Below are 57671 nucleotides of genomic sequence, written 5' to 3'. Positions count from 1 at the left end.
GGCGAACCCCGAATCCGAGCCCTCCCCAGTAAACATGCCAGCCCCCGCTGATCGGTGTAATTGCTGCCACGTAACTTTACGCCAACGTACCGCCCTTGGCGTGGCTGATCGAGATCAAGCAGTCTGTTCGCATCACCCGGAGCCACCGAGTCGGAAGTGTCCGGCGGTGCGGGTGGAGTGGAACTCGATCTTCGACTGGGGGAAGTCGTGAGAACTATTTCCGTTAAGGTATCTTCGATTTACTTGACTGTAGTGACGAGTGTGGTATTAGCGCTGGGAGTTCAGGCCATGGCGGGACAGGCGGTGCCGAACACGTCCGCCGAGTTCGTGGCCGCCGTCGCGCCCGATGGGGACACCCCGGACTTCGGTGTCGTACCGGACGACGACCGATGGGGCTGACCGACCTCCACGGCTAGCGGTTCAGAAAGCGCTCCCCGCACGGCAGATGCGGGGAGCGCTTCTCCGTACCGGAGCGCCCACGGCGGCGAGCCGGACAGCCGGCACCGCTATGGCACTCAGCAGTACGCCGTTCTCCGCCGACCAGCGGCCGCTGAACGCGGTCGGCCCGGCCGGGGAGAGTGTGGAGGGATCCGGCAACAGCCGGGCGTGGAAGGTCTCCTGTCCGGGATCCACGCTCACCAGGGCGTCGGTGAAGTCGAGTTCCTGGCCCGTGAGCGGGAACCAGGTCTTGTAGACGGCCTCCTTGATGCTGAAGAGCAGCCGGTCCCACGCCACTTCGGGCACCGCCCGCCCCAGCTCCCGTACGAGACGGAGCTCATCGGGCAGGGCGATCGAGTCGAGGACTCCTTCCGGCATGGGGGCGTTGGGCTCCGCGTCGACTCCCACGGAGGCGAACTCGGCGCTGCGGGCGAGTGCCACACCCCGGAAACCGACGCAGTGGGTCATGGATCCCACGACCGAAGGCGCCCACTGCGGGACACCGCGCCGGCCCGGCACCACGGGAGCGGGCGGCAGGCCCAGCTGTCCCATGGCGCGACGGGCGCACCACCTGACGGTGCCGAACTCCAGCCGCCGCTTGGGTACGGCGTTGCGGATCAGGCGCTCCTCCTCCGGGTAGAGGAAGACGTCGGCAGGGTCGGTGGTGGCTTCGGCGGTCGCGACGTTCGCGGGCAGGAGCTTTGTGAGCACGGCATTCCCTCGGGTCGCTGTTTCGGTCTGACAGCTCCCACGCTCGCGCCGCCGCCCCGCCACGACCAGGAACGAAGTCCCAGGTCAACCGGACTGACCCGGAGTAACCCCGGTTCTCTCCCAGGCTGCTGCCATCCACCGGGCCGCGGAACCGTTGCCTGCGGGGGCACTGCCGGGTGACCGGACGGGCATTGCCATCTCCCTGCCATGTGCCCGAACAGGGGTTCGTTGCCGTCAATTGAGGGGTAGGGAAGGGGTGTTCATCCCGTCTCCGACCGTGCACACTCACGGAATGCCGCACGGAAACCTCATGGGTATCAGCGACCTCCATGTCGGATTCCCGGAGAACCGCCGGATCGTCGAGGAGCTCTATCCCGACAGTCCCGCCGACTGGCTCATCGTGGCCGGCGACGTGAGCGAGTCGCTCGACGATCTCCGATGGGTGCTCGACCTGCTCACCCGGCGCTACGCCACCGTGGTGTGGGCGCCCGGGAACCACGAACTGTGGACCGTACGAGACGACCCGCACCCCCTGCGCGGCGAGGCGCGCTACCGGCGGCTGGTCGAGATCTGCCGCTCCTTCGGCGTGCACACGCCCGAGGACCCCTACCCCGTCTGGTCGGGGCCGGGCGGACCGCTCATCGTGGCCCCCCTCTTCCTCCTGTACGACTACAGCTTCCGCACTCCCACGGCCGCCACCAGGGAAGAAGCCCTGGAGCAGGCGTACGAGGCGGGGGTGGTCTGCACGGACGAGTTCATGCTGCACCCCGACCCCTACGCCTCCCGGGAGGCGTGGTGCCGGGCCCGGGTCGCCGTCACCGAAGAGCGGCTGGCCGCCTGCGACCCCGACCTGCGCACCGTGCTCGTCAACCACTTCCCGCTCGTGCGCACCCCCACCCGGATCCTGCGGCACCCCGAGTTCGCCCAGTGGTGCGGCACCGAGCTCACCGCCGACTGGCACACGCGGTTCCGGGCCGCCGCCGTCGTCTACGGCCACCTGCACATCCCGCGCACCACCTGGTACGACGGAGTGCGCTTCGAGGAGGTCTCCGTGGGTTATCCGCGGGAGTGGCAGCGGCCCGGCCACCCGCGCGACATCCCGCGCCGGATCTTCCCCGTCGCCGGCCGCGGGAATTGATGCGTGGCAACTTCCGGACAGTGTGGGCGGCGCCCTCCCCGCCTAGACTGACCGTGAATTCCTGCACGCTCCACGCTCGAACAGTCCCATTCCGTGCTCGCGCTTTCCTGCCGAATGTGCGGAACAGGGGCACTGGGGGACTCTTATGCTTTTGTTCCGGCGCGCCGAGGAAATTGCCCTGTTAGATGCACTGCTTTCCGGCTGTGCGGCCGGGAATTCCGGACTGCTGCTCGTCGAGGGTGCCGTCGGCTGCGGAAAGAGTGAATTCCTCGAAACGGCCGCCGGACAGGCGGAGATCCGCGGCGCAGCCGTTCTGCGGGCCATCGGCACCGCGGCCGAACAGGGTCACCCGCTGGGCGTCCTGCGCCAGCTGACCGCCGACGCCCCGGCCGGTGCGCTCCCCCCGCCGCCGGCGTCACCGGACGAAGCGGAACGGGTCGAGTCCATGCGGGCCTTCGCCGCGGCCGTCCGCGAACTGAGCCGCGCCGCCCCGGTGGTCGTCTGCGTCGACGACCTCCACCACGCCGACGAGCTGTCCCGCCGCTACCTGCTGCACCTCGCCCGAGGGACCCGGCAGGCCGCGGTCCTGCTGGTGCTCGCCGAGTCCGCGCACGAACACGGCGACGACCCGCTGCTGCGCACCGAGCTGATCCGGCTGCCCCACTTCGCGAGGCTGCGCCTGGAGCGGCTCGCACCCGAGGCGGTCCGCGCGATGCTGGCGGACCGGACCGAGGCGGAGGCCGGCCGGCTGTACGAGGCCAGCGGCGGAAACCCGCTGCTGCTGCGGGCCCTGCTCCAGGACCCGCGGGCCCTGCCCGGCGACTGCTACGCCGAGGCCGTCCTCGCGTGCCTGCACCACAGCGGCCCCGCCACGGCCGGCCTGGCCGAGCCGATCGCCGTACTCGACGACCTGGCGACCCCCGCCCACCTCGCACGGCTGACCGGCGCCGCCGAGGCCACCGCGGCCCGGGCGCTCACCGCACTGGAGGCCGCGGGCCTGCTCGCCCCCGAAGGCCGGTTCCGCCACCCGGCCGCACGGGCCGCCGTACTCGACCGGATGGACACGGCCGCCCGGACGGCCCTGCACCGCGAAGCCGCCCTGTTGGCCCGCGCATCGGGAGCCCCCGACACCGCGACCGCCGCGCAGCTCCTCGCCGCACGGCACACCCGTACGGAATGGGCCCTGTCCGTCCTGCGCTCCGCCGCCGACCAGCACGTCGCGGACGGGAACCTCGACCGGGCCGTGGCCCTGCTGAAGCTCGCCCACGAGGCCTGCCCGGACGACACGCTGCGCGCCGAGGTGAGCGTCCGGCTCAGCACCGTCGCCGGACGCACCGACCCGGCCGCCGCCGAACACCACCTCGCGGCCCCGCTCGCCGCCGTGGGCGGGGGCCGGCTGGACCCGCACGCGCTCGGCTCGCTGGCCCGGGCGCTCGCCGCCCAGGGCCGCATCGACGCGGCGGTCGACGTACTGGAACGGCTCGCGCCCGCCGACGGACGCCGCGCCGGCGCCCCGGGCGAGGACCCGCTGGACGGCCTCTCGGCGTTCCCCCAGTGGGCCGCCTCCGCCCGCCGCGGGAACACCGAGGCCGGTCCGCACCCGGCGGTCCGTCCCGCCCGCACCGCCGTCCACCCGGCGGCCCTGTGGACCCTGCCGGGGGAGACGGAGGAGGGCACGGCCGTCCGCGCCGCCGAACTGTTCCTGCGCGGGGCCACCCTCGCCGAGGGCACGGTGGAACCGGTGGCGCAGGCCCTGCGCACCCTGCTGTACCTCGACGGCCCGGCCCGCGCGCTGCCCTGGTGCGAGGAGTTCGTCCGGCAGGCGACGCGGCGCGGAGCCACCGGCTGGCGGGCCGTGTTCGCCGCCCTGCTCGCCGAAGCCCGGCTGCGCACCGGCGACCTGACGGGCGCCGCGGACACCGCCGAGGAGGTCCTGCGCTCGGCCCAGGGTCGGCGCGGCAGCATCCTGCTGAGCGCGGCGGCGGGGACGCTGGCCCGGGCCCGCCTCGCCATGGGCCGGCCCGAGGAGGCGGCGGCCGCCCTGAGCCGGCCCGTCCCCGCCGAACTGGCGGGCAGCGTCCACGTACTGGGCCACCTGCGCGCCCGGGGCCAGTACGCGCTGGCGACGAGCCGGTTCCACGCGGCCCTCGGCGACTTCCTGGACATCGGCCGCCACATGAAGCGGTGGGGACTGGACCGGCCCCGGGTCCTGCCCTGGCGCACGGACGCGGCCGAGGCCCTGCTCCGGCTCGGCGAGACCCACCAGGCGGAGCGGTTCCTCGCGGACCAGCTCACCACGCGGGACGCCGCCGACCCCTGGGTGCGCGGCATGTCGCTGCGGCTGCGCGCGACCCTGCGCGAGCCGAGGGAACGGCAGGCGATGCTCGCCCGGGCCGTCGACGAACTCCAGCGGTCCGGGGACCAGTACGAACTGGCGCGCGCCATGGGCGATTTCGGCCAGGTGCTGCGCGAAGTGGGCGAACCGGCCCGGGCGGCCATGGTCGAACGCAGGGCCTGGCACCTGGCCAAGGCGAGCGGGGCCGAGGCGCTGTGCGTGAAGATCCTGCCCGGCCACACCGGTGAGGAGGACGAGGCGCAGGAGACGGCCGAGGCGCCGGACGCCGGACTGGTGGCGAGCCTGAGCGAGTCGGAACGGCGGGTGGCCCTGCTCGCGGTGCACGGCCACACGAACCGGGAGATCGCGAAGAAGCTCTTCATCACCGTGAGCACGGTGGAACAGCACCTGACCCGGGTCTACCGCAAACTGAACATTCCCGGCCGGCAGGCCCTTCCGGCCGACCTCCAGCCGGGCGTCGCGGAGCTCGTCTGAGGCGGCGGGGACCCGGTATGGCAAGGTGATGGCAAGCCAATCCCTCCCCGCCCGGGCGTGGCAGACATCAGGGGCTCCCGGCCCCGCCGCGCACGCCGGAACCTGCCTGTGTGCGCTCTTCGGTGGCTTCCGCGCCCGGTGTACGGGAAAGTCGGTCATGAGGACGTAGCCCGCAGGGAGGGCACCATGACCACACCGACACACGACCAGCCGTGGCGCACCGCGCCGCCCGGACAGGTGCGTGACGCCATGATCGACCGGGTCGAGGAACGACTCGCCGGACTGCTCGCCGAGGAGCACCGCACCCGGCGTACGTCCGACCCGCGCAGCGCCGTCCTGGTGATGGGCGTGGCCGAGCTCGTCCAGGCCGGCGGGGAGCGGGCCCGCCCCGCGATCTGCCTCACCGGGTACCTCGCCGCCGGCGGCGACCCGGCGGGGGAGGAGGCGGTCACCGCGGCCGCCGCGCTCGAACTGCTCGACACCTGCCTGGTGATACGGGCCGACGTACGGGACAACGCACCGCTGCGCCGGGGCATCCCCACGCTGCACATCAGCCATGCCGCCGAACACGAGCGCAACGGCTGGCGGGGCGAACCGCGCCGGTTCGGGGAGGGCACCGCCGTCCTCGCGGGCGACCTGGCCCTCGCCTACGGGGACCGGCTGGCGGTCGGACTGCCCCACGAGGCGCGGCGGTTGTGGGACGACCTGCGCGCCGAACGGGCCATCGGCGCGCACATGGAGGCCGCCGCGGCGACCGAGTACCTCGACGACGCCTGGCCGGGGCAGTGCCTGGAGGTCTGCGGCAGCGGCTGCGGCGCGGGCTGGTACGGGCTGCGGCACGCGCTGCTGATGGGCGCCGGGCTCGCGGGCCGCGAGGACCTGGCCGAGGCCTACGAGGCGTACGCGCGGGCCGTGCACGGGGCCTGGCGGATCCGCGGATTCCTGAGCGGCGGCCCGGGCTTCGACGGCGACGCGCAGTTCCTGCGCGACGTGTTCTTCGACGCGCAGGCGCGGGACAGGGCGGAGGAGACGATCGCCGGCCTTGTGCGCCGCGCGGACGAAGCCCTGGCCGGGGCCCGGATCCCCCGCGCCTGGCGCACCGAACTCGGCGCCCTCGCCCGCGAACTCGCCGGCTAGCCCGTCGCCGGGCTCCGCCCGAACCCGCGCCTCAATCGCCGGCGGGGCTGGATTGTGCGGCGAGGCTGGATCGCGCGGCTCAAAGATCGGGGCTCTGCCCGGACCCGCTCCTCAAACGCCGGAGGGGCTGAATTTGTGCGGCGTAGCCGAAGGGTCGCCAGGGTTGGGATCGAACCGGGCCGGTTGGGCCGGGGTCGGGTGTGTGTCGGGGTGATCCCCGCAGGGCGCCGAACACAACAAGCCTCCGCACTCCGACCCCTCGACACGTTCGGCGTCCGAGGAGACGCCCCGGCGCGCGCCCGGCCCCGGCACAACCGGCCCCCACCCCACCCCGCCCGAGCGGCGCAGCCGGCCGGACCCGTACGGTCCGGCGGTCCCAGTGGTCAGGGTGGGGATAGCCGTGGTGTGCCCGGGTGGAGGCGGGTCAGCCAGGTGCGGAGGGGGCCGCGTCGGATCCGGCCTCCCTCGTCGCGCGGCAGGGCGCCGACGATCTCCAGCCGCGTGGGCAGGAACGCCTCCGCGACGCCCAGCGAGACGAGGTGCTCGCGCAGTTCGGCCGGCCCCGGCGGCCGGTCCAGGGCGGTCGGGACCACGACGGCGCACGGCAGCTCCCCGTGCTCGGGGTCGGTGTAGGCGACGACCGCCGCCTCGCGCACCCGGGGGTGGGCCAGCAGCCCCTCCTCCACCTCGGCGACCGGGACCATGAAGATGGCGCCGGTCCGCGTGCCGGCCCGGGCCAGGACCCGTATCCCGCCGTGCCGGTCCGCCGTCGCCAGGTCACCCGTGTCGAGCCAGCCGTCCCGCCGCTCCCAGGTGGCCACCGGCGCCGGCGCGCCGTGCCGCCAGGTGGCCAGGCAGACCGACGGGCCCCGCACCTCCAGCGGCGAAGCCGCGTCCGCCGCCGACACCTCCAGCCCCCGCAGCGGGAGCGCGCCGTCACCACCCCGCGCGGTGTCGGAGAGCGCGCCCATGCCGAGTTCGGGCGCCCCCCACACGGAGAGCACCGGTACGCCGAACACCTCGCGGAGCTCGGCGGCGAGCGGCGCCGGGGTGCTGGTGCGGCCCCCCGACAGCACCAGCCGCAGCCGGTCCGTCTCCCGGCGGCGCCGGCGCTGCGCGGTGACCAGCTCGGACAGGTAGGCCGGCTCCGCGTAGACCTGGTCGACGCCGGCCTCGGCCATCAGGTCCAGGCACCGGCCCGGATCCCACACGTCCTGGAGGACCCCCGTGCCGCCGACCGCCAGAGGCCAGCACACGGTGTAGAGCAGTGAGGCCAGCGAGGTGAGCGGCAGCGTGCTGAGGAAGACCTCGCCGGGCCGCCGCCCCGGGCCGTCGGGTCCGCTCTGGGCCGAGATGTTGGCGTACAGGGTGTTGGGGGAGTGCAGTACCGAGGTGTACGCGTCCCGCAGGCCCATGACGCTGATCAGCAGCGCGGGCCGGTCGGCCTGCCCGCCGCGCGGCCGGCTGCGCAGGCCCGCCTCGGTGCGCTCGTGGGCGGTGCGCTGGAAGTACGCGGTGAAATCGACCGCTCCGGTCGCCGCCGCGTCCCCGAGGACGACCCGGTGGCGCAGCCACGGCAGGCGCCCGGCGAGGTCCGCGAGGGCCTCGGCGTGCGCGAAGCCCTCCCAGACGTCCGGCACCACGCAGATCCGGGCCCGGGTGCCGTCCAGGATCCGGTGGAGCCCGTGGGCCCGTACCGTCGGCAGTACAGGCACGGCGACCGCGCCGACCCGCAGACAGGCGAGGGTGAGGGCCGCGGTCTCCCACCAGTCGGGCAGCTGGAAGGCGACCGGATCGCCCGGGACGACGCCGAGCGAGGTCAGGGCGCCGGCGAACCGGTCGACGTACCGGGCGAGCTGGGCGTAGTCGAGGGTGACCCGGCGCAGGCCGGCGGGCCGGTGGGCGCGGTCCGAGACGATGGCGGGGCGCCCGGGCGCGCGGGCGGCCGTACGGTACAGGTCGTCGAGGAAGGTCTGCGGGCGCCACCAGCCCGCGGCCCGGAACCGCTCCGCGACCTCGGCGGGCGGGACCAGGTCCAGCGGGCGCGCCGGGCTGGGCCCGGGGCGCGTGCCCGCCGTGCCGCCCGCGGCGGGGCCGGTCAGGCCCATCGGCCCACCGCCCCGGCCACCTGCACGCGCGAACTGCACCCGAGGCGGCGCATCACGTGCCGGACATGATTGACCACGGTCCACTCGGAGATGTCCAGCTTGGCTGCTATCTGACGATTCGTCATGCCTTCGGAGACCAGCAGGGCCACCTGGACCTGCCGCGGGGTGAGCGACTGCGCCTCGGGGGCCGTCCCGGCCGCGGCGCGCCGCGAGGGCGCGGGCGCCGAAAGGGCCTCTGCCACCGCCGCGGGCACGGGCATCCGGACCCCCTCCGCCCAGGCCACGGCGAAGTCGGTCCAGCCGAGGCGCGCGCTCAGCTCCGTCCGGGCGCGCTCGGCCGCGGACCGCCACTCGTCCGGCACCTGCGCGCCCGTCTCGCCGCGCAGGGTGTCGGCCGCCGCCAGCAGCCGTACCGCACGCGGCTGCTGGGCGGGCGCGGTGCGGAGCAGCGCCAGGGAGAACTCCTCCAGCACGCCCGGCAGTTCGGTCCGCTCGCCGAAGGCCCCGTACAGCCGCAGGCTCTCCCGCAGCGCCCGGTCCGCCGCGTCCGCCTCGTCGCCCTCCAGGGCGAGCGCGGCCGCGGTCCGCAGGGCGCCCGCGAGCCCCCGCCCGTCGCGGATCCGCCGGAACGTCTCCACCGACCGGTCCAGCAGCTCCCGCGCCTTGCGCCGGTCGCCCTCGGCACGCAGGACGGCGGCGAGCGAGCCCGCCGCCTCGGCCGCGCCCCCGGTGACGCCCATCGACTCCAGCGCGTTGAGGGCGGTCACCAGGACGGCCCGCGCGCCCGCCGGATCGCCGGCCCGCAGCAGGGCCGCGCCGAGCCGGGCGGAGACGAGCGCGTTCTGCCGACGGTCGCCGACGCCCTTGCCCAGGGCCAGCGCGTGCCGGTGGCGGCGGACGGCCTCCTGCGGATCGCCCAGGGCGAGCGCGAACACGCCGGAGGTGTCGGCGAGCCGGGCCCGTACGGCCTCCGGCAGCGCCGGCCCGCCCGCCTCGGCGGTGTCGTCGCACCACTCCAGTCCCTCCCGCAGCCGCCCCTGCGCCAGCCACGGGAGGCGGCAGCCGAGCACCAGGGCGGCCGCCGTCTCGCTGTCGCCGCGCTCCCGCAGCCGGCGCAGGGCGCCGCACACATTGGCGCCCTCGGCCGCCAACTCCCGCAGCAATCGGTCCTGTTCGGTACCCAGCAGGCCCGGCTGCGCGGCGGTGACCAGCAGCCGGTAGCGCTCCGCGTGCGCGTCCAGCGCCGCACCCTCGCGGCCCGAATCCACCAGCTCGGTCCGGCAGTGGGACCGTACGGGCTCGGGCACGGCCAGCCGCAGTTCCCCCTGCTCCTCGCCCACCACGGCGAGCAGCCCGCGGTCCAGCAGGGTCTCGACGGCCGCCTCGGCCGACAGCCCGGCCGCCGACAGGCCGAAGCCCGGCTCGTACACCGAGAGCCGGCCCAGCAGCGCGCGGGCGCCCTCGTCCAGGCCGCGGCAGCTCCACTCGGCGAGCGCGGCGAGCGAGCGGTGCCGTTCGGGCGCGTTCGCCGGCCCGCCGGACAGGATGGTCGTACGGCCGCGCAGCCGCCCGGGCAGCAGGTGCGCGGGGAACAGCCGCAGCCGCCGCGCGGCGAGTTCGACGGCCAGCGGCAGGCCGCCCAGCAGCGTGCAGATCTCGGCGACGGCCCCGGCGTTCTCCAGGGTGAGGGCGAAGGAGGGGTCGGCGTCCCGGGCCCGGCGCACGAACAGCGCGACCGAGGCCGCCTCCTGCACCTCGGGCGGATCGGCGGCGCCGCCGGCCGGTCCCCGCCGGGGCCCCGGTACGGGCAGCGGCGCCAGCGGCAGCAGCTGCTCCCCGTACACCCCGAGCGGCTCCACGGCGGTGGCCAGCACCACCACGCGCGGATCGTCGGCGAGGGCCTCCGCGGCCGCGGCGGCGGCCGGGCGCGCCTCGTGGTCGCAGCCGTCGAGCACCACCAGGATCCGGCCGGCCGGGTCGTGCGGGCCGACCGGGTCGTGCGGCTCCGGCAGGTACGGGCGCGCGACCGCGGGGTCCAGGTGCTCCACCCGGGCGAACGCCCGGCCGGACTCCCCGCCGAACTCCCGGTCGGTCTCCCCGCCGAACCCCCCGCCGATCTCCGTGCCGATCTCCCGTACGACCTCCAGGGCCAGCCGGCTCTTGCCCACGCCGGCCCGCCCGGTCACCGTCACCAGCCGCACCGCCGGGTCCCGCAACCGCTCGCGCAGGGCGGCGACTTCGAGTGCGCGGCCGACGAGCTCCGGCACCGGACCCGGGGGGCGTCCGGTCGACCCCTGCCACCCGTTCATGTGCGGACCCCGGCCGGATGGATCCGCCAGAGCCCCGGACGGATCTCCACGGCACGCGTCGCCGCAGGGCCGAAACCGGAGCCGGAGCCGAAACCGGAACCGGAGCCGGAGTCCGCCCCCGGCCCGGACGGGCTGCTCAGCGCGCGCAGCGAGCGCAACGCGTACACCTCCAGCCGGTGGTCGCGCAGCGCGCCCGCCAGCTCCAGGCACTCGCCGAACCAGGCCCGGGCGGTCTCCGGCCCGTCCTGCGCCAGCGCCAGCAGCGCCCGCGCGCGGCTCGCCTCGTACCGGCCCCGCGTGCGGCCGGGCGCCGACAGGGCGGTGAGGGCGGGCTCCAGCAGGGCGGCGGCCTCCGCCGACTCCCCGGCGTCCAGGCGCAGTTCGGCCAGTCCCACCAGGGCGCGCGCCGCCTCCTCCTCGTCGTCCGCGGCCCGGGCCAGGGCCAGCGCCCCGGAGAACAGCTCGTGGGCCCGCTCCACCCGCCGGTACTGCCAGGCGAGATCGCCGAGCGAGCGCAGCATCCGCGCCTGGGCCGGCCGGTCCGCGCACCGCTCGGCGGCGTCCAGGGCCAGCGTGTAGGCGGCTTCGCCCTCGTCCTGCACCCCCGCGCCGGCCAGGGCGTCCGTCAGCTGCACCGTCAGCGCCCACAGTCCGGCCTCGTACGCGGTCCTGGCCAGGCGTACGAGCCCGCGCGCACCGGAGTCCGCCGCGTGACCGGGCTCCGCGGCGGCGACGTACGCCCGGCACACCCGCTCGGCCCCCGCGCGCACCGCCCCGGGCTCCTCCTCCAGGGCCAGCCGTTCCACCGCCAGCAGCCGCAGCAGCTCCGGAAGGTGCCAGCCCTCCCGGTCCACCGCCACCAGCCGCCCGTCGGCCAGGGCCTCCAGGGCCGCCGAGGCCTGCGGCCCGGTCAGGTCCAGCGCGGCGGCGGCCTGCACGGCGCCGAACCGGCCGGGGGGCAGCAGGGACAGCAGCCGGAAGGCCCGCCGCTGCTCTTCGGGGCACGCCGCGTACGCCTCCAGCAGGCGGGCCCGTACGTCGACGTCGCCGCTGCGCAGCGCGTCCAGGCGGCCGCTCTCCTCCCGCAGCCGCTCCGCCAGGGTGGCGGCCGACCAGTGCGGCCGGGCCGCGAGCTGCGCGGCCGCGGATCGCACGGCGAGCGGCAGCCGCCCGCACAGTTCGGCGATCTCGGCGACCGTGCCCGGATCGGGGGCGGGACCGGGATCGAGGACGGGAGTGCCGCCACGCGTCACCGCGCGGGTCCCGGCGCGCCCGGTGAACAGCCCGACGAGCCGCCTGGCCTCCTCGGGCCGCCACGGTCCGAGCACCACCGACCGCAGTCCGGGCAGCCCGGCGGGCACGCGGCGCGCGGTGAGCAGCACCACGGCGCCCCGCAGCGCGGGCAGCAGGGGCCGCACCTGGGCCTCGGAGGTGACGCCGTCCAGGACCACCAGCACCCGGGGGGCCGCCGAGGAGCCGTCCGCCGGGCCGGCGGGCCCGCCGGAGCCGCGCAGCAGCCGGTCCAGGGTCTGCGCCCGGTCCGCCGGCGGCCCGTCCGCCGGGGTGTCGGCGCCGTCCCGCAGGTCCACGAAGATCCGCCCGTCGGGGAAGGCGTCCGCCACCCGGTGCGCGGCCTCGACGGCGAGGGCCGTCTTGCCGGCGCCCGGCATGCCCGTGACGGCGACGCAGCCGCCCGCCGGGGCGCTGCGCAGCATCCGCTCCAGTGCGGTGAGTTCGTCGGCCCGGGCGGTGAAACAGGGGTCGGCGGCGGGCAGCGGCGCGCCGGACGCCGCGGGCAGGCCGCCCGCGGCGTCCCCCGCGCCGCTGCCCGACGCCCGCTCGCCGTAAGCGACTTCGGCCCCGGCCGCGGCATCGTGGGACGCGGCCAGGGCCGGTCCGGCGCCCGCCTCCTTCGTCCCCGCACCGGTCCCCGTGCCAGTCCCCGTCCCGGCCGCCGTCCTGGCCCTCGTCCTGGCCCTCGTCCCGGCCCCCGACCGCGACAGCGCGGGGTCGCCCTCCAGGATGCGCCGCTGGAGCCGGCTCGACGCCGGACCCGGCTCGATCCCGAGCTCCTCGACCAGGGTCTCGCGCAGCAGCGCGAACACCCGTAAGGCCTCGGCCTGCCGCCCGCACCGGTACAGCGCCACCATCAGATGGGTGTGGAACTCCTCGTGCATCCGGTGTTCGGCCACCAGCTCCTGGAGTTCGGCGACGAGTTCACGGTGCAGCCCGAGGTGGAGCTCGGCCCGGATGCGCTCGTCGAGCGCCGTCGTGCGCGCCTCCGCCAGGCGCACGGCCGCGCCCTCCAGTACGGGACCGTGCGGGGTGTCCGACAGCATCGGCCCGCGCCACAGCGCGAGCGCCCGCCGCTGCAGCTCGGCCGCGGCGGCGAAGTCGGCCGCCTGCAGGGCCTGGTGGCCGCGCCGGGACAGCTCCTCGAAGGCCGTGCTGTCGACCGCTTCCGGCCCGACCCGCAGCAGATAGCCCGGGCGCCGGGTGACCAGCGCCTCCCGGCCGTTCTCCGGATCGGCGCTCTGCAGGGTCTTGCGCAGGTGGGAGACGTACACCTGGAGCGTCGTCGTCGCGGTGCGCGGCGGCGCGTCCGGCCAGAGCTCGTCGATGAGGCTCTCCACCGACACGACCTCGTTCGCCCGGACCAGCAACGTGCCGAGGACGACCCGCAGTTTGGCGGCCTGCGGGGCGTACGAGGCCGACTGGCCGGTGTCCGTGGGGCCCGTACCGCCGGCGACCTCCAGCGGGCCCAGAATCCCGAAGCGCATGATGCTCAGTAGTCCTGCACCACGGAGGTACGGGCCTCGGCGACGGCCCGGCGGCGCTGCGTCAGGGTGAGCGTGACGGGGACGGTCGGCCGCCCCTCGTCGTCCCGTCCCAGCGGCCCGGCCACCGCCACGCAGCGCAGCGGCAGATCGCGCTCCGCCGGCCCGCGGAAGTGCACCTGGCAGGCGCCCAGCGTGCTGCGCGCCGGGTTGAGGCCGTGCGCGCGGCCCGAGGCGAGCAGCGAGGTCTGGCGCAGTGCCTCCATCAGGTGCAGACCGGAGTACTGGCCGTCCTCGCCGGTGAACACGGGGCTGACCCGGGTGGAGAGCAGCCAGGTGCTGAGCCGGCCGCGCGAGACGTCGGTCGGCTCGCTGATCACGATGTTCTCGGGGGCGTAGCGGCCCGCCTCGGCGGAGTCGACCGGGCGCAGCGGGCCGTCCGGGGCGTCGTCGAGCTCGGGCGCGGCCTGCAGGGCCTGCCGGGAGTGCTCCACGTGCTTGCGGTACAGCTTCGGCATGAGGAAGACCAGGCCGGCCGCGCCCGTCGCGCACGGGCGGCCGTCGATGGTGACCTGGAGGTGGAAGTCGAGACCGCGCGGGACCTCGGCCACCACGTTCGCCGGGCGGGCCGTGATGTGGGTGGCCAGCGGGACGGGGCCGGCGGCGCCCGCGTCCGTGCGCCAGGCGGAGAGGTCGGTGAAGTCGAGGGTGAAGCGGTAGAAGAGTCCGGGCCGGTCGTCCGGCACGCCGAAGTAGCGGTGCCCGACGAACTCGCCGATCTCGCGCACCGTCTCGGTGGCGATCTGCAGGTCGTGGAAGTGCCCCGGGCCGTCGTTGAAGAGCGGGTGAGTGACGGGAGTCGCGCCGACGAGGGTGAAGTGCTCCTCACCCAGGCTGGGTGCGTCCAGGGCGTAGTACGCCCGGGTGGGCGGACGGTGGATCAGGTGCTGGGTGCCCGCGGTCGCATGTCCATGGATGGTGGGGGGCGAGGTCGTGCCGTTGTCGACTGTCATGTCCCTCTCCTTCTCTGCAGCCATGGTGGAGCGGCGGTGGAGCGGGCAGCCACCCGGCGCCGGTGTCAGCAAGGTGCATGGCAGGAACTCGTCCCGCTCCGCGGGCCCCTGCGGGCCCCGGGGTTTTAGTGGCCTCCATGCGGCGGGATGCACTGTTCGTCCCGAGGCCCCGCCCTCCGGGACATCCCCCACCCCTTCGGGCGGGGCCTTCGTACCGTCGCTCTCCCCGATCCCGGAAGGGAGCCCCCCGATGGCCACCACGAGGTCCGCGCGCACCCCCCGCGCCGTGCCGGACGCCCCGCCCGCCCCCTCGGGATCGCCGGGCCGGCCGGCGGCCGGGCTGCCCGCCCGGCTTCGGTTCGGCTACGCCTCCGGTTCCCTCGTCACCGGTACCTTCACCACCCTCCCGGGCCTGCTCCTGCTCCCGTACCTCACGGACACCCTGGGCGTGGGCGCCGCGCTGGCCGGGGCGATCGTCTTCGTCCCCAAGGCGTGGGACGCGCTGCTCAACCCGCTGGTCGGGCGGGCCAGCGACCGCACCCGTACCCGCTGGGGCGCCCGCCGTCCGTACGTCCTCGGCGGCGGCCTCGTGATGGCCCTGGCCTTCGCGCTGACCTTCGCGGGCCCGCTGCCGGGCACCGCCGGTGCCTGGTTCACCGCGGCCGGCTACCTGCTCACCGCCACCGCGTTCGCCTTCTTCCAGGTGCCGTACGTCGCCATGCCCGCCGAGCTCGCCGACCGCGACCAGGACCGGATGCGGCTGGTCGGCGGGCGGGTCGCGGTCATCGGGGTGGCGGCCCTCGTCACCGGCGCCGCCGCGCCCGCCCTCGTCGACGCCGGTGGCGGTGGTCTCGCCGGGCACCGCTGGGTCGGCGTGTTCGGCGCGGCGGTCATCGCCCTGGGTACGCTCTGGGTGTTCGCCGGCACCTCCCGCGGCGGTCCGTCCGGCCCCGTCCTGGAGAGCGAGCCCAGCCTGCGCCGCCAGTTCGCGGCCGCCCGCGGCAACCCCTCCTTCACGGCGCTGCTGCGGTGCGCGGTCGTCCAGTCCGTCGCGACCGGGGTCCTCCTCGCGGGCGCGCCGTACTTCGCCGACCACGTCCTGCACGACTCCGCCGACGTCGGCCCCATGGTGGCCGCGTTCGTCGCCCCCAATCTGCTGACCCTCCCGCTCTGGTCACGGCTGCGCGGCCGCCGCGGCTACGCCCTCGCCTCCGCCCTCTTCGCCACCGGCTGCCTGCTCTTCCTCGCCGCCCCGCTGCTGCCCCCGGCGGCGGTGCTCGCCACCATGGCGCTCGCGGGCACCGGCCACGCGGGCCAGCTGCTCTTCCTGTACGCGATGCTGCCGGACTGCATCGCCCGGGACTCCGCCCGCACCGAGCGCCGCCAGGCGGGCGTCCTGTCCGGCCTGTTCGCCACGGCCGAGGGGCTGGGCGTCGCCCTCGGCCCCTTCCTCTACGGCCTCGTGCTCCAGGCGTCCGGCTACGTCTCCTCCGGCACCGGCCGCGCCGCCGAGCAGAGCGCGACCGCCGAACTCGGCATGCTGGCCGGCTTCGCGCTGCTCCCGGCCCTGGCCACCGCCGGCGCCGTCGTCCTGCTGCGCGGCTACGAACGTCCCGGCCGCCGCCCCTACTGACCCCTCATCCGTCGCCGTACGGCCGAAACGGGTATGCGGGGCCCCGTACGCGCAGGATGATGGGGCGATCATGACTCGCGGGCATCGGGGGATGGCGTGACGTACACACAGGGGTGGGACGCGGCCCAGGTCGGTTTCGGTCCGGGGGTACGGGCCCTGATCGAGGACGAGCTGCTGCCGGACCGGAGCGTCGTCGTCCGGACCGGCACGTACGTCGTCGACCCGCCCTTCTTCGGCAACGGCGACATCGGGCGGGTCGCCGTCTGCGGCGCCGTCAACGAACTGGCCGTCACCGGCGCCGAACCCCGGCACATCGCCCTCGGCATCGTGCTGGAGGCCGGGCTCCCGCTGGAGCTGGTGCGCAGGCTGACCGCCTCGGTGCGCTCCGCCGCCACCGAGGCCGGGGTCACGATCGCCGCCGTCGACACCCAGGTCGTCCGCGCCGGCGAGGCCGACCGGGTCTTCGTCACCGCGACCGCGTTCGGGGTGCTGGGCCCCGGCGCACCGGCCCTGGACCTCGACTCGGTCCGGCCGGGCGACCGCATCGTGGTGACCGGGCCGCTCGGCAGCCACGCCGCCCACCTGGTCTCCCTGCGCGACGGCCTCGGCTACGAGCACCACGTCCCCAGCGACTGCGCCCCGCTCGGCGGCATGCTGCGGGCGGTGGGCGCCGACATCCACCACGCCCGCACGGTGGTCGCGGGAGGTCTGGCGGAGGTGCTGCGCCAGTGCGCCGCGGGCCGCGGCCTGACGCTGTGCGTCGAGGAGGCCGCCCTGCCCGTACGGTACGAGGCCCGGGTGGCCCTCGGCGCCCGCGGCCTGGCTCCCCTGGACGCGGCCTGCGCGGGCTGCCTGTGCCTGTTCGTCCCGCCGGAGCACACCGGCCGGGTCCTGACGGCGCTGCGCGCCCACCCCCACGGCCGGCAGGCCGCCGTCGTCGGCGAGGTCACGGCCGACCCGATGGGCGACGTGGAGTTCCTGGCCCCCGACGGCCGCCTCCACACGCGCACCGTCCCGGCCGGCTCCGTCCCCGAACGCCTCCTCTGACCGTCCGGTGCGCAGGGTGTGAATCCGGCCAAATCCTGTGCAGAGGCGGTTGGTTGATCCACCCGCGGGGTGTCCCGTCGGCGCATATGCTCGGCTCGTACGGGCGTGCGTCCGTACGTCCGTATGCCCGCATGCCTCCGTATGCCTCGCGAACCGTAAGGGGACCGCGCCGTGAGTGTCCGCATCCAACCCTCCTCCCAGGTCGACGAGAGCGCCGAGCTCGGTGAGGGGACCACGATCTGGGATCTGGCGCAGATACGGGAGGAGGCCCGGCTCGGGCGCGGGTGCATCGTGGGGCGCGGGGCGTACGTCGGGCCCGGCGTACGCATCGGGGACCACGTGAAGCTCCAGAACTACGCGCTCGTGTACGAGCCCGCCGAACTCGGCGACGGGGTGTTCATCGGCCCGGCCGCCGTCCTCACCAACGACTTCTACCCGCGCGCGGTCGAGCCCGACGGCCGGCTCAAGCGCGACGGCGACTGGGAGCCCGCCGGGGTCGTGGTCGCCGAGGGGGCCTCGCTGGGGGCCCGTTCGGTGTGCGTGGCCGGGGTGCGGGTCGGGCGCTGGGCACTGGTGGCGGCCGGCGCCGTGGTGTCGAAGGACGTACCGGACTTCGCGCTCGTGGCGGGTGTGCCGGCGCGGCGGATCGGCTGGGTGGGCCGGGCGGGGGTCCGGCTCGTGGAGCGCGAGGGCGAGCCCGGCGTGTGGGAGTGCCCGCGCACCGGCGCGCTGCACGACGAGAAGGACGGCATGCTCCTGGAGCGAACCTGACGGAACGTCGGCAAACTGCGTCACCGGCATTTCCTCAAAACCGCAATCAACGAACATCCGTGGGCATACCTTGTCCCTGTATACGGGATCTGAGCACGCAACAGACTGTGCTCAGTGGGGGGTTGTAACACGACGAGGGCATCGCCGGCAGTGTGACGGCGGGCGCGCACACCACGCGCCCGGCTGCACTGTCGATCACGCATGCTCCAGTCCGAGGCATCGCTGGGGGGTCCAGACGCAGCCTCGGGACGGCTCGTGCCACCGGTGGGACGACACCGGCGGCACGGGTGTCGCCGTCACGCGCAATCCCCCTCCGAGGAGCGATCAGAGGGGGTAGGTGTCTTGATGCCGTACGGCTCGGACATACGGAGTGCGCGGAGCACCCGGGGAATCGGGGTGGGGACCCGATGACCAGCACACGATTAGCAGCACTGGCCGGCGAGGACCTGCCGCTGCACACACTCGCCGAACGGCTGCTCGCGCTGGCCGAGGCGGGACTTCCCGCGATGTACCTGCCGGGCGCCGACACCTTCGTCTTCACCAGGGCGGGAACGGTCTCGCCCGACGGCACCCGCCGCCTGGAACAGCGGGGGACCAGCACCCGGTACGCGGCCATCACCGCGCTGGGCGCCCGGTTCCTGCCCGAGGACCGCCAGCGCGCCCTGTTCGGCGGGCGCTCCGCCGGAGCGTTCGCCGGCCTGCTCGTGGAGCGGCTGCCGGGGGTGGTGAACCTCGGCGACGCGGCACTCGTCGCCTGGGCCGCCGCCGAGACCGGCCACCCGAAGCTGTCCGACGCCCTCGACCGGGTGGCGGAGCTGGACGTGCCCGGGCGGCCGCAGTACACGGTCGAGGCGGCCTGGGTGCTCTCCGCCCTCGCCGCCGCGCGCGGCACGGTGGACGTGGAGGACCGCCTCGCGGCCGCCCGCACCCGCCTGCTGGCGGCCAGGACGGGCGACAGCCCGCTCTTCCCGCACGCCACCGGGCCGGGGCTGGTCCCCGGATACCGCTCCCACGTGGCCTGCTTCGCCGACCAGACCTATCCGCTCCAGGCCCTGGCCCGGCTGCACGCGAGCGGCGACGACCCGGCCGCCCTCGCGGCCGCCGACGCCTGCGCCGCCCGCATCTGTGCCCTGCAGGGCGACGGCGGCCAGTGGTGGTGGCACTACGACGCCCGCCGCGGCGACGTCATCGAGGGCTACCCGGTCTACAGCGTGCACCAGCACGCCATGGCCCCGACCGCGCTGCTCGACCTGACCGAGGCGGGCGGCACCGACTTCGGTGCCGCCGTCCGCAAGGGACTGCGCTGGATGACCGACGTGCCCGAACTCGCCGGCCCCACCGGGAGCCCGCGGGAGCCGATGATCCGCGAGGACTACGGCGTCACCTGGCGCAAGGTCTACCGCGGCGACCCGAAGAAGGCCGTCCGTGCCGCCCGCGGGCTCACCACCCGGGTCGTGCCGGGCGCGCGCCTCGCCCCGCTGGACCGGATCTTCCGGCCCCTCGCGGTCGACCGCGAGTGCCGCCCGTACGAGTTCGGCTGGATGCTCTTCGCCTGGCTCGGGGAGCTGCCGAGATGACCCGGCGACCCGCCCTCTTCGGGATCGCACTCGATCCCCTGACCATGGACGAGACCGTGCAGCGCTGCCTCGACGCGGTGCGGCGCGGTGAACAGATCGAGATCGGCATGGTCAACGCCGCCAAGCTGGTCAACATGCGGCGCGACCCCCGCCTCGCCGCGGCGGTCGGCGGCTGCGACCTCGTCCTGGCCGACGGCCAGGCGGTGGTCTGGGCCGGCCGCGTCCTGGGCGTCCGGCTGCCCGAACGCGTCGCGGGCATCGACCTGTTCATGCGGCTGCTCGCGGCGGCCGAGGTGGCGGACATCCCCGTCTACCTGCTCGGCGCCGAACAGTCCGTGCTGGAGAAGATGCTCGGGCAGATCTCCGAACGCTTCCCGCGCCTGCGGGTCGCCGGAAGCCGCAACGGCTACTTCGACGACTCCGACCAGGAGCCGATCGCCGACGCCGTCGCGGACAGCGGCGCCCGGATGCTGTTCCTCGGGATGACCTCGCCCAAGAAGGAGATCTTCACCGCGGGCTACGGAAAGCGCACCGGCGCCCACGTGGTCCACGGGGTCGGCGGCTCCTTCGACATCCTCGCCGGGATCACCAAGCGGGCCCCCCTGGTCTGGCAGCGGATGGGACTCGAATGGTTCTACCGCACCCTCCAGGAGCCGCGCCGTCTCGGCAAGCGCTACCTCACCACCAATGCCGCCTTCCTGGCCATGACGGTCCGGGAACTCATCCACCGCACACCGTCTGCCGGTTCCGCGAACAGGAGTCACTGATGCGCGTCGTCGTCGTGGGACAGGGATACGTCGGACTGCCGCTGGCCATCCGGGCCGCCGAGGTCGGACACCAGGTGATCGGGTACGACGTGGACGCGCGGCGGGTCAAGAGCCTCGCCGCCGGCGAATCGTACGTGGAGGACGTCTCCTCCGAACGGCTGGCCCGGGCGCTGGCCAACGGCACCTACCGCCCGAGCGAACTGGCCCGGGACTGCGGCGGCTTCGACGTCGCCGTCGTCACCGTGCCCACCCCCTTACAGGACGGGGCCCCCGACCTGCGCTACATCGAGGAGTCGGCCCACACCCTGGCCCGCTTCCTTAGGCCGGGCGCGACCGTCGTCCTGGAGTCCACCACCTACCCGGGCACCACCGAGGAGCTGTTCGCGCCGATCCTGGAGGACGGCTCCGGACTCACCGCCGGCGAGGACTTCCACCTCGGCTACAGCCCCGAGCGCATCGACCCGGGCAACACCGTCTGGGGCTTCCAGCAGACCCCCAAGGTGGTCTCCGGAGTCGACGCCCGGTCCCTCAAGGCCGTCGAGGCCTTCTACGGGGACCTCGTCGACACCACGGTCCCGGTCCGCTCGCCCAAGGAGGCCGAGCTGGCGAAACTGCTGGAGAACACCTTCCGGCACGTGAACATTGCGCTGGTCAACGAGATAGCGATGTTCGCCCGCCACCTCGACATCGACGTCTGGCAGGCCATCGAGGCGGCCTCCAGCAAGCCCTTCGGCTTCATGAAGTTCACCCCCGGCCCGGGCGTCGGCGGCCACTGCCTGCCCATCGACCCGTCCTACCTGAACTGGCGGGTGCAGCGCGAACTCGGCCAGAACTTCCGCTTCGTCGAACTCGCCAACGACATCAACAACCACATGCCCGAGTACGTGACGCGCCGGGTGATCGACGCCCTCAACGCCAAACGCCGCTCGGTCAACGGCTCCAAGATCCTGCTGCTGGGCCTCGCGTACAAGAAGAACACCGGCGACGCCCGGGAGTCGCCCGCCGTCCGCATCGCCCAGCTGCTCCTCGACATGGGGGCCAAGGTCCGCGCGGCCGACCCCCACGTGGTGGAGAGCATCAAGGTCGACGCCCGGCTCGTGCGCGTCGAACCGACCCGCAAGGAGCTGGCCGCCGCCGACGTGGTCGTCCTGCTCACCGACCACGACTCCTTCGACTACACGATGGTGACCGAGCACGCCTCCTTCGTCCTCGACTGCCGCAACCGGGTCTCCGGACCCACGGTGGAGGTGCTCTGAACCCATGACCAGGATCGTCTGCGTGGCCGGTGCCCGGCCCAACTACATGAAGATCAAACCGGTGATGGACGCACTGGAGCGCCGCGGCGCCGAGGTGATCCTCGTCCACACCGGACAGCACTACGACGAGTCCATGAACGACGTGTTCTTCCGCGACCTCGGCATCCGCCCGCCCGACCGCTACCTGGGCGCCGGATCCGGCACCCACGCCCAGCAGACCGGGCGGGTGATGGCCGCCTTCGAGCCGCTGCTCGACGAACTGGCCCCGGACGCCGTCGTGGTGGTCGGCGACATCAACTCCACCCTCGCCTGCGCCCTGGTCACCGCGAAGGCCGGCCCGCTGCTGGCCCACGTGGAGTCCGGGCTGCGCAGCCGGGACTGGAGCATGCCGGAGGAGGTCAACCGGGTCGCCACCGACCGGCTCAGCGACTACCTGCTGGCCCCCTCGCCCGACGCGGCCGCGAACCTGCGGGCGGAGGGCTACCGGGAGGACCAGATCCACGTCGTCGGCAACGTCATGATCGACACCCTCCTCGCCAATCTGGACCGCGCCAGGACCTCGGACGTCCTGGACCGGTACGGACTCACCCGCGGCGGATACGGCCTGGTCACCCTGCACCGGCCGGCCAACGTCGACGACCCCGGCGCCCTGCGCGGCCTGCTCAAGGCCCTGGGCGAGATCGCCGACCGCTGTCCGCTGCTGCTGCCCGTGCACCCGCGGGCCGCGGAGCGGCTCGCCGAACTGGGCGTGCCCGGCGGCATCCGGCTCGTACCGGCCGCCGGATACCTCGACTTCATCGCCCTGCAGGACTCCGCCCGCCTGGTGCTCACCGACTCCGGTGGCGTCCAGGAGGAGACCACCGCCCTGGGCGTGCCCTGTGTGACCCTCCGGGAGAACACCGAGCGCCCCATCACCGTCGAGGAGGGCACCAACGTGCTCGCGGGCACGGATCCGGACCGCATCACGGCCACCGTGCACCGGGTGCTCGACCACCCGCCCGCACCGCGCTGCCCCGCACTCTGGGACGGCCGGGCGAGCGAGCGCATCGCCGCGGTCCTGCTCGACGGCCCGCCCGCGCACACCCGGCCGCGCCCGACCGACCTCGTACCGCGCGGGGCGGCCACCGATCGACAGCACGTGCTGTAAACGCAATTCGAAGGGGAAGACCATGGATCTCGCGGAGATCTGGCGGGTCATGCGCAGACGCTGGTACGTGCTGCTGCCCGGACTGCTGATCACGGCGGCGCTCACCGCCGCCGTGTACCTGCTGGTCCCGGTGGAGTACCGCTCGCAGAGCACGGTGACGCTGCTGAACTCGAAGAAGGCCACGGTGGCCTTCGACGGCAACCCCTTCCTGAGCACCCAGGCCTCGCTCACCGGGATGGCCGACGGCCTGGCCCGCAACCTCAACTCCGACGGCGCCAAGGCCGACCTGAAGTCCCTGGGCGTCACCGGGGTGCACGAGGCGAAGATCGCCGACAACGCGCTCGGCCCCTACATGTGGCTGAGCGTCGTCGGGACCGACCCGGCCGCCGTGCTGAAGTCGGACGAGATCCTCACCACCTACGCGGAGAAGCGGCTGCTGGAGTTCCAGAGCCAGCAGTCGGTGGCTCCCGACGCCATGATCCGGATGTCGACGATCGTGCCTCCCCAGAAGCCGGAGGCACAGACCAAGGCAAGGCTCCAGTTCCTGGTCATGGCAGGCGCGCTGGGATTCGTACTCAGCCTGGTGGCCACCTTCTTCGTGGAGGCCCGCAAGCGGCAGCGGTCGTCGCCCGGCAGGCACCGGCCCGCCCCCGGCGACGGCGGCGAGCCCGGCGCACCGGCCGCGGAGGACGCCGGTGACCCGACGGCCACCCTGCGCATGACCGTCGCCCACCCGGCCGGCTCCGGCGCGACCGGCTCCCGTACGGGCGGCTCGCCGTGACCGCCGCCGGAACGGACACCGAGACCGCCCCGGCGGCACCGTCGCTCGGGCGCAAGGTGGGCTCCGCCGCCCGGTGGAGCCTGATCAACACCGTGGTCATGCGCCTCGGCAACTTCGCGACCGGGATCATCCTGGCCCGCTTCTTCCTCGGGCCCGAGGCCTGGGGCGTGTACGGGATCGCGCAGACGGTGCTGCTGGTCCTGCTCTCCGCGAACGAGCTCGGCGTCTCGCTCGCGATCATCCGCTGGGAGGACGACCCGCGCCGCTTCGCCCCGACCGTCCTCACCCTGAGCGCCCTGTCCAGCGGCCTGCTGTACGTGGTGCTGTTCGCGGTGGCCCCCGCGGTGGCCGGCGTACTCGGCTCGCCCGAGGCCTCCGGCGTGCTGCGGGTCATGTGCCTGGTCGTGGTTCTCGACGGCCTCTCCCAGGTGCCCGCGGGCTTCCTCACCCGGGCGTTCGCACAGGGCCGGCGGATGGCCGTCGACGCCGTCAACTTCGTGCTCAGCACCACGGTGACCCTGCTGCTGGCCGTCCAGGGCTGGGGCGCGATGAGCTTCGCCTGGGGCGCTGTCGTCGGCAGCGCGGGCGCGCTCATCGGCTGCTGCCTCGCGGCCCCCGGCACCCTGCGGTTCGGCTGGGACGGGGAACAGGCCCGGGCCCTGCTCCGCTTCGGGCTGCCGCTCGCCGGGGCCAGCCTGCTCGCCCTCGGTGTCGCCAACGTGCCGCCCATGGTGGTGGGTTCGACCCTGGACCAGCTGGCCCTCGGCTTCTACGTGCTCGCGTTCAACATCTCCGGCTGGCCCGTACGGATCGTCTCCGAGGCGGCCCGCCGGGTCTCCTTCGCCGGCTTCTCCCGGCTGGCCGAGTCCCCGAAGGCGCTGGCCGACGGATTCGGCCGCGCCCTCGCCGTCCTGGTGACGGTCACCGTCCCGCTCTGCGTGCTGCTGGCCGGCCTCGCCGGACCGATCGTCGAGCTCGTCTACGGCGAACGCTGGGGGCCCGCCGCCCGCGCACTGCCCTGGCTGATGGCACTCGGCCTGATCCGCATCGGCTGCGAACTCGCCTACGACTGCCTGGTGGCCATCGGCCGGCGCCGCTCGCTGATCGCCGTCCAGGGCATATGGCTCCTCCTCCTGATCCCGGTCCTCGTGGCGGGCGCCCGCACCGGGGGGATCGCGGGGGTGGCGCAGGGCCAGGTCCTGGTCGCCGCGGTCGTCGTGGTGCCGGTGTACCTGGTCGCCCTGCACCGCGGCGGCATCCCGTTCGCCGGCATCGTCCGCGCCTGTGCCTGGCCGTTCCTCGGCGGGGTGGTGATGGCGGCGGTGGTCCTCGGCCTGGAGCGGTACCTCGGCTCCGGTGTGCTCGCACTCCTGGCGACTTCGCTCGCCGCCACGCTCGTCTACGGTCTGTGCGTCCTGCCCAGCCGTTCGTTACTGCGGGGGCATGCGGCGTGACACAGCACCGAAGGCGTCTGGGGGCCTGGCTGCTCGCCGGGGTCGTACTGGCCGTCGTACTGACCCTCTACCAGGCGGACCGCACCGGCGTGAGCGATCCCGCGGCCGCGCCGCCGCCCGCCACACCGACCGCCGCACCCTCCGGTACGGCCACCCCGGCACCCACCATCACGCCGAGCCCCTCGGCCACCCCCTCCCCGACGCCCTCACCGGGGACGGCCGAACCCTCGCCCTCCGGCCCCGCCGCCTCCTGTACCTCGCCCGGAGCCTGCGGATTCCCCGACGAGAACAACACCGGCCCGCGCATCGCACTGGAACGGCACGACACGGGCAACATGTCGGTGAAGAAGGACGGCACGGTCATCAAGGGCTGGGACATCCGCGGCTCGCTCGACATCTACGCCAACGACGTCACCGTCATCGACAGCAGGATCACCTCCACCAACTGGTGGGGGATCAACCTGCGCCCCGGCTTCAGCGGACTGAAGGTCCTGCACACCACCATCACCGCCGTGCCGGGCAAGGGCCCCGACAACGGCGGTGTGAACTACGCCGTCTCCAACATGGGCGGCAGCTCCATCGAGGTCGGCTGGTGCGACATCTCGGTCTTCGGCAACGCCCTGTCCATGGGACAGGGCGACCTGCACGACAACTACGTGCACGACCTCGTCGCCTTCCGCAACCAGGGCGGCGAATGGCAGCACACCGACGCCGTCATCAGCGGCGGCGGCAACAAGGGCCGGCTGATCCTGCGCCACAACACCCTGCTGAACTCCACCCCGGTGGACCGCGGAGCCACCGCGGCCGTCGGCCTGTTCGCCGACACCGGGGTCGTCTCCTCCGTCGTCGTCGACGGCAACTGGCTGGCCGGGGGAGCGTACGCGCTCTACGGCGGCGGCCCGGGCGCCACCGGCATCCAGGTCACCGACAACGTCTTCTCCACCCAGTACCACCCGGCCGCCGGAGCCTACGGCCCGGTCGCCGCCTGGAACGCGGGCGGTGCCGGCAACGTGTGGAAGGGCAACCGCATGTCCGACGGCCGGCCCGTCACCCCCGAACCAACCGGCTGAGGACGGAGAGTTCATGATGCGCCGCATCGCGCGGGCCCCCTGGGAACTGCTCAAGCGGGCCTTCGGCTGGCTGGTGCTCTTCGAGGCCAGGAACAAGCTCCTGCTGGCCCCCTCCGCCCTGCGGCTGCGGCGTTTCGAGGACGCCGAGACCATCCGCCTCGCCGCCGTCCTGGGCCGCCCCCCGGCCGCCCTGGTCGCCACGGTGATCGCCACCCACCGGCGCCCCGAGGCGCTGCGCGCGGCGGTCCGCTCGGCGCTCGGGCAGACCGTCACCGACCAGGTGGTCATCGTCGTCGACGACGGCGCCGGCCTGCCCGAACTCCCCGCGGATCCGCGGCTGTTCGCGGTGTCGCTGGCGCGCAACACGGCGACCGCCGGAGTCGTGCGCAACGTGGGGATCCGGCTGACCGGCTCGCGCTACGTGGCCTTCCTCGACGACGACAACCTGTGGGAGCCCGACCACCTGGAGCAGGCCCTCGCGGTACTGGAACCCGCCGGCGGCCCCGACGCCGTCTACACGGCGCTGCGCAGGGTGCTGCCCGACGGCACCGAACGGGACGTCCTGTCGGTGCCCTTCGACCGCCGCCGCGCCGCCCACGAGGCCTTCCTGGACACCAACGCCTTCGTGGCGCGCCGCACCCGGTCCCTGTACTTCAGCCGGCTGCGGCGCACCCCCGAGGTGCTGCCCCGCGAGGACTGGGAGCTCGTCCGCCGCTACGCCCGCCGCCACGAGGTGCGCCACCTGCCCCGCCCCACGGTCCGCTACCTCGTCAACCCGGACAGCTTCTACACCGCCTGGGACGGCCAGACCCCTTAGGGGCCGGGGGTGGCGCGCAGCGCGGACGGGCTGGCCAGGGCGCGGGCGGCCGCCAGGCTGGCGGGGCGGCCGAGGACCGCCCGCGAGGACTCCCGCAGCAGGACCGCCGCCCGGAAGGCGGCCGTCGCCGCGGCCCCGTGCCGGCGCCCGTAGAGCCTCACCCGGTTGAGCGTCAGCAGGGTCCACAGGCGCGGCGAGACCTGCGAGTCCCCGCCGAGATGTGTGGCCGAGGCCGCCGGCTCCAGCCGCGTGACGTAACCGCGGTCCCGGGCCCGCAGGCAGTACTCGGTCTCCTCCGAGTACAGGAAGAAGGACTCGTCCCAGGCCCCGCAGGCGTCCAGGCACTCCCGGGACAAGGCCATCAGCGCGCCGGTGGCCCAGTCCGCGACCGTCGCCCGCTCGTACGCGGCCGGGTCGGTGACCAGCTCGCTCCAGCGCGGGAACCGCCCCGCCCGGCGGTTGCCCATCACCGCCTCGCCGAGCGCCCGGGTCACGCGTGACTCGCGGCGCAGCGAGTGCAGCAGCGTGCGGCCGTCCTCCTCGTACAGCAGCGGGACGCTGATCCCGACCCGGCCGCCGCCGTGCGCCGGGGCGCCGAGCGCGTCCAGGAGCAGCGCGGCGCAGCCCCGGCGCATCCGGACGTCCGGGTTGCACACCAGGGCCGCCCGGAAGCCGCCCTCCCATGCGGCGGCGGCCCCGAGGGCGGCGTTCACCCCGGCCGCGTACCCGGCGTTGCGGCCGGTCTGGACGACCGTCGCCTCCGGGAGCAGGGAGCCGATCAGGTCCACGGTGTCGTCGGCCGAGTCGTTGTCGGCGACGACCAGGCGCCAGTCGAGCCCGGCCATGCCCTCCGGCAGTGAGGCGAGGAACTCCGGCAGCACCGCGGCGCTGTTCCAGGTGACGACGACGACGGCTACCGGACCGGAGCCGGTGTCGGAGCCGGAGCCGGCGTCGGGGCCGGGGAGGGGCCGAGGGAAGACGGGGCGGCGGGAAGACATGGGAACTCCACGGATCGGGGCTTCGGCGCCGCGCGCCGGATGAAGCCGAGGTAGCTGCCTCCGGCGGCGATCGTCAGGAAGAACATCCCGGCGAACATCGGGAAGCTGAGTGCGTCGAAAGTGGCGCTGACGACCAGGGCGACGACGGCGGAGGCGAAGAACGCCTGCCCGAGCTCCCGGTCGGACTCGCCGACGGCCAGCCGGCGGATCGCCCCGCCCTGGTGGATGCCGGTGAAGAAGAGGAACAGGAGCGCGAACAGCCCCAGGAAGCCCATCTCGGCGAGGGTCAGCATGTACTGGTTGTCGGTGAAGAAGTACAGCTCGGGAATGAAGGTGCCCAGGCCCCGTCCGACGAACGGGCGCTCGTCCAGGTAGGGGACGATCGCGCTGTACTTGACCGTACGGGCCTGGGTACTGCTGTCGGAGTTCGTCAGGAAGGACGCGAACAGCGCGGTGATGGTGCCGATCAGCCCGGGGATGATGACCTTGAAGCAGGCCACCGCGCCCAGCAGCACACCGATCGCGCTCCACCTGCGCTGCGGCTTCCAGCGCGGCACCATCACCAGGATCACGAGCAGCGCCCCGATGATCGAGGTGCGCGACACGGTCAGCGGCAGCGCCCCGCCCATCAGCACCACCGGCCCCCAGCGGCGCCACGCCCGCAGGTGCCTCCGTACCGGATCGAAGGCCTGCTGCACGGCGAAGGGCAGCAGCAGCGCCAGCATCCCGCCGAACTCCAGCGGCTGCGCCGTGGTGGACCGGGGCCGGGTGAACGCCCCGCGGTCCAGGGTCGCGATCTGCGGGACGCTCGACTGCAGCCCGGGGATGCTGATGCTGTCGGCGATGTTGGTCGCGGTGAAGAAGTCGTAGAACCCGACGGCGGCCACGATCGTCCCCATCACCACCGCCCGGCGCAGCAGCACGTCCAGGCGCGCGCGGTCCTGGATGCCGGCGGAGACCAGCACCACCAGCGACACCCACACCAGCAGGGCGATCAGGCCGCGGTCCGCGCCGAGCAGCTCCTTGCGCACGCTCCCGCGGCCCGCGTTCGCGACGTAGGAGGCCAGCACCGAGACGGTCAGCAGCCACATGGCCACCCGCGGCAGCCGGGTCCCGGGAGCCGGCCGGATCCGGCCGGTGAGCCAGGTCGCCAGGTACCAGAACAGGGCCAGCAGGGCGAACACGTTGGCCGGGGTGCCCACCCCGCCCAGGCCCGGCAGCGTCAGGTTCGACGGGATGAAGAAGGCCAGTGCCATGTACCCGGTGAGGAGCGCGGTGGCGTCCACGTGGCGGCCCCGGGACCGGCGGCGGCCGGCCTTCCCGCGCGCGGCGGCGTCGGCCGCGCTCTCGCGCCTGCGGCGGCGGGCCGTCAGCAGGGCGTCCGCGACGAAGGAGAGGGTGAACCCGCCGCCTGCGCCGAGGATGAGGACCCCCAGCACCTGCTGGTAGCGGCTCTTGAGCTGCGGCACCGGGGTCTGCGGCAGCACCACCGGCGCGGTCTGCACCATGTACGCGGGCTGCACCTTGGCGGCCGCCTGGAGCGCGTTGAGCTGCTCACCGGCGAAAGCCGTCAGCGTGTTGGTCTCCTCCAGTACCCTTCCCCGGTCGGTGCCCGTGACCGTCATCGTCAGCAGCGGGCCCGAGGTGTTCGCGGCGAAGCCGACCGTGTACGGATCGGTCACGCCCAGGCTGTGCAGGTCGCGGGCGGCGTCGGCCCCGGACAGCGTCCTGATCAGCACGTCCGCCGTCACGACCAGGGTGCCGCCCGCATTGGATATGGGATTGCCGAAGGCGGGCGGCAGCTGCGAGGCCGCGTTGGAGTCGAGCAGCGCCACCGAGCTCTGCGACTGGTACGCCACCGGCACCGACCGGTACAGGTGGAGCGCCGCCAGGATGCTGAGCAGGATCGCCGGCACGATCACGTACCAGCGCCGGCGCAGCACCGCGCCCATTTCATGAATGCTCACGAACACCCCTGCCGGGTAGCGGATTTGATGGCGGACCTACCCGGGTCCTGCAAAGATCGGTCATGAAGGAAAGGATCCCCGTGTCGCCTGGTGAGTTGGTCCGTGCGCTGCGTCGGCGCTGGTACGTCCTGGTCGTGGCGGTGCTGCTGGCGGCCGCGGGAGCGGCGATGGTGCTGCGGCCCGAACCGGTCTTTCTCAGCTCGGCGATCGTGGTGCTCAAACCGCCGGTGACCAGCACCCAGCCGAACCAGCTCGCGAACCTCCAGCCGCCGCTCGCCGCCGTCTCGTACGGGGTGGTGCAGCAGCTGAGCTCGCCCGCCGGAGCGGCCGAGCTCACGGCCGCGGGGGTCACCGGCACCTACCGGATGACACCGCGCAACAGCGGCACCAGCGTCACCCCGCGGCACCTGATCCCCTCGCTGCAGATCCAGGTGGAGCACTCCGACCCGGCGGCGGCCGACGCCTCCGTACGCAAGATCATCGAGGTCTACACCCGGCACCTGAACGATCTCCAGACGCAGCAGGGGATCCCGGCCGGGGCACGGATGAGCGTGGACCTCCTCGTGCAGCCGCACGCGGTCGCGCGGACCGGCGACCGGGTGCGCGCCCTGGCCGGAGTGGCCCTGCTGGCCGCCGTCGGCGGCGTGGTGGCGACCCTGTGGACCGACCAGCTCCTGACACGCCGGAACCGGCGCCGGCGCGAGCGCGCCGACGCCGGTCCGCAGGACCCGCCGGGTGAACCGGTGGAGACGGGGCATCAGATCCCTCGGCGCTTCCATGACCGCCACCACAGCCACTCGCGCCCCCTGTCGGCCACGGCCGACAGCACCAGGGGCTGAAGGTAGGGCATGACACCCGCCCCGATGCGCCGGCGCCTGCGCAGCGCCCGGTACTCGGCCAGCGAGGTGTGGCGGCCGGGCAGGCACTCGGCGGCGAACTCCACGAGCTCGTCCACCGGCACCACCGCCGTGCGCCCCCGGTCGTACGCCCGGTAGGCGCGCCGCAGCGCGTACCGGGCGAGCCGGGTGCGCGCCGCCAGCGCCAGCCGGTCGGCGCCCGGCAGCAGGTCGGCGCACTTGTCGAGCACCGAGTCGAAGGCGACCAGGCGCTGGCGCAGGTCGTCGAGCTGTCCGCCGAAGTCCGTGGTGGACATGTTGTTGCCGTGGACCCGGTAGAAGGCCTGGTCGGCCCCCTGGACGTAACCCACGTCGGCGTGCGCCGCGAGCCGCATCCACATCTCGATGTCACCGGCGTGCGGCAGCTCGGGATCGTAGCCGCCGACCTTGCGCTGGAGACTGGTGCGGACGACCACCTCGGGCGAGGTGATGCATCCGGTGCCCTCCCGGAACCGCCGGTCCAGCCACCACCGGCCGGGGTAGACGACCGACCCCGTGCTGTGGGTGCGGGCCGCGGGCAACGGGCCGCCGTGCAGGAAGCGCAGCGGCCGGCCGTAGGCGAAACCGGCCTCCGGATGCGCGTCGAGCAGGGCGGCGGCGCGCACCAGCGCCCCGGGGACCAGCCGGTCGTCCGCCGACAGCAGGGCCACGTAGTCCCCGTCGGCCCACTCCAGCAGGCCCTCGTTGTAGGTGGCAATGTGACCCCGGTTCTGCTCGTGGACCCGGACCTCGATCCGCGGGTCGGCGGCCGCGAGGGCGCGCGCGACGTCCGCGGAGTCGTCGGGGGACGCGTCGTCGATGATCAGCACCCGGACGTCGACGCCCTCCTGCTCGTCCAGGACGCTCTTGACGCAGTCGGCCAGGAAGTGGCCGTACTTGTAGCAGGGGATCACCACGCTGACCGTGCTCACTGGCCGGCCACCTCCGTGGACCCGTCCGACTGGAGGCCGTTCGGCAGGGTGGTGGAGAAGACCGGGCCCACCCAGTAGTTCACGGAGCCGAAGGTGTTCGTGGGGAAGGTGGTGGTCGCGCCGTACTTGTAGAGGCCGTTGGCGCCGCCCGTTCCGTCGGCCGGTGCGACCAGCGGGTAGGAGCGGTGCGCCCCGGTGAAGTAGCCGCCGTCCACCGAGTAGTTGCCGTTCGGCGCGTGGTAGGAGGCCACGTACGAGGTGCCGGCGGTGACGGGCACCGGGGTGGCGAACTTGAGCTGCTGCCAGCCGGTCAGGGTCTCGCTGCCGAAGGTTCCGGTGGCGAGCAGGGTGCCGTCGGCGGCCCAGAGGCTGCCGGTGTGGCTGCCGGTGTTGCCGGGACCCTTGTAGAAGGTGACACCGGTGACGTAGCCGTTCACCGCGGACTGGAAACGGGTGCCCAGTTCCACGGAGTTGGCGTCGTCCACCACGTTGGCGGTGCTCGGCGTGGCGGTGTTCGGCCACAGGCCGCACGGGCAGTTGACGGTGGGCGGGTTGGGACTGGTGGTGAAGTTCCACGTGACCGGCGCGGTCATCGCGTTGCCCCACAGGTCGCTCGCCTGGACCGACAGGGTGTACGTCGAGTTCAGGGCGAGTTCGCTGGACGGTGTGAAGGTCGCGCTGTTGGCCGCGCCCATCACCTTCGTGCCTGGGATGTTGGCTCCCCCGGAGTCCTTCAGGGTGAACGCCAGGGTCTCGGAGTCGATTGCCGTGGAGAAGGTCGCCGTCGCGGCGGCCGTGATCTGGGTGCCGGTCGCCGCGGACTGCGGCGAGGTGGAGGTGACGGTGGGCGGTGTGGTGCTCGCGGCGGAGGTGTCCAGGACGGCGTCGACCCAGTAATTGCTGCCGCTCGCCGCCGTGTTCGGGAAGCCGCCCGTCCCGCTGTAGCGGTAGACGCCGTTGCCGCCGTCGGTTCCGCTCGCCAGCGCGGTCAGCGGGGCGAGCCCCGCGGAGCCGGCGGCGAAGGTGTTGTCGAAGGAGTACCCGCCGTGCGGGGCGAAGTAGGAGGCGATGTACGTGGTGTTGGCCTTGACCGGCACCGGAGTGGCGAAGTTCAGCTGCTGCCAGCCCGAGGCCGTCTCGTTGGTGAAGGTGCCCGTGGCCAGGCGCTGACCGGTGGAGCTCCACAGGCTGCCGGTGTGCGGGCCCGTGTTGGCCGGGGACTTGTAGAAGCGGACTCCCGTGATCGAACCGGCCGCCGTGGTGCGGATCTTCACGCCGAGCTCGACCGCACTGCCGTCACCGGCGTTGACGGTGCCCGGTACCGCGGCCGCGGGCCAGACGGTGCAGGGGCACTGCTGGGGGCCGACGGTCAGCGGCACCGTGGTGACGGCGCCGATGTTGACGCTGTCGTCCACCGCGCGGACCTTGATCTGCACGGAGCCGGGCGCGGTCGGCGTCCAGGTGTAGCTCCAGGAACCGACGCCGGTGGTCGCCTTCCAGGTGGTTCCGCCGTCCGTGGAGACCTCCACGCGGGCCACCACGCCGCCGCCGCTGTCGGCCGCCGTGCCGGTGACGGTGACGGGCCGCAGGGCCGGCACGGTCGCGCCGGACGCGGGGCTGGTCACGTTGACGGTGGGCCCGGTGGCGTCGGTGGACGCGGTGGCCGGGACCAGATTGCCCTGCAGGCTCTTGGGCTGCACCCCCATGTCCGCGAAGACGTTGACGGTGGCCTGCTGCATCCGCTTGTCCTCGGTGACCACCGTGTCGTCCGGGTTGCCCGTCGGCATGTTGGTCAGGCCCCACGACCACTGGACCGTGCCCGTGCCGAAGACCAGCGCGTGCGAGATCTGGTCGCGGAAGGCCACCAGGCTGTGCGTCGCGGTGCCGTTCCCGTAGGTGTTGCCGTAGTCCAGCCGGTACTTGCCGTCCTCGATGTCCACGGTGGTGGAGGACATCTTGATCTGGCCCGGCGGCCGCGCCGCGTCCTCGATGTCGGAGTCCCACTCGTAGCCGAGCGTTCCGGTCGGGAAGGTCGCGGTCTGCGAGGGGGTCAGGTTCGCGACGGTGGTGTTGCGCCACAGCCGCATCTTGGCGTACGCACCCGGCACGGTGATCGCGTCCGACCGGTAGCCGTTCACCGTGAACAGGGTGCCGGTCAGCTGGTTCTGGGGCTGGTACGGACGCCCGTTGGTGGCGCTGGCCGGGTCCATGAAGGTGCCCGTCCAGGTGCCGCTCGGGTCGGGAACGCCGTTGGGCACCGGGAAGGACAGCTTGGTCTCCTTGTAGCAGACCAGGGTCCGGTTGGCGGTGTTGGCGCCGTCGATGCTCGGCGCCAGCCGGGTCTTCCAGAAGATCTCGTTCCCGGCGAAGTACGTCTGGTGCTGCCCGGCGCGCCGGGCGTTCAGGGCGTTGGTGAACTGCTCCTGCGTCCAGTACTCGTCGTGCCCGGAGGACAGGAACACCTTGTGGTTCTGCATCAGGGAGGCGCCGCGCACCGACATGTCGATCCCGGACATGTAGCTGAGGTCGTAGCCGTTGCGCTCCAGCCACGAGATCATCTGGTACTCGGATCCGTAGATCCCGTTCTCCCCGCCGATGTCCATCGGCCGGTTGTAACTCACCTCGTACGCGCGCCCGTCCGGTGCGGGACCGCCGCCGTCGTAGAGGTCCTGGCCGCCGTAGTTGTTGTACGCCTGCCAGGTCTGGTCGCTCGTCTGCACCAGGATGTCGGAGTGGCTGGAGTCGTTGCGGACGACGAACGGGTACGGCATCAGGCCGTTGCCGTCCGCCTGGTCGAAGTTGGCGATGTACAGGCCGGAGGCGGCGTTGGACGGCACGCTCCACGTCGCCGTCACGGGCCAGTTGCCGCAGTCGACCAGGCCGGTCGACGCCTTGGTCGTGCAGGACTTCGGGTTGCCGCCCTGGGAGAAGTTGGCCGGGTAGGTCTGGGCGGCCTGGGCCTCCGTCGACAGCAGCCGGGCGCCGTCGCCCGCGTAGTAGCCCAGCCGGTAGACCGAGACGCGGTACGGGGAGGGGGACTGGACCTTGAACTGCACCGTGTCGCCGGCCTGGACGCTCATCTGGGCGCTGAAGCCCTTGATGTCGCCCCAGGCGCTGGGCGCGAACCACTCCGACATCGGGGTGCCCGGCTTGGAGTTCTCGCAGACGACGGCGTTCGACGTCGGACCGCAGGGATCGGCGGCACCGGCCACCGAGGCCGGTGAGAGAACCGTGGCCACCAGGGCGGCGACCACGGTGAAAAGACCGTACCGGAACCGGAGCAGCCTTCTCCGCTTGTTCATCTGTACCTCATTTGTTTGCGTGAACCGGGAGGCGTCAGCGCAGGGCGCCGCTGAGCGCGTCCACGACCCGCCGCTGCTGGTCGGCGGTGATCTGCGGGAAGAGGGGGAGGGAGAGCATCCGGTCCGCGGCCTCCTCGGCGTGCGGGAAGGCGCCGCGGCCGTGCCCGAGGTGGGCGAAGGCCGGGGTGAGGTGGACCGGGGCCGGATAGTGCACGCCCGCGCCGATGCCCTCCGCGTTGAGCTTGCCGACGACGGCGTCGCGGTCCGCTCCGGCGACCCGTACGACGTACAGGTGCCACACGTGGACGTTGCCCTCCGCCGTGACCGGCAGGGTGACCCGGCCGGCCGCCGCGAGCTCGCCGAGGAGGCCGTCGTAGCGGGCGGCCGCGGCCCGGCGGGCCGCGTTGCCCTCCGCCAGCCGGGCCAGCTTCGCCCGCAGCACCACAGCCTGCAGGCCGTCCAGCCGGCTGTTGAAACCGGCCACGTCGTGCCGGTACTTGGCGACGCCGCCGTGGTTGGCCAGGGCCCGGACCAGGTCCGCGCTCTCCTCGTCGTCGGTCACCACCGCGCCCGCGTCGCCGTACGCGCCCAGGTTCTTGCCCGGGTAGAAGCTGGTCGCGGCGATCCCGCCGCTGCCGGGGGAGCGGCCGTCGCGGGTCGCGCCCTGGCTCTGCGCGGCGTCCTCGACGATCCGCACGTGCGCCGGCAACCGCGAGGTCAGCTCCGCGGTCGCGGCGCACTGCCCGTACAGGTGGACCGGGACCACCGCGCGGGTGGCCTTCCCGACCGCGTCCAGCGCGGCTTCCGGGTCCATCAGCAGCGTGTCGGGGAGGCAGTCGACCAGCACCGGCCGGGCGCCGATCCGGGCGACGGCGCCGGCGGTCGCGATGAAGGTGTTGGCGGGCAGCACCACCTCGTCGCCCACCCCCACCCCACTGGCCCGCAGCGCCAGTTCGAGGGCGTCGGTGCCGTTGGCCACGCCCACGCAGTGCTCCACGCCGGCGAACTCGGCGTACTCGCGCTCGAACGCGCGGACCTCCTCACCGCCGATGAAGGCGGTGTTCGCGAGGACACGGTCGAAGCCGGCCTGTAATTCCCCGGCCACCTCGGCGTGCGCCGCCTTCAGGTCCACGAGCGGTATCTGGTTCATGCGACTGGGCTCTCCATCCGTGTACCCGGCCGGCGGCCGGTCATCTCCCCATCGGTCCGCAGCTCGTCGAGCGCCGGAGCGTCGGCGGCGCGCAGCCGGCGGGCCGGGCTCCCGGCCCACACCTCGCCGGGCGGCACATCGGCCAGGACCGTGCTTCCCATACCGGTCAGCGACCAGGCGCCGACCGTCGTGTACTCGCGGACCAGCGAGCCCGCCCCCACATAGGCCCCCCGCCCCAGCCGCACCCCACCCCCGAGGCGCACCCCCGAGGCGAGCGTGGCGAAGTCCCCGACCGCGTCGTCGTGGGTGAGGACCACCTGCGGCATCACCGCCACGTGCGACCCCACGCGGACGGCGGCCGTCAGCACGCAGTGCGCGAGCAGCACCGAGCCCGCGCCGAGCACCGAGGACCCCGACACCACCGCCGTGGGGTGGACCACCGTCGCGTAGCGGTTCACGGGCAGCCCCAGCCGCCGCACGAGGCGGGCGCGTACGGCGTAGTCGCGCGGGCTGCCCACGCAGACCACCACCCGCGCGGCCCACAGCTCGTGCACCCGGTCGCTGCCGCCCAGCACCGGCACCCCGTCCACGTCCCGGCCCTCCAGCGCCGGGTCGTCGTCGAGGTGCCCGGCGAGCCGCCACCGCGGCGGGAGGCCCCGCGCCACGTCGGCGGCGGCCACGTCCCGGACCGCCTGGGCGGTCTCCCGGGCGAACCCGCCCGCGCCGACGATCAGCAGGTCCTCGGTGTGCCGCGGCCCGTTCATCCGCCGGCCTGTTCCCGCAGCACCGTCACCACCCGGACCTGCTCGGCGTCGGTCATGGTGTGGAACAGCGGCAGGATCAGCGAATCGCGGCTGATCCGCTCGGTCACCGGCAGCGGCGCCGCCCCGTGCCCGGCGTACGCCGGCTCCAGGTGCGAGGCCATGATCCCGCGGCGGGCCGAGATCCCCGCCTCGGACAGCGCCGCGAGCAGCTCGTCGCGGCCGACCGGGAAGTCCTCGGCCGGCAGCACCCAGTACGACTGGAAGTTGCCCTGGCCGTGAGCGGGGTCCCGGACCGGGGTGAGCCCGGGCACCTCGCGCAGCAGCTCCTCGTACCGGGCGGCCAGTGACCGGCGCCGGGCGACGATCTCGTCCAGCCTGCCGAGCTGCACCAGGCCGACCGCGGCCTGGATGTCGGTCATCCGGTAGTTGTAGCCGACCTCCAGGTAGCTCTCGACGATCGGCTTGCTGCTCGCGTGCCGCTGCGCCGCGGACACGTTCATCCCGTGCTCGCGCAGCCGGCGCAGCCGCTCCGCCCACTGCGCGTCGTCCGTGGTCAGCATGCCGCCCTCGCCGGTGGTGATCACCTTGCGGGGGTGGAAGGACCAGGCGGCGAGCAGCGCGCCGTGGCCCACCGACTTGCCGCCGACCGTCGCGCCGATGCCGCAGGCGGCGTCCTCCACCAGGGCCACGTCCCAGTCGGCGCACGCCGCGCGCAGCGCGTGCACGTCCGCGGGCACCCCGCCCTGGTGGACGGCGAGCACCGCCTTCGTACGGGGCGTGCGGACCGCGTCCACGGTGGCCGGGGTGAGGTTGCCGGTGGCCTCCTCGACGTCCGCGAACACCGGCCGCGCGCCCACGTAGCGGACCGCGTTGGCCGTGGCGATGAAGGACAGCGAGGGGACGATCACCTCGTCGCCCGGGCCCAGGTCCAGCGCGACGAGGGCCAGGTGCAGGGCGGTGGTGCAGGAACTCACCGCGATGCCGTGCTCGGCGCCCACCCGCTCCGCGAAGGCCCGCTCGAACTCGGCGACCCGCGGGCCCTGGGCCACCCAGCCCGACAGGACGGCGTCGGCCGCGGCCTTCGCCTCCTCCTCGCCCAGCCACGGCACCATGACCGGGATGCGGGCGGGCGGTACGGGATCCTGCGCGCTCATCGGCCGGCCTCCCCGGCCGCGGTGTCGGCCGCAGCCGCCGCCGCTGCCGTCGCGGCGTCGGCGGCGCGCTCGGCCCGCCACCAGCCGACCAGGTCCCGCAGCCCGCTGCGCAGGTCGATCCCGGCGGTGAAGCCGAGCCGCTCCGCGGCCTGCGCGGTGTCCGCGAGCCGGCGGGTCACGCCGTTCACGGCGCGGGCCGGACCGTGCTCCGGCACCAGGCCGTCCGCGCCCATCGCCTCCAGCAGGCCGTTCGCCAGCTCCAGCAGGCTGGTCTCGGTCCCGCTCGCGATGTTGAACACCTCGTCGGTCAGGTCCGATTCGGCGGCCAGCAGGTTGGCGCGCGCGATGTCCCGGACGTCGACGAAGTCCATGGTCTGGAGGCCGTCGCCGAGGATCAGCGGCGGCTCGCCCGAGGCGATGCGCTCCATCCAGCGGATCAGCACCTCGGTGTAGAGCCCGTGGATGTCCATCCGCGGGCCGTACACGTTGAAGTAGCGCAGGGCGACGTAGTCCAGCCCGTACATGGAGTGGAAGCTGCGCAGCATCCCCTCGTTGAACGCCTTCGCGGCGCCGTAGAAGGTGTCGTTGTTGTACGGGTGGTGGCGCTCGCTGGTCGGGAACTGCTCGGCCAGCCCGTAGACCGAGGCCGAGGACGAGGCGATCACCTTGCCCACTCCGGCGGCGGCCGCCGCCTCCAGCACGTTGAACGTGCCGTCCACCATCACCTCGTTCGCCAGCCGCGGCTCCTCCGCGCACTGGGTGATCCGGATGGCCGCCAGGTGGAACACCAGCTCGGCGCCCTCCGTCACCTTGCGCACCGCGGCCAGGTCGCGGATGTCCCCCTCGACGACCTCCACCACGCCGCTCGGCAGGGCGCGGGCCAGGTTGGCCGTCCGCCCCCGCACGAAGTTGTCGAGCACCACGACCTCGCGTGCCCCGTTGTCCACCAGCAGGTCCACCAGGTGCGAGCCGATCGTGCCCGCTCCGCCGGTGACCAGAATCCTCTTGCCTCGTACGCTGCTCAACGCCCTGCCCCCACTGAGTCGTTCATCGTCTTACGTGTCACTGACCGGCGAACGGTCAGCGGCCGGTGCGCAGTCCGACGACCGCGCCCTTGAACTCCAGGCTCCGGGAGGCCGCTTCCAGGATGTCCAGCACCTTCAGGCCCGCACGCCCGTCGGTCAGCGCGGGCCGACCCGAGCCGATCGCCGCGGCGAACTCCTCGACCATGCTGCGCAGCGCCTCCTTCTCACCGATCGCGGGCGCCACCATGTCGCCGGTCCGGTAGGAGACGAGCATGTCGCGGCGCTCGTCCGCGCCGATCTCCTGCGGGGTGCTCAGCTCCACTCCGCGGTCGAACACGGCCACGCGCTGGGAGGGGTTGAGGTCGTCCCACACCAGGGTGCGCTTGGACCCGCCGACCATGGTGGTGCGCACCTTCGTCGGGGACAGCCAGTTGACGTGCACGTGCGCGATGGCGCCGGTGCTCAGCTGGAGCGTCAGATAGGCCACGCAGGACTGTCCGGCCCCGATCGGGTCGGCTCCGTGCGCGGCGACGGCGACCGGCTGGACGTGGTCCGGGAGGATGAAGTCGAGGACCGACAGGTCGTGCGGGGCCAGGTCCCACAGGACGTCGATGTCCTTCTGGACGAGCCCCAGGTTGATCCGTACCGAGTCGACGAAGTGGATCTCGCCGAGTTCGCCGGAGCGGACCATCTCCCGGATGCGGCCCACGGCCGGGGTGTAGCAGTACGTGTGGTCGCACATCAGCGTGAGACCCCGTTCCTCGGCCTCGTTGACGAGCCGCAGCCCGTCCTCGTACGTGGCCGCGAGGGGCTTCTCTACCAGGACGTGCTTGCCGGCGCGCAGGGCGGCGAGCGCCACGTCGAGGTGGGTTCCGGCCGGGGTGGCCACGGCGACCGCGTCGACGGCCGGATCGGCGAGGACCGCCGCGTAGTCCGAGGTCGCCTGGACGGTGGAGTAGCCGCCGAGCACCTGCCGCGCCCGGTCGACGTTCAGATCACACAGCCAGCGCAGCCGGAACTGCGGACTGGACTGGAAGTTGCGCACGAGATTGGGGCCCCAGTAGCCCGCACCGACCACGGCGACGCCTAACGGCTCCGCCCGACCGGCGGCCTTCGCGCCGGTGTCCTTCACAGTGTTGGGCTTCACAGCGTTCCCCTTCCTTCCGCGCACGCCGACCGGCGTGCCGACAACTCGTGGCCGGGGCGCGTGGGATGGAGGGGTGAGCCGTCGAGGGCAGGCCGGACGCCTGCGCGACCCATGCCTGACCTGCTCAACGGTGATGGCCCCCCACAACCGATGCTGTGCGTGTTCCGCGTACTACCCCCCGGCCGGCTGCATGTTCCCCCAGGCAGCCGAACCCGTACCTCTTGCCGAAACCGCTCGGCGCCGCTCAATCTAGTCCACCGGGCGTACCCCCGGGCAGAGTTGGCGGAATCCCCTGGCGCGGGTGTTCGACGGTGCATACTGCCCGGGTGACCAGCATCGTGATACCGGCCCACAACGAGGGCCGGGTCATCGGCCGGCTCCTGGACGCGCTCCTGGCCGACGCCGATTCCGACACCCTCACCGACCCCCACGGCCCCGACATCGTCGTGGTGTGCAACGGCTGTACGGACGACACCGCCCGGGTGGCGGCCGCCCGCGGCCCCCGGGTGCGGGTCGTGGAGATCCCGACTCCCTCCAAACACACGGCACTCCGGGTCGGGGACGAGCACGCGCGGGGCTTCCCCCGCCTCTACGTGGACGCCGACGTCGTCGTCGGCGCCGCCGACGTACGGGCCCTGACGGGCGTGCTCGCCGGGAGCCCCGGCCTGCTCGCCGCCGCCCCCGGCCGCGACATCCCGCTGGCCGGCTGCGCCTGGCCGGTCCGGGCGTACTACCGGGTGTGGCAGCGGCTTCCGGCCGTCCGCGAGGGCCTGTTCGGGCGGGGGGTCATCGCGGTGACCGAGCCGGGGCACGCGCGGATCGCCGCGCTGCCCCCGCTGATGGCCGACGACCTGGCCGCGTCCCTCGCCTTCGGGCCGGGGGAGCGGCGGGTGGTCGAGACGGCCCGGGTCGTCGTGCACCCCCCGCGCACCTGGTCCGACCTGGTCCGGCGGCGGATCCGCGCGGCGACCTCCTCCGCCGAGTTCGAGCGCTTCCAGGCCTCGCAACGGGCCGGTGCGGCCGCGCCGTCCGCCCGTACGGGCACGTCCGACCTGCGCGCCCTCCTCCGGGCGCAGCCGCGGCTGCTCCCCGGGGTGCTGGTCTTCGTCGTGGCCGCGCTCGCCGCCCGCAGGGGGTCCCGCAAGGCCATCCGGAACCAGGACTTCTCCACCTGGCTGCGCGACGAGAGCAGCCGGCAGGGCTGACCGGGCCGATCGGGGCGTCCGGCCGAATCGGGCCGTACGCCCCACCGTTGGCCCGTACAACCATTAGGGTTTCCCTCGCACGTTCGAGTGACTCAGTCCGTCGGCACCGGGAGCTCCAGAGCATGTACCTCGCGGACCGCTCCGCGCCCTCGCCCGCGGACACGCAGACCGCGCCGGACGGCGGACGCTTACGGGCCCCCGCCGTCAGTTCGGCCGTGCTGGCCCTCGGCACGGTCAGCCTCATCACCGACGTCTCCTCGGAGATGGTCACCGCCGTCCTGCCCCTGTACCTGATCGCGGGGCTGGGCCTGAGCCCGCTCGGTTTCGGCGCGCTCGACGGCCTCTACAACGGAGTCAGTGCCCTGGTGCAGCTGACCGGCGGCCACCTCGCCGACCGGGTCCGCAACCACAAGCTGATCGCGGGCATCGGCTACGGCCTGTCCGCCCTGTGCAAGCCGCTGTTGCTCTTCGCCCACAGCCTCGGCCCGATCAGCGTGATCCTCGCGCTGGAACGCACCGGCAAGGGTCTGCGCACCGCGCCGCGCGACGCCATGATCTCCCTCTCCACCCCGGCGGACGCCCAGGGCCGCGCCTTCGGCGTGCACCGGGCCATGGACACCACCGGGGCGCTGCTCGGCCCGCTCGCCGCGTTCCTCGTCCTGAGCGTCGCGGTCGACGGCTACGACGCGGTCTTCGGCGTCAGCGCGTGCGTCGCGGTGCTCGGTGTCGTCGTGCTCATGCTGTTCGTCCCGTCGGGCGGCGGCGAGGCCCCGCCCAGGCCGGCCGGCGGCCGCGACGCCAAGGCCCGCCCGGACCCCGTACGACTGCGCGACGCCCTGGCCCTGCTGCGGCTGCCCCGGCTGCGCGCCCTGGCGCTCTGCGCCGTCCTGCTGGGCCTCACCACCGTCAGCGACGCCTTCGTCTACCTGCTGTTGCAGCGCCGCACCGGCATCGGCGACCAGTGGTTCCCGCTGCTGCCGCTGGGCACGGCCGCGGTGTTCCTGCTGCTGGCCGTCCCCGCCGGGAGCCTCGCCGACCGGATCGGCCGGCGCACCGTGTTCCTGACCGGGCACGGCCTCCTGCTGGCCGGGTACGCGCTGCTGCTGTGGGCCCCCGACTGGCCGCCGCTTCCCTACCTCGTCCTCGCGCTGCACGGCATGTTCTACGCCGCCACCGACGGGGTGCTGCCCGCCGCCGTGGCCGCCACCGTCCCCGGGCAGCTGCGCGCCACCGGCCTGGCCCTGGTCGGCACCGGCCAGGCGCTGGCCCGCTTCGGCTGCTCGCTGGCCTTCGGCGGGGCGTGGAGCCTCTGGGGCACCGGCCCGGCACTCGCCGCCGCGGCGGCGGGGCTGCTGTGCTGCGCGGCCGTCGCCGGACTCGTCCTGCGCCCCGAGGCCCCCGCCGACACACCCGCCCTTCCCGACCCGACCCGAAGCCCGTGAGGCCCCCCGTATGACGCTGTCGTTGTCACGCCGCCTGCTCGTCCTCGCCGTGGCGGTGCTGCTGCTCGGAGGCGTCGCCGCCGTGCTCGTGGTGCGCGCCGCCGACCGCGCCGAGCGGCCGGGGACCGGCGGCCCGGACATCGCCGCGGGTGGCGTCACCCTCGCCCGGCAGGGCGAACTGGTCTTCCTGAACAGCGGACAGGGCCCCCACCGCGGCGCCCTCGCCTCGGTCCCGGCCGGTGCGCCGCAGTCCGCGCGGACCGCCTCCGACCTCAACTGCCAGCGCTTCCACGCCGCCGCGGGCACCGGCGTGTGCCTGCGCTCCTCGCCGGGCGCCCTCGCCCAGGACAACAAGGCCCTGATCGTCGACGCCGACCTGCGCACGGTGCGCAGCCTGCCGCTCGCGGGCACTCCGAGCCGCGCCCGCGTCTCGCCCAGCGGCCGGTTCGCCGCCTGGACCGTCTTCGTCTCGGGCGAGTCCTACGGCTCCGCCTTCTTCTCCACCCGGACCGCGATCCTGGACACGCGCACGGGGAAGCTCGAATCCAGCCTGGAGGAGTTCGCCGTCTCCATGGACGGCCGGGACTACCGCGCCCAGGACGTGAACTTCTGGGGCGTCACCTTCTCCAAGGACGACGACACCTTCTACGCCACCCTCTCCACCGCCGGCCAGACCCATCTGGTCAAGGGGTCGATCTCCCGGCGCACCGTCACCACCCTGGCGCAGAACGTCGAATGTCCGTCCCTGTCGCCGGACGAGACCCGCATCGCGTACAAGAAGCGGGTGCGGCCCGGAGCCACGCTGTGGCGCGAACACGTCATGGACCTGGGCACGCTCCGCGAGCACGCGCTCGCCGAGAAGCGCAGCGTGGACGACCAGGCCGCCTGGCTCGACGACCGGACCCTCGCCTACGCCCTGCCCTCCGACGGGGCCGCCGACAGCACGGACCTGTGGACCGTGCCCGCCGACGGCACCGGCGCCCCGAGGCTGCTGACCTCCGGCGCCTCCTCCCCGTCCCTCCTGGGCTGACGGGCCCGCGCCCGGGCCCGCCGGCCCGGGCGGTCAGGCCCGGTCCACGAAGGTCCTCACCCGTTCGACGAGCGAGGCGTGGTCCCGGATCCACCCGTAGTGCCGGCTGCCCGGCACCCCGTCGCCGAGGACCAGCTCCCAGTGCGTCACCCGCGCGCTCGTGAGCTTGTCGCTGAGCCCCCGCACCCCTGCGGGCGGGGCCATCCCGTCGCCCTTGACGGTCACCGCGAGCACCGGCAGGTCCAGCTTGGCCAGCCAGGGCTCGAAGTCCACCGGGGAGGACGGCACGTCGTAGCGGCCCGTCCGGACCTGGGTGGCCATGTCCCGCAGGATCTGAGCGGAGTCGTTGCCGAGCACTCCGATGCGCCGGCCGGGGAAGTACCCGTACGCCGAGGAGAACGCGGCCGCGAGCCGGAAGCCCGCGAGCATCCCCAGGCTCCGCGGGAACGGCCAGCCGCGGTAGTGGCAGGACGGGGCGCCCACCAGGACCGCGCCCGCGGCCATGTGCGGCTCCTGGCTGAGGTAGAGCGTGCCGAGCTGCCCCCCGAGGCTGTGCCCCAGGAGGTGGCGCGGCGCTCCGGGGAAGGCGGCCGCGACCGTGCGGAACAGCGCGGGGAAGTCGTACGCCACGATCTCGTGGTAGCCGTAGCGCACCCCCCGCCCCGCCTGGACCGAGCTCGTCCCCTGCCCCCGCAGCTCACCGAGGGCCACCTGGAAGCCCGCCGCGGCGAGGGCCTCCGCCAGGGGGGTGTAGGAGACGGCCCTGGTGCCCATGGCGGGCATGCACACCAGCACGGGAGCCGACGGATCGTCGGTCCTGCGGTACAGCCGGACCTCGGCCGTGGCGCCGTCGTCGGCGCGCACGGTCTCCGTGGTCATCTCTGTGGACGGAATTACAGGCCTCCCTCGCTCGTGGCCATCCGGCGCATCTCCCGGAACACGTTCAACAGCTGGATCTCGCTGGATCCTTCGAAGATCGTGAGGGCGCGCGCGTCGCGCCAGCGCTTCTCCACCCCGTAGTCGGCGGCGATGCCGCGCCAGCCGTACAGCTGCAGGATCTCGTTCGACGCGCGCACGGCCAGCTCCGTCGCCGCGTACTTCGCCATGGAGCTCTCCTTGCCGAACGGCAGCCCCCGGTCGGCGAGGTCCGTGGCCTCCTCCAGGAGCTTGCGGGCCGCGCAGAGCTCCACGTACAGCCGCCCCAGGGTCAGCTGCACGTGGCTCAGGGTGTCCATGCGGTCGTCCGGGTATACCCGGCGCTCGCCCACCCACTCCAGCGCGTCCTTGAGCATGGCGGCCACGAGCCCGGTGCCGCACGCGGCCCCGCCGATGCGGATCGTCGCGAGGAGCTCGTTCAGCAGGAACTCGCCGTCACCGGCCCGCCCGATCAGGCTGACCGGCTCCAGGGCCACGTCCCGGAAGGTGACCGAGGGCGTGGGAAGGCAGCGGAAGGCCGCCTTCTCGATGTCCTCGCTCACGGTCACACCAGGAGCATCGCGCGGGACGGCGAAGAACGACAGACCGCGTTTGCGGTTGTCCACCACCGTGTTGGCCAGGACGAGGAACACGTCGGCGACGGTCCCGTTGCCGGACATGCACTTGCCGCCGTTGAGCAGCCAGCCCGCGTCGGTCCGCACCGCGCGGGTGGTGGCCGCCAGCAGGTTCGAGCCGTTCTCGGGCTCGGTGAGCCCGAGCGCCGCGTACCCGTTGTCCTTCAGGAGCCGGGTGACGAACAGCTCCTTCTGCTCCGGGGTGCCGGCGGCGACCACGGGATGCAGGGCGCCGCGGTTGAACACCAGCGTCCAGGTCATCCCGGGGCAGACCGCCGACAGTTCGGCGATGCCCTCGGCGAACTCCGTGTACGAGAGCCCGGCGCCGCCCAGTTCCTCGGGGAAGGCGGCGTTGAGGATCCCCTCGGCCGCCGCCCGTTCGTGGATCGGGACGGGGAACGTCCGCTCCTCGTCGTAGTGGCGTACGTGCGGTGCCATCACCTCGTCGGCAAACGTGCGGAATATCTGCTTCCACTCTGATCGACTGCGCGATTCTTCCACGACCATCCTAAGAAACGGTGATGACGAACTTGCCGATGTTGTCCCGGTTGCGGAGCCGGGTGATCGCCTGCGGGGCGTCCTCGAGAGCGAAGACCCCACCCACGGCGGGACGGAACACGCCCGCGTCGATCAGCTCGACGAGGCGGTCCATCAGGGGCCGGAGCCGGGACGGATCACGCGCCAGCGCGCCGACGTTCACCGTGCAGAACGAGCGGCTGCTCATGAACAGGTCCCGGCCGTTCACGGCCAGGTCGAGCACGCCCGCCGCCCCGATCTCGACGAAGCGGCCCCCCGACCGCAGCAGGGCGAGGCCCTTGCCCACGGCGTCCCCGGAGAGGGAGTCGACGATGAGGTCGAGCCCCTGGTCGGGCGTGATCTCCCGGACCGCGTCGGCGAAGTCCGCCTCCGCGTAGTTGATCGGGTGCTGGACGCCCAGTGCCCGCAGGTGGTCCAGCTTGGCCTCCGTGCTCGCCGTACCGAACACGGTCGCGCCGTGGTGCAGCGCCAGCTGCACGCACGCCGTGCCGGTCGCCCCGGCCGCCGCCTGGACGAGCACCCGGTCGCCCGGGTCCACGCGCGCCTCGCGCTCCAGGCACGCGATGGCGGTGAGGCCGCTGATCAGCATGGCCACCGCGTCGGTGGAGGAGACCCCGGCGGGCAGTGGAGCCACCGTGTACGCCGCCGTCGTCACGCGGGCCGCGTAACCCCCCTGCGGGGTGAGCGCGATGACCGCGTCGCCCGGCCGGATGTGCTCGACCGCGTCACCCACCGCGTGCACGACACCCGCCACCTCGTGCCCGGGGACGAACGGCGCGCTGGAGAGGAACGGGTGGAAGCCGGTGGAGGCCAGGACGTCGATGAAGTTGACGCCGACCGCGTGCACGTCGATGACGACCTCCCCCGGCGCGGGCTTGCGCACGGGCACGTCCTGCAGCCGCATGTCGAGCCCGGACGGGGTCGCGACGACGGTGTACCCGCGGACGGTGCTGTGGCGCTCCGCCTCGTCCAGCGTGACCTCCTGCGCGCTCGGCGCCTCGGGCCGCGCCTCCCCATCGGAACCCTCCGGGGAGGCCTCCGGGGAGGCCTCCGGGGACTCCGCCGTCCCGAGCAGCCCTTCCAGATGGAGTCCGACGGCGTCCACCGTCCGGTGGTTGAACAGGAACGTCGCCGGCAGTTCGAGCCCGAAGTGGGCCCCGATCCTGCGGGTGAGGGAGACGGCGAGCAGCGAGTCGACCCCCAGGCGGTCGAAGCGGACCGAGGTGTCGATCTCGCCCGGCGGGCGGCGCAGCGCACGGGCCAGCTCCGCCCGGACGAAGCCGGCCGCGGAGCCCGCCGCGCCCTCCGGCCGTGCCGTGGCCCGGGCCCGCGGCGCCCCGGCCCCGCCGGAGCCGCGGTTGAAGCGGGCCACCAGCCCGTCCGCGACCTCGTCGCGTACGTCCAGGACCGCCAGCTGCGGGTGGGAGCCGGCGAGGGCGAGCAGGAACGCACGCGCCCCCTCGTCCGGGGACATCGGGTGCAGGCCCGATTCGATCAGCCGACGCTGGTACTTGGGATCCGCGACCATCCCCAGCTCCGCCCACGGGCCCCAGTTGACCGTACGCACCGGTGTGCGCCGGCCGCGCCCGGTGCCGGTCAGCGCGTCCAGCGTGGCGTTGCCCGCGGCGTAGGCACCCTGGCCCGGCGTCACGAACAGGCTGGCCATGGAGGAGAACAGGACGATGAAGTCCAGGTCCTCCGCGGCCACCGCGTCGATGAGGATCCGGGCACCGAGCTCCTTCGGCCGCATGATCGCGTGCATGCGCTCGGGCGGCGTGGACTCGATCAGCGCGTCGTCCAGGATGCCCGCGGTGTGGATCACGCCGTGCAGGGCCCCGAAGTGACGCAGCGTCCGGTCCAGGGCGTCCCGTACGGCGGCCGCGTCGGTCACGTCGGCCTGGAGGTAGAGCAGCCGTCCGCCGGCGGCGTCGACCGCCTCCTCCAGCCGCGGGTCGACCTCCGCCCGGCGGCCGGTGAGCACCACCCGGGCTCCCGCCTCGCGGGCGAGGGTGACCGCGAGCGTCGAACCCAGCCCGCCCTGGCCGCCGGTGATCCAGTAGACGCCGCCGGGCCTCAGGTCCGCCGGGACGGAGCCGGGCTCCACCGGGGTCAGGGACGGGAGCGTGCGCTCCCCGTGCCGGTACCGGACGAGGAACGCGTCCGCCGGCACGGCCAGTTCCGCCGCGATGTCACGGGCTAGTTCGCGCGTCGCCAGCTCGTCGGCCTCGATCCGGACGGCCCGCCCCGACCAGGTCACGGTCTCCTGTTCGAGGGCGCGCAGCAGCGGCGGCAGCGCCACGTCGCTGCTCACCAGCGCGAGTTCGCGGCGCGGCGCGGAACCGGTCCGCGCGGCGCAGCGCAGCAGCGCGAGGAAGGCCTCGCGCTCCGGCTCGACGACGAGCAGGCGCGCGGCGGCCGGCTGCGCCTCCAGGAACGCCAGGCCGTCCTCGCCCTCGGGCAGCGGCAGGACGGTGCAGTCGGCGCCGCTCCCGCGCAGCTCCTCCACCAGCGGTGCGCACCGCTCCTGGTCCCCGGTCAGGAGGACGACCTGACGGGGGCGTTCGGCCGGCTCGGCGGGCCGGGCCTGCGGGCTTTCGTCCACGGCGAAGAACCGCAGGGAGTGCCGGGTGCGGATCCGCTTCAGCGACACCCCCGTGAACTGCGCGAGGACCCGGCCCCCGGGGTCGAGGACCGTGACGTCGCAGTCGAAGGTGTCCGCGTCCTCGTCCTCGTCGAGTTCGCCCCGCAGCCGTACGTGGGCCAGGGCCGGACCGGACCACGGCGCGAAGACGTCGACGCGGCGGTAGCCGAACCCGACGAAGGTCCCGTTGGCACCGGCGTCGAAGGAGAGCCCGGCGATCGACTGCATCGCCCCGTCCGCGACGTCCGCGGGAAGCGGGCGGCCCAGGGTCCGCGACGAGGGCGGTGCCAGCTCGGTGAGCAGCTCCTGCTCGCCCAGCCACATCCCGGTCACCATCCGCATGCTGTCCCCGTACGACAGACCGGAGGCCGCGAGGTGCTCGTACAGGGCCTGCGGTTCGACCGGCCGGGGGCAGCGCCGCCGGACCGCGGCCAGGTCGACCGCGGGCGGCACGGGTCCGGTGGCCGACCACCCGGCGGAGACGTGCTCCTCCCACGCCGCGCCCGGCTCCTCCGCCGCCCGGCTCTCCACGGACAGGTACGGCTCGTGCCCCGCGCGCATCCGCCGGGAGACCCGTACGTGCCGGGACTCGCCCTCGGCGACCGCCAGCGAGTTGGTCACCAGGACGTCGTCGAGCCCGTACCCGCCCACCGGGCCGGGGTTGAGCTCCTTCAGCGCGGCGTCGAGCATCCACGCGGCGGGCGCGATCGCCCGCTCCTGCACGCGGTGGTCGCGGATCACCGGCAGCGAGCCGGTGACCCGCGTCCCGTCCGCCTGCGGGACCGGCGGCTCGATCCAGTGCTCCTGGCGCTGCCAGGGGTACGCGGGCAAGCGCGTGCCGGCCCGGGGCGCACTGCCGTGGAAGGCCCGCCAGTCGATCTCGCACCCGGCCTCGAACAGCGCGGCGACCGACTCGTAGGGGGCCCGGTCGTCCGTGCGCCGCATCGCCGGCACGGCGGCCACGGGACGGTCCTCGTCCTCCAGGCACTCGGTCACCGAGACCGACAGCAGGGGGTGCGGGCTCAGTTCCAGGAACACGCGGTGGCCGGCCAGCCCGGCGCCGCGGACGGCATCGGCGAACAGCACCGGCTCGCGCAGGTTGCGCCACCAGTACTCCGCGGTCAGCCCGTTCGTCTCGAAGCGCTCCCCGGTGAGGGAGGAGAGGAACGCGATGCCCGCAGGGCGCGGCGACAGCCCGGAGAGCTCCGAGAGGAGCTCCTCCCGCAGGTCCTCCAGCAGGGCGCAGTGCGAGGCCACGTCCACCCTGACCCGGCGGCAGAAGACGCCCTTGGCGTCCATGGCGGCGACGAACGCGTCGACGGCCGCGGTCTCCCCGGAGACGACCGTGGTGGCCGGACCGTTGTGCGCGGCGAGCGACAGGCGCTCCCCGTACGGCTCCAGGGCCTTGCGCACGTCCGACACGGGCAGCGAGACCAGCGCCATGGCGCCCTGCCCCCGGTGACGCATCATCAGGGCACTGCGGCGGCAGATGATCCGCGCCGCGTCCTCCAGGCGCAGCGCCCCCGAGACGTGGGCCGCCGCGACCTCGCCCATGCTGTGGCCGATGACCGCGGCGGGCTCGACGCCCCAGGACCGGAAGACCGCCGCCAGACCCACCTGCATCGCGAAGAGCGCCGGCTGGACGACGTCGATCCGCTCCAGCAGCGGGGCGGCGTCCTCCCGGGTCAGGACCTCGCGCAGCGACCACGTGACGTGGGGTGCGAAGGCCTGCTCGCAGCGGGAGACGGCCAGGTCGAAGGCGGGCTCGGCGGCGAGCAGGGCCCGGCCCATCCCGAGCCACTGGGCGCCCTGCCCCGGGAACACGAAGACGACGCCCGCGTCGTCCGGCACGTGGCGCCCGGCCGTGAACTCCTCCCGCAACCGGGCGAGGAGTTCGTCCTTGTCCGCGAAGGCGAACGCGGCGCGGAACTCGCGCCCCCGCGGCCCGCCGCGGCCCCGCAGCAGCGTCGCCGCGGCCGTCTCCCGGCTCAGCTCGTCACCGCTCAGCCCGCCGGCCCACGCCGCGTGGTCCGCGGCCTGCGCGCGCAGGGCCGCCTCGGTGCCCGCGGACAGCGCCAGCAGCCCGACGGGGTGCTCCGCGACAGCCACCGGCTCCGCCTCCGGGGCGGGGCCGAGGACCGCGTGCGCGTTGGTGCCGCCGAAGCCGAAGGAGCTCACCCCGACCACGCCGACCTCGTCGGGGGACTCCCAGCGCCGCAGCGAGGACTGCACGCGCAGTCCGAGCCCGTCGAAGTCGATGTCCGGGTTCGGCTCTTCGCAGTGCAGGGAGGCCGGCAGGGCCCGGTGCTCGAAGCTCAGGGCCAGTTTGATCAGGCCGGCGATGCCGGCCGCCGCCTCCAGGTGCCCGACGTTCGTCTTCACCGAACCGATCGCGCACGGCCGGTCCGCCGCCCGGCCCCGGCCCAGTACGCTGCCGAGCGCGGCGGCCTCGATCTGGTCGCCGATGGCCGTCCCCGTGCCGTGGGCCTCGACGTAGCCGACCTCCGACGGTGCGACGCCCGCCTGGGCGAGCGCGAGGCGTACGACGTCCTCCTGCGCCTGACGGCTCGGCGCCAGCAGCCCGTTGGTCCGCCCGTCGGAGGTCACCGCCGACCCGCGGATCACCGCCGAGACGCGGTCGCCGTCGCGCAGTGCCTCGCTCAGCGGCTTCAGTACGACGACGCCCGCGCCCTCGCTGCGCACGTAGCCGTCGGCCTGCGCGGAGAAGGCCTTGCAGCGCCCGTCGGGTGCCATGACGCCCGAGGCGTCGAAGGCCTCGGTGATCGCCGGGCTCAGGATCACGTTGACCCCGCCGACGATGGCCACGCCGCACTCACCGCGCCGGATCGCGTCGCAGGCGAGGTGGACGGCGACGAGGGACGAGGAGCAGGCCGTGTCGACCGTCAGGCTCGGTCCGCGCAGGTCCAGTACGTAGGAGAGCCGGTTGGCGGCGACGCTGGAGGCCCCGCCCAGCAGGGAGTAGGCGTCCGCCGACGGCGCGTTCGACAGAGCGTCACGGTAGTCCGAGCTGGAGATGCCGACGAAGACGCCCGTGGCCGAACCGGCCAGGCCGTACGGGTCGATTCCCGCGTCCTCGACGGCCTCCCAGGCGACCTCCAGCATGAGCCGCTGCTGCGGGTCGATCCTGGCGGCCTCGTGTTCGCCGATGCCGAAGAAGTCGAGGTCCAGGCCGCCGACGTGGTCGAGGAAGCCGCCGAGGCCGGCGCGGTCCGTGCCGCTGTTCCCGCGGCCCCAGCGGGAGAACCGCTCGTCGGGGATCCGTCCGATGGCGTCCACGCCGTTTTCGAGGAGGTTCCAGAAGGCCTCCGGGCCGTCGGCTCCGGGGAACCTGCACCCCATGCCGATGATCGCGATCGGTTCGCCGGGCCGCTGTCCGGAGGCCGCGCGGCGCGGCGTGCCGCGGGTCGCCCGCTCGGGCCGCGTGCCCTGGAGGTGGTCCAGGATCTCCCTGAGCGTGGGATGTTCGTACGCGACCGTCGGCGAGACCTTCCGGCCCAGGCGGGTGCCGATCTCACCGGCGAGCGCGACCGCGTCGATCGAGGACAGGCCGTACGCGGCCAGCGGTTCGTGGGCCGAGATGTCGTCGCCCGACCCCATGCGGGCCAGCTCGGCGATGCGCCGGCGCAGCCAGGTTTCCAGCTCCGTGTCCGTCATGTGCTTCCCCCTGTGTTCTGCCGTCGTGCACGTCAGCGCTTCGCGTTCCACGGATCGAGGCCGGCCAGGTACTCCTTCCGGGTTTCGCTGCGCTGCAACTTCCCGCTCGACGTCTTGGGAAGGGTTCCGGCGGGCAGCAGCACGACGTCGTGCGCGGTCAGCCGGTGCTCCTGCATCACGGCGCGCCGTACGGCGTTCGCCACGCCCTCGGGCTCCGCCGCGCCCGTGCCGCCGACCGCCTCCCGGCGGAGCTCGGCCGCGACCACCACCGCCTCTTCCCCGTCGCGCTCCACGCCGAAGGCCGCCACGCATCCGGGGCGGACCGCGGGGTGCGCGCTCTCGGCGGTCCGCTCGATGTCGTGGGGGTGGTGGTTGCGCCCGCCCACGATGATGACGTCCTTGATGCGGCCGCAGACGAAGAGGCCGTCCTCCGTCTGGAAGCCCAGGTCCCCCGTGCGCATGTACGGGCCTTCGCCGCTGTCGCCCAGCGTGGCCTCGAAGGCCTCGCGGCTGAGGTCGGGGCGCTGCCAGTAGCCGACGGCGACGCTCTCGCCCGCGACCCAGATCTCACCGACCTGCCCGGGAAGGCAGCGGATGTGCTTGTCCGGGTCGACGACGGCCACGTCCAGGGTCCGGCTGACGCCGCAGCTGACGAGCACGCGCGCGTTCGGGTCGTCCTGCGGCACGGTCTCCGCGAAACCGCGCTCCAGCTCGTCCTCGTCGAAGGAGCGGAACGTCCACGGCCGTGCGAGCGGCGCACCGCTCACCAGCAGTGTGCTCTCGGCGAGCCCGTACACCGGAACGATGGTTTCCGGCCGGAAGCCCGTGGAGGCGAAGGCCTCGGCGAAGCGGATCATCGAGTCCGCGCGCACCGGCTCGGCGCCGTTCGTCGCGACGGCCCAGGAGGACAGGTCCAGCGACGCGCGGTCCTCGTCGGTCACTTTTCGCGTACACAGGTCGAACGCGAAATTGGGGGCCGCCGAAAGCGTCCCCCGGTACGTCGATATCGCGCGCAGCCAGCGCACCGGGCTCTGCAGGAACGCCACGGTGGGCATCAGAACGGAATGGATCCCCAGCATCACCGGCAGGATGATCATGGAGATGAGTCCCATGTCGTGATAGGGCGGCAGCCAGCCGACCACGACCGTGGACGCATCCATCCCGAGCGACGTGCGGATGAGGTCGATGTTGTGGGCCAGGTTGCGATGGGTGACCATCACCCCCTTCGGCTGCCCGGTGGAACCCGAGGTGTACTGCAGGAATGCGAGGGAATCCGGATCCGGGGCGGCGGCGGACCATTCCGCTCCGTTTTCCTCGGGAATCGTGTCGACCGCCAGCCACGCCGTTCCCCGGATTTCCGGAATGGTGCGCGCCGTCGTCTCGATGACCGCCTGGATGTCCGCGGTGGTCAGCACGGCGGCGGGCTGGGCGTCCTCGGCGACGCCGGCCAGCCGCAGCAGTCCGCGGGCGCGCTGCGCGGGGTGCGGGAGGTAGGCGGGCACCGCCACCACTCCCGCGTACAGGCACCCGAAGAAGGCGACGACGAAGTCCTGGCCGGGAGTGAACAGCAGGAGCGCCCGGGAGCCCGGCTCCACCTGTGCGCGCAGGTCCGCGGCGACGGCGCGGGCCCTGGCGTCGAGCGCCGCGAAGGTGAGGGAGGGTTCCGCCTCCTCGCCGTCGGGAAGGAAGGTGAACAGCGCGTCCTGCGGAATGCGGTCGGCGTGGGAGTGCAGGGCGTCGACGACGGTGGCGTACGGGATTTCGTTCAGGGCAGCGGGTAACGGCGATAATGATTCGTCAAGCATTCTCAGCCTCAATCAGTGCCGGAAGTTGATGCTCGCACCGGGTGTGGGCCGGCGGGCAAATGGCGAAAGCGACACGCGACTCCACGAGTGCGGTCGGCGCGAAATACCCGTTCTTCGATCCGCCCGGGCGGAGTGCAGCAGAGAAGAAGTCAAGCCGGATATGGGGTACTGGGCAGTACTGGTCCAAACCTTAGGTCGGCCCGCGCTACCCGGTCAACTCGCATTGAATGGCCGGATGATGTCCGTGAATCGATGGCGGGCCCTTGTTTCAGGCCATTCTCGAATGGCCTCGAAGGGTCGGTTCCGCGCGCCGTCATGGCTCCGAGCGGGGAGGACGGCATCCGCGTCCGATGACCGTAGATGACACTCGCTGAGCGAAAATGACCGCTTGTGGGGAGGGGATCTCGCCAGTCTGGCGCGATATCTTCACAAAGAGTGGTCTCCGGGGGATTCGAGGGGCCGCGCGTGGGCAGGCGCGGGGCATGACCTTGGAGCATCCCGCGGAGCAGGGCGGCAAGGGGCGGCTCAGCCGCTTCGCGAAGCTCGCGGAACTGGCGTCGAACTTCACCAGCTCCCCCCTCTTCTCCTTCCTGTGCGTCCTGCTCGTGGCCGCCTTCCTCGCGGTCCACCTGGCGCACCTGGACTCGAGCTGGCAGCACCTGGTGGGCGACGCGATGGGAGCGGTCGCCCTGCTGCTCCTGGCCCTGCTCAAGAACTCCGAGCGCCGGGCCGAACACGCCATCCAGCTCAAGCTCAACGCCATCGCCGCCGCCCTCCTGGAACAGCAGGAGGGCACACCGGGCCAGGCACACAAGGAGCTGCGCGAGGCGATCGGCATCGAAGAACGCCGGTAGCCTCCGGCGGTTCGGCGGGGTCGGGGGTGCGCCGCTCGGGCCGGTTGGCTGCGCCGCTCGGGCCTGGCCCGGGGTGGGGGCCGGTTGGGCCGGGGTCGGGCGCCGGTTGGCTGCGCTGCTCGGGCGGGGTGTGGGGGTGGCCGGTTGTGCCGGGGCCGGGCGCGCGCCGGGGTGTCTCCTCGGACGCCGAACGTGTCGAGGGGTCGGAGCCTGCGGCGGCAGTGCGTTCGGCGCCCTGCGGGGATCACCCCGACACACACCCGACCCCGCCCCAACCGGCCCGGCTGCGCCGATCCTTCAGCCTCGCCGCACAGATTCAGCCTCGCCGGCGTTTGAGGCGCGGGGTGCGGGGCGGAGCCACGGCGGGGGCGCGGGGGTCTGATCGGCCGAGCGGCCGTCGTAAGGGGCGCTTTCGAGTGACATCGCCGCGCAGCTTCGGCCGCGGGCGCCCCGGAGTCCTCGACCATCTCAGGCGGCCGGTCATGTTCCGGGCACGCACCGCCGTACCGCGGCTCCGGGCCGCCGCTGGGAGATCACGTGTACGTCCTGCTCGTCGCGAGCGCGTTCAACAGCCTCACGCAGCGAGTCCACGCCGAGCTGCGCGACCACGGCCACCGGGTCGCGGTCGAACTCGCCCTGCCCGGCACCTCCCTGGCCGAAGCCGTCCGCGGGCACCGGCCCGACCTCGTCATCGCCCCGATGCTGCGGACCGCCCTCCCCGAGGAGGTGTGGTCCGCACACACCTGCCTGATCGTCCACCCGGGACCGGTCGGCGACCGCGGCCCCTCCTCCCTCGACCGCGCGATCCAGGACCGGGAGACCCGATGGGGGGTCACCGTCCTGCAGGCCAACGCGGAGATGGACGCCGGCGACGTCTGGGCGAGCGTCGACTGCCCGGTGCCGCCCGTCGGCAAGAGCGACCTCTACCGCGGCGAGATCGCCGACGCGGCCCTGGAGGCCGTCCTCCTCGCGGTGGAACGCTTCGCCTCCGGCACCTGCACACCCCGGCCGCAGACCGGCGGCCGGGCCCGGCCCCTCCTGCGCCAGGAGGAACGCCGGATCGACTGGGAGGCGGACGGCACCGAGCAGGTCCTGCGCGCGCTGCGCGCCGCCGACTCGCAGCCCGGCGTACGGGACGACCTGCTCGGCGCCGAGTGGTTCCTGCACGGAGGGCACCCCGAGGAGCACCTGCGCGGCCGCCCCGGCGCCCTGCTGGCCACCCGCGCCGGCGCGGTCTGCCGGGCCACCGCCGACGGCGCCGTCTGGATCCCCGAACTGCGCGCCCGCCGCCGGCCCGGCCGGCCGGCCGAGCCCAAACTGCCCGCGACCGTGGCCCTCGCGGACCGGCTGCCCCCGCTCCCCGAGGTGCCCGCGCCCCCGCACGCCGGCCCCCACCGCCGCGCCTGGTCCGACATCGGCTACCACGAGGAGGGCCAGGCCGGCTTCCTGACCTTCTCCTTCCCCGGCGGGGCGATGAGCACCGCGCACTGCCGCCGCCTGCTGGACGCGTACCGGACCGCCTGCACCCGCCCCACCTCCGTGCTGGTCCTCGGCGGCGGCCGCGACTTCTTCTCCAACGGCATCCACCTGGGCGTCATCGAGGCCGCCGCCGACCCGGCCGAGGAGTCCTGGGCCAACATCAACGCCATGGACGACCTCGTCGAGGCGGTCCTGACCACCACCGACCGCCTCGTGGTGAGCGCGCTGGGCGGCAACGCCGCCGCCGGAGGGGCCGTGCTCGCCCTCGCGGCCGACGAGGTCTGGTGCCGCGCGGGCGTCGTCCTGAACCCGCACTACCGCCTGATGGGGCTGTACGGCTCCGAGTACTGGACGTACACCCTGCCCCGCCGCGTCGGCCCGGCCGTCGCGGAGCGCCTCACCGCCGAGGCCCAGCCGCTGAGCGCCGCCGCCGCGCACCGGCTGGGCCTCGTCGACCGTACGGTGCCCTGCGCACCCGCCGAGTTCACCGGCGAGACGGAACGCCTCGCGGCCCGCCTCGCCGCCCTGCCCGCCACCACGGCCCGGATCGCCGCCAAGAAGGCGGCGCGCGAGCGCGACGAGGCGGACCGGCCGCTGGCCGCCTACCGCGAGGCCGAGCTGGCCCGCATGCGCCGCACCTTCTTCGACCCGGACGCCCCGTACCACGCCCTGCGCCGCGCCTTCGTGCGCAAGGAGCGCGCGGTCGCCACCAAGGAGCGCGCGGTCGCCACCCCGCCCGTCCCCCCGCCCGTCACTGGACTGGCCGTACCAGACGCGGCGCCCGGGCCGGACTGCTGTTAGCAAGAAGGGTGAGGACGAGACAGGCCGCCTCTCCGCACCCCCGTTCCCGACCCCCTCCCCGAGGAGGCATCCCATGGCCGCAGTGACGAAGGACCCGGTCGAAGACCCCCCGATCCACATCCTCTGGATCAACGCGGGACTGAGCTGCGACGGCGACTCCGTGTCCTTGACGGCCGCGATGCAGCCGAGCATCGAGGAGATCGTGACCGGCGTGCTGCCCGGTCTGCCCAAGATCGCCGTGCACTGGCCGCTCATCGACTTCGAATGCGGACCGGTCGGCGGCGCCGACACGTTCATCGAGTGGTTCTTCAAGGGCGAGCGGGGCGAGATCGACCCCTTCGTCCTGGTCGTCGAGGGGTCGATCCCCAACGAGAAGATCAAGCCCGAGGGCTACTGGTGCGGATTCGGCGACGATCCGGCGACCGGACAGCCCATCACCACCAGCGAGTGGATCGACCGGCTGGCCCCCAAGGCCCTCGCGGTCGTCGCCATCGGCACCTGCGCCACGTACGGCGGCATCCACGCCATGGAGGGCAACCCGACGGGCGCCATGGGCC

At 73.8% G+C, this 57671-nt stretch carries 40 protein-coding genes (2 of these 40 running past the window's edge); 21 read left to right on the top strand and 19 right to left on the bottom strand.

The window, feature by feature from the left end; translation table 11 throughout:
* A protein-coding gene (locus tag ACFYZ4_RS34850) for a LuxR C-terminal-related transcriptional regulator (protein ID WP_390785820.1) crosses the window boundary here: on the bottom strand, positions 1-36 show its start. Its footprint begins 1002 nt before the window's first position; 36 of the gene's 1038 nt are visible here — the first part of the coding sequence; the start codon lies at positions 34-36; the stop codon falls past the left edge of the window.
* Positions 37-420: 384 nt separating this feature from the next.
* Complete coding sequence (locus ACFYZ4_RS34845) at positions 421-1149, bottom strand: 4'-phosphopantetheinyl transferase (RefSeq protein WP_390785819.1); 729 nt, start codon at positions 1147-1149, stop codon at positions 421-423.
* A gap of 310 nt (positions 1150-1459) precedes the next feature.
* Between ACFYZ4_RS34845 and ACFYZ4_RS34840 the strand changes: the two genes are divergently transcribed.
* The 3 genes from ACFYZ4_RS34840 to ACFYZ4_RS34830 all read left to right on the top strand — a co-directional run bounded on the left by ACFYZ4_RS34840 (position 1460) and on the right by ACFYZ4_RS34830 (position 6254).
* Positions 1460-2287: a metallophosphoesterase family protein gene (locus ACFYZ4_RS34840; protein WP_384341161.1), complete on the top strand. Its 828-nt coding sequence runs from the start codon at positions 1460-1462 to the stop codon at positions 2285-2287.
* Positions 2288-2432: 145 nt separating this feature from the next.
* Positions 2433-5117, top strand: coding sequence for an AAA family ATPase (locus tag ACFYZ4_RS34835; protein WP_390785818.1), 2685 nt, complete (start codon positions 2433-2435; stop codon positions 5115-5117).
* 186 nt (positions 5118-5303) lie between these two features.
* Positions 5304-6254 (top strand): polyprenyl synthetase family protein, encoded by a 951-nt coding sequence (locus ACFYZ4_RS34830; RefSeq protein ID WP_390785817.1) that lies wholly within the window; start codon positions 5304-5306, stop codon positions 6252-6254.
* Between the two features lie 383 nt (positions 6255-6637).
* Here the strand turns inward: ACFYZ4_RS34830 and ACFYZ4_RS34825 are convergent, their stop codons facing one another.
* Genes ACFYZ4_RS34825 through ACFYZ4_RS34810 form a run of 4 tightly spaced genes read right to left on the bottom strand, consistent with a single transcriptional unit; the run spans position 6638 to position 14461 of the window.
* Positions 6638-8362: an AMP-binding protein gene (locus ACFYZ4_RS34825; protein ID WP_390785816.1), complete on the bottom strand. Its 1725-nt coding sequence runs from the start codon at positions 8360-8362 to the stop codon at positions 6638-6640.
* Positions 8353-10671 (bottom strand): ATP-binding protein, encoded by a 2319-nt coding sequence (locus ACFYZ4_RS34820; RefSeq protein ID WP_390785815.1) that lies wholly within the window; start codon positions 10669-10671, stop codon positions 8353-8355. The genes ACFYZ4_RS34825 and ACFYZ4_RS34820 overlap by 10 nt, the downstream gene beginning before the upstream one ends.
* A complete protein-coding gene (locus ACFYZ4_RS34815) occupies positions 10668-13451 on the bottom strand; it encodes a BTAD domain-containing putative transcriptional regulator (protein WP_390785814.1) in 2784 nt (927 codons plus the stop codon). The genes ACFYZ4_RS34820 and ACFYZ4_RS34815 overlap by 4 nt, the downstream gene beginning before the upstream one ends.
* 5 nt (positions 13452-13456) lie before the next feature.
* Positions 13457-14461, bottom strand: coding sequence for an AfsA-related hotdog domain-containing protein (locus ACFYZ4_RS34810; protein ID WP_351286998.1), 1005 nt, complete (start codon positions 14459-14461; stop codon positions 13457-13459).
* A 250-nt stretch (positions 14462-14711) separates the two neighbouring features.
* On the opposite strand from ACFYZ4_RS34810, the gene ACFYZ4_RS34805 reads away from it, so the two are divergent.
* The 11 genes from ACFYZ4_RS34805 (at position 14712) to ACFYZ4_RS34755 (ending at position 26781) form a co-directional block, all read left to right on the top strand.
* Positions 14712-16094 carry an MFS transporter gene (locus ACFYZ4_RS34805; RefSeq protein ID WP_390785813.1) on the top strand — a complete coding sequence of 461 codons (1383 nt, stop codon included), beginning with the start codon at positions 14712-14714 and terminating at the stop codon, positions 16092-16094.
* A gap of 96 nt (positions 16095-16190) precedes the next feature.
* Positions 16191-17141, top strand: coding sequence for an AIR synthase-related protein (locus ACFYZ4_RS34800; protein ID WP_351287001.1), 951 nt, complete (start codon positions 16191-16193; stop codon positions 17139-17141).
* A gap of 171 nt (positions 17142-17312) precedes the next feature.
* Positions 17313-17912: an acyltransferase gene (locus tag ACFYZ4_RS34795; RefSeq protein WP_390785812.1), complete on the top strand. Its 600-nt coding sequence runs from the start codon at positions 17313-17315 to the stop codon at positions 17910-17912.
* Positions 17913-18319: 407 nt separating this feature from the next.
* Positions 18320-19489, top strand: coding sequence for a hypothetical protein (locus tag ACFYZ4_RS34790; protein ID WP_390785811.1), 1170 nt, complete (start codon positions 18320-18322; stop codon positions 19487-19489).
* Complete coding sequence (locus ACFYZ4_RS34785) at positions 19486-20256, top strand: WecB/TagA/CpsF family glycosyltransferase (RefSeq protein WP_351287005.1); 771 nt, start codon at positions 19486-19488, stop codon at positions 20254-20256. The genes ACFYZ4_RS34790 and ACFYZ4_RS34785 overlap by 4 nt, the downstream gene beginning before the upstream one ends.
* The gene (locus ACFYZ4_RS34780; protein ID WP_390785810.1) at positions 20256-21512 is read left to right on the top strand and encodes a nucleotide sugar dehydrogenase; all 1257 of its coding nucleotides are present in this window, start codon (positions 20256-20258) and stop codon (positions 21510-21512) included. Before ACFYZ4_RS34785 ends, ACFYZ4_RS34780 begins: the two co-directional genes overlap by 1 nt.
* A gap of 4 nt (positions 21513-21516) precedes the next feature.
* Positions 21517-22659 carry a non-hydrolyzing UDP-N-acetylglucosamine 2-epimerase gene (gene wecB, locus ACFYZ4_RS34775; protein WP_351287011.1) on the top strand — a complete coding sequence of 381 codons (1143 nt, stop codon included), beginning with the start codon at positions 21517-21519 and terminating at the stop codon, positions 22657-22659.
* 22 nt (positions 22660-22681) lie between these two features.
* Positions 22682-23440: a chain length determinant protein gene (locus tag ACFYZ4_RS34770; protein WP_390785809.1), complete on the top strand. Its 759-nt coding sequence runs from the start codon at positions 22682-22684 to the stop codon at positions 23438-23440.
* Positions 23437-24894: an oligosaccharide flippase family protein gene (locus ACFYZ4_RS34765; RefSeq protein ID WP_351287014.1), complete on the top strand. Its 1458-nt coding sequence runs from the start codon at positions 23437-23439 to the stop codon at positions 24892-24894. Before ACFYZ4_RS34770 ends, ACFYZ4_RS34765 begins: the two co-directional genes overlap by 4 nt.
* Positions 24891-25964, top strand: a complete 1074-nt coding sequence (locus ACFYZ4_RS34760) for a hypothetical protein (protein WP_390785808.1) — start codon at positions 24891-24893, stop codon at positions 25962-25964. Before ACFYZ4_RS34765 ends, ACFYZ4_RS34760 begins: the two co-directional genes overlap by 4 nt.
* A gap of 13 nt (positions 25965-25977) precedes the next feature.
* A complete protein-coding gene (locus tag ACFYZ4_RS34755) occupies positions 25978-26781 on the top strand; it encodes a glycosyltransferase family 2 protein (protein ID WP_390785807.1) in 804 nt (267 codons plus the stop codon).
* On the opposite strand, the gene ACFYZ4_RS34750 is transcribed toward ACFYZ4_RS34755, so the two are convergent.
* On the bottom strand, positions 26778-27779 hold the full coding sequence (locus ACFYZ4_RS34750) for a glycosyltransferase (RefSeq protein ID WP_390785806.1): 1002 nt from the start codon (positions 27777-27779) through the stop codon (positions 26778-26780). The two genes, ACFYZ4_RS34755 and ACFYZ4_RS34750, sit on opposite strands and share 4 nt — an antisense overlap.
* Positions 27695-29746, bottom strand: a complete 2052-nt coding sequence (locus ACFYZ4_RS34745; protein ID WP_390785805.1) for an O-antigen ligase family protein — start codon at positions 29744-29746, stop codon at positions 27695-27697. The genes ACFYZ4_RS34750 and ACFYZ4_RS34745 overlap by 85 nt, the downstream gene beginning before the upstream one ends.
* Before the next feature lie 62 nt (positions 29747-29808).
* Here ACFYZ4_RS34745 and ACFYZ4_RS34740 point away from each other — a divergent pair, with 62 nt between their 5' ends.
* A complete protein-coding gene (locus ACFYZ4_RS34740; RefSeq protein ID WP_390785804.1) occupies positions 29809-30585 on the top strand; it encodes a hypothetical protein in 777 nt (258 codons plus the stop codon).
* On the opposite strand, the gene ACFYZ4_RS34735 is transcribed toward ACFYZ4_RS34740, so the two are convergent.
* From ACFYZ4_RS34735 to ACFYZ4_RS34705, 7 genes are read right to left on the bottom strand one after another with little or no spacing between them, the layout of a single operon-like run.
* Entirely contained in the window at positions 30504-31553 is a 1050-nt protein-coding gene (locus tag ACFYZ4_RS34735; protein ID WP_384347422.1) for a glycosyltransferase, read from the bottom strand. The two genes, ACFYZ4_RS34740 and ACFYZ4_RS34735, sit on opposite strands and share 82 nt — an antisense overlap.
* Positions 31550-34855 (bottom strand): DUF4082 domain-containing protein, encoded by a 3306-nt coding sequence (locus ACFYZ4_RS34730; RefSeq protein WP_351287026.1) that lies wholly within the window; start codon positions 34853-34855, stop codon positions 31550-31552. The genes ACFYZ4_RS34735 and ACFYZ4_RS34730 overlap by 4 nt, the downstream gene beginning before the upstream one ends.
* A 34-nt stretch (positions 34856-34889) precedes the next feature.
* Positions 34890-36005: a DegT/DnrJ/EryC1/StrS family aminotransferase gene (locus tag ACFYZ4_RS34725; protein ID WP_351287027.1), complete on the bottom strand. Its 1116-nt coding sequence runs from the start codon at positions 36003-36005 to the stop codon at positions 34890-34892.
* Entirely contained in the window at positions 36002-36769 is a 768-nt protein-coding gene (locus ACFYZ4_RS34720) for a NeuD/PglB/VioB family sugar acetyltransferase (protein ID WP_351287029.1), read from the bottom strand. The genes ACFYZ4_RS34725 and ACFYZ4_RS34720 overlap by 4 nt, the downstream gene beginning before the upstream one ends.
* Positions 36766-37923 (bottom strand): DegT/DnrJ/EryC1/StrS family aminotransferase, encoded by a 1158-nt coding sequence (locus ACFYZ4_RS34715; RefSeq protein ID WP_351287031.1) that lies wholly within the window; start codon positions 37921-37923, stop codon positions 36766-36768. Before ACFYZ4_RS34715 ends, ACFYZ4_RS34720 begins: the two co-directional genes overlap by 4 nt.
* Entirely contained in the window at positions 37920-38948 is a 1029-nt protein-coding gene (locus tag ACFYZ4_RS34710) for an NAD-dependent epimerase/dehydratase family protein (RefSeq protein WP_351287033.1), read from the bottom strand. The genes ACFYZ4_RS34715 and ACFYZ4_RS34710 overlap by 4 nt, the downstream gene beginning before the upstream one ends.
* Before the next feature lie 55 nt (positions 38949-39003).
* Entirely contained in the window at positions 39004-40095 is a 1092-nt protein-coding gene (locus ACFYZ4_RS34705; RefSeq protein WP_351585387.1) for a Gfo/Idh/MocA family oxidoreductase, read from the bottom strand.
* A 326-nt stretch (positions 40096-40421) separates the two neighbouring features.
* Here ACFYZ4_RS34705 and ACFYZ4_RS34700 point away from each other — a divergent pair, with 326 nt between their 5' ends.
* The 3 genes from ACFYZ4_RS34700 (at position 40422) to ACFYZ4_RS34690 (ending at position 43772) form a co-directional block, all read left to right on the top strand.
* Entirely contained in the window at positions 40422-41300 is an 879-nt protein-coding gene (locus tag ACFYZ4_RS34700) for a glycosyltransferase family 2 protein (RefSeq protein ID WP_351287037.1), read from the top strand.
* 122 nt (positions 41301-41422) lie between these two features.
* A complete protein-coding gene (locus ACFYZ4_RS34695; protein ID WP_390785803.1) occupies positions 41423-42742 on the top strand; it encodes an MFS transporter in 1320 nt (439 codons plus the stop codon).
* 10 nt (positions 42743-42752) lie between these two features.
* A complete protein-coding gene (locus tag ACFYZ4_RS34690; RefSeq protein ID WP_351287040.1) occupies positions 42753-43772 on the top strand; it encodes a TolB-like translocation protein in 1020 nt (339 codons plus the stop codon).
* A gap of 33 nt (positions 43773-43805) precedes the next feature.
* Here the strand turns inward: ACFYZ4_RS34690 and ACFYZ4_RS34685 are convergent, their stop codons facing one another.
* Genes ACFYZ4_RS34685 through ACFYZ4_RS34670 form a run of 4 tightly spaced genes read right to left on the bottom strand, consistent with a single transcriptional unit; the run spans position 43806 to position 53980 of the window.
* Positions 43806-44651: an alpha/beta fold hydrolase gene (locus tag ACFYZ4_RS34685; RefSeq protein WP_390785802.1), complete on the bottom strand. Its 846-nt coding sequence runs from the start codon at positions 44649-44651 to the stop codon at positions 43806-43808.
* A 14-nt stretch (positions 44652-44665) separates the two neighbouring features.
* Positions 44666-45829 carry an acyl-CoA dehydrogenase family protein gene (locus ACFYZ4_RS34680; RefSeq protein WP_351287043.1) on the bottom strand — a complete coding sequence of 388 codons (1164 nt, stop codon included), beginning with the start codon at positions 45827-45829 and terminating at the stop codon, positions 44666-44668.
* Between the two features lies 1 nt (position 45830).
* Complete coding sequence (locus ACFYZ4_RS34675; RefSeq protein ID WP_390785801.1) at positions 45831-52175, bottom strand: SDR family NAD(P)-dependent oxidoreductase; 6345 nt, start codon at positions 52173-52175, stop codon at positions 45831-45833.
* A gap of 32 nt (positions 52176-52207) precedes the next feature.
* On the bottom strand, positions 52208-53980 hold the full coding sequence (locus ACFYZ4_RS34670) for a fatty acyl-AMP ligase (protein WP_390785800.1): 1773 nt from the start codon (positions 53978-53980) through the stop codon (positions 52208-52210).
* A 482-nt stretch (positions 53981-54462) separates the two neighbouring features.
* Here ACFYZ4_RS34670 and ACFYZ4_RS34665 point away from each other — a divergent pair, with 482 nt between their 5' ends.
* The 3 genes from ACFYZ4_RS34665 to ACFYZ4_RS34655 form a co-directional block, all read left to right on the top strand.
* Positions 54463-54834: a low affinity iron permease family protein gene (locus tag ACFYZ4_RS34665; RefSeq protein ID WP_390785799.1), complete on the top strand. Its 372-nt coding sequence runs from the start codon at positions 54463-54465 to the stop codon at positions 54832-54834.
* A gap of 537 nt (positions 54835-55371) precedes the next feature.
* Complete coding sequence (locus ACFYZ4_RS34660; RefSeq protein ID WP_390785798.1) at positions 55372-57114, top strand: hydrogenase maturation protein; 1743 nt, start codon at positions 55372-55374, stop codon at positions 57112-57114.
* Positions 57115-57187: 73 nt separating this feature from the next.
* Positions 57188-57671 carry the 5' portion of a hydrogenase expression protein HypE gene (locus tag ACFYZ4_RS34655; protein ID WP_351287052.1) on the top strand. The gene runs 572 nt beyond the window's last position, so only the first 484 of its 1056 coding nucleotides appear in the window; its start codon is at positions 57188-57190; the stop codon falls past the right edge of the window.

It is taken from the genome of Streptomyces sp. NPDC001513 (assembly GCF_042894695.1).
In the GTDB taxonomy this organism is placed as follows: Bacteria; Actinomycetota; Actinomycetes; order Streptomycetales; family Streptomycetaceae; genus Streptomyces.
This window is presented reverse-complemented; position numbering and strand designations above follow the sequence as displayed.

Bases quoted from the DNA above. Each gene is read 5' to 3' on its own strand.
- ACFYZ4_RS34840 (WP_384341161.1), top strand. From the start codon at position 1,460: ATGGGTATCAGCGACCTCCATGTCGGATTCCCGGAGAACCGCCGGATC.
- ACFYZ4_RS34835 (WP_390785818.1), top strand. From the start codon at position 2,433: ATGCTTTTGTTCCGGCGCGCCGAGGAAATTGCCCTGTTAGATGCACTG.
- ACFYZ4_RS34830 (WP_390785817.1), top strand. From the start codon at position 5,304: ATGACCACACCGACACACGACCAGCCGTGGCGCACCGCGCCGCCCGGA.
- ACFYZ4_RS34825 (WP_390785816.1), bottom strand. From the start codon at position 8,362: ATGGGCCTGACCGGCCCCGCCGCGGGCGGCACGGCGGGCACGCGCCCC.
- ACFYZ4_RS34820 (WP_390785815.1), bottom strand. From the start codon at position 10,671: ATGAACGGGTGGCAGGGGTCGACCGGACGCCCCCCGGGTCCGGTGCCG.
- ACFYZ4_RS34815 (WP_390785814.1), bottom strand. From the start codon at position 13,451: ATGCGCTTCGGGATTCTGGGCCCGCTGGAGGTCGCCGGCGGTACGGGC.
- ACFYZ4_RS34810 (WP_351286998.1), bottom strand. From the start codon at position 14,461: ATGACAGTCGACAACGGCACGACCTCGCCCCCCACCATCCATGGACAT.
- ACFYZ4_RS34805 (WP_390785813.1), top strand. From the start codon at position 14,712: ATGGCCACCACGAGGTCCGCGCGCACCCCCCGCGCCGTGCCGGACGCC.
- ACFYZ4_RS34790 (WP_390785811.1), top strand. From the start codon at position 18,320: ATGACCAGCACACGATTAGCAGCACTGGCCGGCGAGGACCTGCCGCTG.
- ACFYZ4_RS34785 (WP_351287005.1), top strand. From the start codon at position 19,486: ATGACCCGGCGACCCGCCCTCTTCGGGATCGCACTCGATCCCCTGACC.
- ACFYZ4_RS34780 (WP_390785810.1), top strand. From the start codon at position 20,256: ATGCGCGTCGTCGTCGTGGGACAGGGATACGTCGGACTGCCGCTGGCC.
- wecB (WP_351287011.1), top strand. From the start codon at position 21,517: ATGACCAGGATCGTCTGCGTGGCCGGTGCCCGGCCCAACTACATGAAG.
- ACFYZ4_RS34770 (WP_390785809.1), top strand. From the start codon at position 22,682: ATGGATCTCGCGGAGATCTGGCGGGTCATGCGCAGACGCTGGTACGTG.
- ACFYZ4_RS34755 (WP_390785807.1), top strand. From the start codon at position 25,978: ATGATGCGCCGCATCGCGCGGGCCCCCTGGGAACTGCTCAAGCGGGCC.
- ACFYZ4_RS34750 (WP_390785806.1), bottom strand. From the start codon at position 27,779: ATGTCTTCCCGCCGCCCCGTCTTCCCTCGGCCCCTCCCCGGCCCCGAC.
- ACFYZ4_RS34740 (WP_390785804.1), top strand. From the start codon at position 29,809: ATGAAGGAAAGGATCCCCGTGTCGCCTGGTGAGTTGGTCCGTGCGCTG.
- ACFYZ4_RS34730 (WP_351287026.1), bottom strand. From the start codon at position 34,855: ATGAACAAGCGGAGAAGGCTGCTCCGGTTCCGGTACGGTCTTTTCACC.
- ACFYZ4_RS34725 (WP_351287027.1), bottom strand. From the start codon at position 36,005: ATGAACCAGATACCGCTCGTGGACCTGAAGGCGGCGCACGCCGAGGTG.
- ACFYZ4_RS34720 (WP_351287029.1), bottom strand. From the start codon at position 36,769: ATGAACGGGCCGCGGCACACCGAGGACCTGCTGATCGTCGGCGCGGGC.
- ACFYZ4_RS34715 (WP_351287031.1), bottom strand. From the start codon at position 37,923: ATGAGCGCGCAGGATCCCGTACCGCCCGCCCGCATCCCGGTCATGGTG.
- ACFYZ4_RS34695 (WP_390785803.1), top strand. From the start codon at position 41,423: ATGTACCTCGCGGACCGCTCCGCGCCCTCGCCCGCGGACACGCAGACC.
- ACFYZ4_RS34690 (WP_351287040.1), top strand. From the start codon at position 42,753: ATGACGCTGTCGTTGTCACGCCGCCTGCTCGTCCTCGCCGTGGCGGTG.
- ACFYZ4_RS34685 (WP_390785802.1), bottom strand. From the start codon at position 44,651: ATGACCACGGAGACCGTGCGCGCCGACGACGGCGCCACGGCCGAGGTC.
- ACFYZ4_RS34680 (WP_351287043.1), bottom strand. From the start codon at position 45,829: ATGGTCGTGGAAGAATCGCGCAGTCGATCAGAGTGGAAGCAGATATTC.
- ACFYZ4_RS34675 (WP_390785801.1), bottom strand. From the start codon at position 52,175: ATGACGGACACGGAGCTGGAAACCTGGCTGCGCCGGCGCATCGCCGAG.
- ACFYZ4_RS34670 (WP_390785800.1), bottom strand. From the start codon at position 53,980: ATGCTTGACGAATCATTATCGCCGTTACCCGCTGCCCTGAACGAAATC.
- ACFYZ4_RS34665 (WP_390785799.1), top strand. From the start codon at position 54,463: ATGACCTTGGAGCATCCCGCGGAGCAGGGCGGCAAGGGGCGGCTCAGC.